At 70.1% G+C, this 41790-nt stretch carries 34 protein-coding genes, 1 rRNA gene, 3 pseudogenes and 1 riboswitch; of the genes and pseudogenes, 15 read left to right on the forward strand and 23 right to left on the reverse strand.

The window, feature by feature from the left end:
• The first annotated feature begins 329 nt into the window (after positions 1-329).
• Positions 330-1139, forward strand: a complete 810-nt coding sequence (locus U9R90_RS21210; RefSeq protein WP_411058233.1) for a PhzF family phenazine biosynthesis protein — start codon at positions 330-332, stop codon at positions 1137-1139.
• Between the two features lie 71 nt (positions 1140-1210).
• On the opposite strand, the gene U9R90_RS21215 is transcribed toward U9R90_RS21210, so the two are convergent.
• On the reverse strand, positions 1211-2011 hold the full coding sequence (locus U9R90_RS21215) for a CPBP family intramembrane glutamic endopeptidase (protein WP_411058234.1): 801 nt from the start codon (positions 2009-2011) through the stop codon (positions 1211-1213).
• A 165-nt stretch (positions 2012-2176) separates the two neighbouring features.
• On the opposite strand from U9R90_RS21215, the gene U9R90_RS21220 reads away from it, so the two are divergent.
• Positions 2177-3946, forward strand: a complete 1770-nt coding sequence (locus U9R90_RS21220) for a substrate-binding and VWA domain-containing protein (protein WP_411058235.1) — start codon at positions 2177-2179, stop codon at positions 3944-3946.
• 4 nt (positions 3947-3950) lie between these two features.
• Here the strand turns inward: U9R90_RS21220 and U9R90_RS21225 are convergent, their stop codons facing one another.
• Positions 3951-5465: a glutamate--cysteine ligase gene (locus tag U9R90_RS21225; protein WP_411058236.1), complete on the reverse strand. Its 1515-nt coding sequence runs from the start codon at positions 5463-5465 to the stop codon at positions 3951-3953.
• A gap of 729 nt (positions 5466-6194) precedes the next feature.
• Between U9R90_RS21225 and U9R90_RS21230 the strand changes: the two are divergent.
• Positions 6195-6698, forward strand: a pseudogene (locus U9R90_RS21230) (hypothetical protein); the annotation flags it as partial.
• A gap of 298 nt (positions 6699-6996) precedes the next feature.
• Positions 6997-7203, forward strand: a complete 207-nt coding sequence (locus U9R90_RS21235) for a DUF5999 family protein (RefSeq protein ID WP_411058237.1) — start codon at positions 6997-6999, stop codon at positions 7201-7203.
• Between the two features lie 110 nt (positions 7204-7313).
• On the opposite strand, the gene gcvP is transcribed toward U9R90_RS21235, so the two are convergent.
• Positions 7314-10199 (reverse strand): aminomethyl-transferring glycine dehydrogenase, encoded by a 2886-nt coding sequence (gene gcvP, locus U9R90_RS21240; protein ID WP_411058238.1) that lies wholly within the window; start codon positions 10197-10199, stop codon positions 7314-7316.
• A gap of 175 nt (positions 10200-10374) precedes the next feature.
• A riboswitch (glycine riboswitch) is annotated at positions 10375-10470 on the reverse strand.
• Positions 10471-10607: 137 nt separating this feature from the next.
• Between gcvP and U9R90_RS21245 the strand changes: the two genes are divergently transcribed.
• Positions 10608-11012: a PRC-barrel domain-containing protein gene (locus U9R90_RS21245; RefSeq protein WP_411058239.1), complete on the forward strand. Its 405-nt coding sequence runs from the start codon at positions 10608-10610 to the stop codon at positions 11010-11012.
• On the opposite strand, the gene U9R90_RS21250 is transcribed toward U9R90_RS21245, so the two are convergent.
• From U9R90_RS21250 to rrf, 11 genes are all read right to left on the reverse strand, one after another.
• On the reverse strand, positions 10901-12463 hold the full coding sequence (locus U9R90_RS21250) for a DNA polymerase IV (RefSeq protein ID WP_411058240.1): 1563 nt from the start codon (positions 12461-12463) through the stop codon (positions 10901-10903). The genes U9R90_RS21245 and U9R90_RS21250 overlap by 112 nt on opposite strands.
• 47 nt (positions 12464-12510) lie before the next feature.
• Positions 12511-13119, reverse strand: coding sequence for a MerR family transcriptional regulator (locus tag U9R90_RS21255; RefSeq protein ID WP_411058241.1), 609 nt, complete (start codon positions 13117-13119; stop codon positions 12511-12513).
• Positions 13120-13285: 166 nt separating this feature from the next.
• Complete coding sequence (locus U9R90_RS21260) at positions 13286-13759, reverse strand: bifunctional nuclease family protein (protein ID WP_006123076.1); 474 nt, start codon at positions 13757-13759, stop codon at positions 13286-13288.
• 53 nt (positions 13760-13812) lie between these two features.
• Positions 13813-14559, reverse strand: coding sequence for a MerR family transcriptional regulator (locus U9R90_RS21265; protein ID WP_411058242.1), 747 nt, complete (start codon positions 14557-14559; stop codon positions 13813-13815).
• Positions 14560-14603: 44 nt separating this feature from the next.
• Complete coding sequence (locus U9R90_RS21270) at positions 14604-15506, reverse strand: FHA domain-containing protein (RefSeq protein WP_411058243.1); 903 nt, start codon at positions 15504-15506, stop codon at positions 14604-14606.
• A gap of 270 nt (positions 15507-15776) precedes the next feature.
• Positions 15777-16565, reverse strand: coding sequence for a DUF881 domain-containing protein (locus U9R90_RS21275; protein ID WP_411058244.1), 789 nt, complete (start codon positions 16563-16565; stop codon positions 15777-15779).
• Between the two features lie 5 nt (positions 16566-16570).
• Positions 16571-16903 carry a small basic family protein gene (locus U9R90_RS21280; protein ID WP_411058245.1) on the reverse strand — a complete coding sequence of 111 codons (333 nt, stop codon included), beginning with the start codon at positions 16901-16903 and terminating at the stop codon, positions 16571-16573.
• Positions 16900-17790, reverse strand: coding sequence for a DUF881 domain-containing protein (locus U9R90_RS21285; RefSeq protein ID WP_411058246.1), 891 nt, complete (start codon positions 17788-17790; stop codon positions 16900-16902). Before U9R90_RS21285 ends, U9R90_RS21280 begins: the two co-directional genes overlap by 4 nt.
• A 97-nt stretch (positions 17791-17887) precedes the next feature.
• Positions 17888-20383 (reverse strand): sugar phosphate nucleotidyltransferase, encoded by a 2496-nt coding sequence (locus U9R90_RS21290; protein WP_411058247.1) that lies wholly within the window; start codon positions 20381-20383, stop codon positions 17888-17890.
• Positions 20384-20501: 118 nt separating this feature from the next.
• Positions 20502-21110 carry a CDP-alcohol phosphatidyltransferase family protein gene (locus U9R90_RS21295; protein WP_411058248.1) on the reverse strand — a complete coding sequence of 203 codons (609 nt, stop codon included), beginning with the start codon at positions 21108-21110 and terminating at the stop codon, positions 20502-20504.
• Positions 21111-21267: 157 nt separating this feature from the next.
• A 5S ribosomal RNA gene (rrf, locus tag U9R90_RS21300) occupies positions 21268-21360 on the reverse strand.
• A 374-nt stretch (positions 21361-21734) separates the two neighbouring features.
• On the opposite strand from rrf, the gene U9R90_RS21305 reads away from it, so the two are divergent.
• Positions 21735-22184, forward strand: a complete 450-nt coding sequence (locus tag U9R90_RS21305) for a PTS glucose transporter subunit IIA (RefSeq protein WP_411058249.1) — start codon at positions 21735-21737, stop codon at positions 22182-22184.
• Positions 22185-22268: 84 nt separating this feature from the next.
• Positions 22269-23939: a phosphoenolpyruvate--protein phosphotransferase gene (gene ptsP / locus U9R90_RS21310; protein WP_411058250.1), complete on the forward strand. Its 1671-nt coding sequence runs from the start codon at positions 22269-22271 to the stop codon at positions 23937-23939.
• Between the two features lie 72 nt (positions 23940-24011).
• On the opposite strand, the gene U9R90_RS21315 is transcribed toward ptsP, so the two are convergent.
• Positions 24012-24911 (reverse strand): hypothetical protein, encoded by a 900-nt coding sequence (locus tag U9R90_RS21315; protein ID WP_411058251.1) that lies wholly within the window; start codon positions 24909-24911, stop codon positions 24012-24014.
• 74 nt (positions 24912-24985) lie between these two features.
• On the reverse strand, positions 24986-26968 hold the full coding sequence (locus U9R90_RS21320; RefSeq protein WP_411058252.1) for an acetoacetate--CoA ligase: 1983 nt from the start codon (positions 26966-26968) through the stop codon (positions 24986-24988).
• 199 nt (positions 26969-27167) lie between these two features.
• Between U9R90_RS21320 and U9R90_RS21325 the strand changes: the two are divergent.
• Both U9R90_RS21325 and U9R90_RS21330 read left to right on the forward strand, forming a co-directional pair.
• Positions 27168-27497: pseudogene (locus U9R90_RS21325) on the forward strand (glycosyl hydrolase); the annotation flags it as partial.
• A gap of 26 nt (positions 27498-27523) precedes the next feature.
• Positions 27524-27670 carry a hypothetical protein gene (locus U9R90_RS21330; protein ID WP_411059844.1) on the forward strand — a complete coding sequence of 49 codons (147 nt, stop codon included), beginning with the start codon at positions 27524-27526 and terminating at the stop codon, positions 27668-27670.
• 47 nt (positions 27671-27717) lie between these two features.
• Here U9R90_RS21330 and U9R90_RS21335 read toward each other — a convergent pair whose 3' ends face one another.
• On the reverse strand, positions 27718-28263 hold the full coding sequence (locus tag U9R90_RS21335) for an NUDIX domain-containing protein (RefSeq protein ID WP_411058253.1): 546 nt from the start codon (positions 28261-28263) through the stop codon (positions 27718-27720).
• A gap of 130 nt (positions 28264-28393) precedes the next feature.
• Here U9R90_RS21335 and U9R90_RS21340 point away from each other — a divergent pair, with 130 nt between their 5' ends.
• Positions 28394-28924: a hypothetical protein gene (locus tag U9R90_RS21340; RefSeq protein ID WP_411058254.1), complete on the forward strand. Its 531-nt coding sequence runs from the start codon at positions 28394-28396 to the stop codon at positions 28922-28924.
• 29 nt (positions 28925-28953) lie between these two features.
• On the opposite strand, the gene U9R90_RS21345 is transcribed toward U9R90_RS21340, so the two are convergent.
• A complete protein-coding gene (locus U9R90_RS21345; protein ID WP_411058255.1) occupies positions 28954-29769 on the reverse strand; it encodes a M15 family metallopeptidase in 816 nt (271 codons plus the stop codon).
• A gap of 253 nt (positions 29770-30022) precedes the next feature.
• On the opposite strand from U9R90_RS21345, the gene U9R90_RS21350 reads away from it, so the two are divergent.
• The 5 genes from U9R90_RS21350 to glpK all read left to right on the forward strand — a co-directional run bounded on the left by U9R90_RS21350 (position 30023) and on the right by glpK (position 36122).
• A complete protein-coding gene (locus U9R90_RS21350) occupies positions 30023-30469 on the forward strand; it encodes a Zn-ribbon domain-containing OB-fold protein (RefSeq protein ID WP_411058256.1) in 447 nt (148 codons plus the stop codon).
• Positions 30470-30474: 5 nt separating this feature from the next.
• A complete protein-coding gene (locus U9R90_RS21355; protein ID WP_411059762.1) occupies positions 30475-31665 on the forward strand; it encodes a lipid-transfer protein in 1191 nt (396 codons plus the stop codon).
• Positions 31666-31835: 170 nt separating this feature from the next.
• Positions 31836-33488 (forward strand): EAL domain-containing protein, encoded by a 1653-nt coding sequence (locus U9R90_RS21360; protein ID WP_411058257.1) that lies wholly within the window; start codon positions 31836-31838, stop codon positions 33486-33488.
• 358 nt (positions 33489-33846) lie between these two features.
• Entirely contained in the window at positions 33847-34587 is a 741-nt protein-coding gene (locus U9R90_RS21365; protein ID WP_411058258.1) for an MIP/aquaporin family protein, read from the forward strand.
• Between the two features lie 23 nt (positions 34588-34610).
• Positions 34611-36122, forward strand: coding sequence for a glycerol kinase GlpK (glpK, locus tag U9R90_RS21370; RefSeq protein ID WP_411058259.1), 1512 nt, complete (start codon positions 34611-34613; stop codon positions 36120-36122).
• 73 nt (positions 36123-36195) lie between these two features.
• On the opposite strand, the gene U9R90_RS21375 is transcribed toward glpK, so the two are convergent.
• From U9R90_RS21375 to U9R90_RS21395, 5 genes and pseudogenes are all read right to left on the reverse strand, one after another.
• A complete protein-coding gene (locus tag U9R90_RS21375; RefSeq protein ID WP_411058260.1) occupies positions 36196-36801 on the reverse strand; it encodes a GTP-binding protein in 606 nt (201 codons plus the stop codon).
• 69 nt (positions 36802-36870) lie between these two features.
• A complete protein-coding gene (locus tag U9R90_RS21380; protein ID WP_411058261.1) occupies positions 36871-40512 on the reverse strand; it encodes a hydantoinase B/oxoprolinase family protein in 3642 nt (1213 codons plus the stop codon).
• A gap of 58 nt (positions 40513-40570) precedes the next feature.
• Positions 40571-40966, reverse strand: a complete 396-nt coding sequence (locus U9R90_RS21385; protein WP_411058262.1) for a DUF742 domain-containing protein — start codon at positions 40964-40966, stop codon at positions 40571-40573.
• A 9-nt stretch (positions 40967-40975) separates the two neighbouring features.
• On the reverse strand, positions 40976-41416 hold the full coding sequence (locus tag U9R90_RS21390; RefSeq protein ID WP_411058263.1) for a roadblock/LC7 domain-containing protein: 441 nt from the start codon (positions 41414-41416) through the stop codon (positions 40976-40978).
• Positions 41413-41790, reverse strand: a pseudogene (locus U9R90_RS21395) (histidine kinase); the annotation flags it as partial. The pseudogene U9R90_RS21395 and the gene U9R90_RS21390, both read right to left, overlap by 4 nt.

Genomic DNA, 41790 nt, shown 5'->3' on the forward strand with positions numbered 1-41790 from the left:
CCCGGCCACCCCAGGGGCCACCGCCCCCGAAGCCGGGCCCGAAGGGCCCGAAGGCGCCACGCCGCCCCTCGAAGTCGCCCCGGCCCCGATGTCCGGGCCCGCAGTGCTCGTGCCCATGGCCGTGGTCATGTCCGTGCTCATGCTTTTGGGAGCGCATCACGCCCACCCCTCTCGTTCTCCAGTCCACGCGATCATTCGCGATGCTTCAACGATATATCGGGACTGTTCGGCTGGCAAGAACCCGGCTCCTCCCCGTGCGGCGTCAACAGGTCCAGCCACCACGAATTGGCCTTGGCCAGCGGATTCACCGAGCACCTAGCGTCGAGCGCATGCGGATTCGAATCGTCGACGCCTTCACCGACCGCCCCTTCGCCGGCAACCCGGCCGGGGTGGTACTTCTCGATGCCTTCCCCTCGGACGACTGGCTCCAGCAGGTGGCCGCGGAGGTCAACCTCTCCGAGACCGCCTTCGCGCACCCGCTGCCCGCGGGCGGCGACGCCGACTGGGCGCTGCGCTGGTTCACCCCCGCGGCCGAGGTGAACCTCTGCGGACACGCCACCCTGGCCACCGCGCACGTCCTGAGCAGCACCGGCACCGCGGACGACACCGTGCGCTTCAGCACCCGCAGCGGCGTCCTCACCACGACCGCCCGCGGCGACGGCACGTACACCCTCGACTTCCCCACCGCCCCGCTCACCGAGGTCACCATTCCCGCGGGCCTACCGGAGGCGCTGGGGGCCGAGCCGCTGGCCGCGTACGACACCGGTCCGCAGGTCGGCGACCTCCTGGTGGAACTCGCCGACGAGAAGACGGTGCGCGCCCTGACCCCCGACCTCCGGGCGCTCGTCGAGCACTCGAAGCGCGGCATCATCGCGACCGCTCAGGCCCAGGACCCCGCCGGCGGCTACGACTTCGTCTCGCGCTGCTTCTTCCCGCAGGTCGGCATCGACGAGGACCCGGTCACCGGCAGCGCGCACACGGCGCTGGCACCCCACTGGTCCCCGCGCCTGGGCCGTGACGAGCTGACCGGCCTCCAGGCCTCGGCCCGCTCGGGCCTGGTACGGACCGCGCTCCAGGGCGACCGCACCCTGCTCACCGGCAGCGCGGTCACGGTCATCGACGGCGAGCTACTCACCTGATCGACCCCCGCAGGGCACAGAAAAGGGGGCGTACGAACATGTCGTACGCCCCTTCCGTCGGTCCGCATGCCTCACGCGGTAGGCAGCCACCCCACCTTGCCCGCCAGCAGCGCATACCCCACGAACGCCCCGATATCGAGCAGCGCGTGCGCCACCACCAGCGGCCCGACCCGCCCCCAGCGCCGGTAGAGCAGCACGAACACCACACCCATCACCATGTTCCCGATGAACCCGCCGATGCCCTGGTACAGGTGGTACGAGCCGCGCAGCACCGAGCTCGCCACCAGGGCGGCCATCGGTGACCAGCCCAGCTGGTCCAGTCGGCGCAGCAGATAGCCGACGACGATCACTTCCTCGAGCACCGAGTTCTGCATCGCGGACAGGATCAGCACCGGGAACTTCCACCAGACGCTGGGCAGCGCCTCCGGCACCACCGTCAGGTTGAACCCCAGCCCTCTGGCCGCCAGATAGAAGGCGATCCCCGTGCTCCCGATCCCGGCGGCGATCAGGGTTCCGCGCCCCAGATCGAACCAGGGCCGCCGCACATCGAAACCGATCGCCCGCAGCCCGGCCCCCTCGCGCAGCAGCAGATGAGCGACCAGCGCCACCGGCACCAGCGCGGCACTGATGCCGAACAGCTGCCAGGCCAGATCCAGCCATGGGCGGCCCGGCGCGGCGGAGGCGTTCAAGGTGGCCGCCTGGTCTTTCAAACCGCCCGGTTTGGTGGCCGCCCCGACAAACCTGATCAGCGAGGACACCCCGCTCGCCCCGAGCGAGAGCGCCAGCACCAGGAGCATCTCGTTCCGCACGATCCGTCGTGAGAACCGCTCACCCTGAAGAGAACCGGCCACCAGCCCTGCCTCCACCCGCACACGTACCTCCACTTGTTCAATCCCGCCGCATACCTATCCGCACCCCGCTAGGGTCTCGAATGCAGGTACGAAGATCGTGCGCGACAGGCCGAGGGGGACGGTACGCCACATCGTGCCGTACGCCCCCTTTCCTTGCTTCATCACTCAAGGAGGGGCAGCACCGCCATGGGACGTCACAACAGGCCCGACCACCACGCGACGGACGAGGCAGCGCGGCGTCCGCGCACCCGCCACCGCTCCGTGGCGCTCGCCACCGTGCTGGTGCTCGGTGTGGCGACGGGCACTGCGGTAGCGGTCAACAGCGGTCTGTTCTCTCTCAACGGCTCCTGCGCGGACGGCGCGGTACGCCTGAACCTCGTCGCCGCACCCGACATCGCACCCGCCCTGCGCTCCGCCGCCACCGACGCCCGCGAGCAGGGCGTCACATCGGACGGCCGGTGCCTCGACGTCAAGGTGAGCGCCCGCGATCCGTACAAGGTCGCCGACGCGCTGCGCGCGGGCGACGACCTCGGCTACGAGGTGTGGGTGCCGGACTCCGACCTGTGGCTGGACCGGGCCGCCCAGGGCGACGAGGAGATGCCGGTCACCGCCGCGGGCAACATCGCCCACACGCCCGTGGCGATGGGCACCGTACCCTCGGCCGCCAAGTCCCTGGGCTGGCCCGGCAAGAAGTACTCCTGGGCGGAACTGACCACCGCGGCGACCGCCGACGACCAGCTCAGGCTGGGCGCCGCCGACCCCGCCCGCAGCGCCACCGGGCTGTTGGCGCTCACCGCGATCGGCGCGTCCGCGGAACAGGCCAGCGGCCCCGAGGCCGAGACCCAGGTCGCCGCCACCGCCAAACTGCTGGCGCAGCGCACCTCCGACAGCGACGCCCAGGCCCTGGACACCCTGGCCCGCGACAACTCCGGGACCGAGCGGGGCAACCCGCGGCGCAACCAGGCACTGGTCGTCTCCGAACAGGCCGCGTTCACCCACAACGCGGCGGCGGGACCCGAGGGGAGCCTCTCGCTCTTCTATCCCAAGGACGGCTCCCCGCGACTCGACTACCCCTTCGCCCTGGTCAACGAGACCCGGCTGTCCACGGACCAGAGCCGGGCCGCGGTGCGCTTCATGAGCCTCCTCGGCGAGGCACCGGGCCGGGCCGTCCTGGAGAAGCACGGCTTCAGAAGCGGCAACGGCACCCCGCCCGAGGGTCTCGTCTCGGCCGCCGGCGGCCGCGCTCCCCAGCCGTACGCGACGACCGCGGCCGAACCGCCGACCCGGGAGCAGGTCCAGGAGGCACTCGGGCTGTGGACGATCACGGTGCAGAGCGCCCGGCTCACCACCGTCGTCGACGCGTCGTCCTCGATGTCCGCGCTGGTACCGGGCCGCAACCAGTCACGGATGGAGGTCACCAGGAACTCCCTGGTGCGGGCGCTCGACCAGTTCACCGGGGAGGACGAGATCGGCCTGTGGGAGTTCTCCACGCTGCTGGAGGGCAAGCGCGACTACCGCAAGCTGGTGGAGACCGCCCGGCTGGGCGACCGCGGGGACCAGGGCACCAGCCACCGCGCGCTGCTGACGAAGGCCTTCAACGACCTGCGGCCGATCCCCGGCGGATACACCGGTCTGTACGACACCACGCTCGCCGCCTACAAGGAGGCCCAGGAAACCTATGTGAGCGGCAAGTTCAACGCCCTGGTGATCCTCACCGACGGCGTCAACCAGGACCCCGGTTCGCTCTCCCGCAGCGCCCTGGTCGCCGAACTCCAACGGCTCGCCGACCCCAAGCGCCCCGTCCCGCTGATCGCGATCGCCGTCGGCCCGGACGCCGACAAGGACGAGGTCACCGAGCTGGCCGAGGCCACCGGCGGCTCCGGTCACCAGGTCAACGACCCGGCGCAGATCCACGAGGTCATCCTGAAGGCCATCATGGCAGCGGGCCAGAACTGACTCCCTAAGCCACAGGTCCCGGCACCAGCCCCACCGGCCAGGTGTGCACCGGCTCGCCGATGTGCATCAGCTCGCAGTACCGCCGGGTGGTGGCGGCGAGCGCCGCCTCGCGCCCCAGCCCTGTGGCCAGTGCGCGGTGGTACGTCGCCACCTGCCAGGAAGCGCCGTTCACCCGCTCTTGGCAACGGCCTTCTATGACCCCCAGGTACGCGTCGCGGTCGGCCGACTCGACGCCCCACGCGTCGAGCCCGGCCGCGGCCAGCGGCAGCAGCTCATCGCGTACGAGGTCCACGGCGGGTATCCGCATCATGCCGCCGCTCCGGCCGGACCGCGGCCACTCGAACTCGGCGTCGATGCCATGGCGGCACGCGGCGTCGAAGTTGGCCGCGGCCGTCTCGAACGGCAGCCGGGTCCAGACCGGGCGCGCGTCCTCGGCCAGCGCCCGGACGGCGCCGTAGAAGAAGGCGGCGTTGGCGATCACATCGGTGACCGTAGGCCCCGCGGGCAGCACGCGGTTCTCCACGCGCAGATGCGGTACGCCGTCCGCGATGCCGTACACCGGGCGGTTCCACCGGTACACGGTGCCGTTGTGCAGCACCAGTTCGGCCAGCCGCGGCACCCCGCCGCCGTCGATGACCCGCAACGCGTCCTCGTCGTCGCAGAGGGGCAGCAGCGGAGGGAAGTACCGCAGGTTCTCCTCGAAGAGTTCGTACGCGGAACTGATCCACCGCTCGCCGAACCAGGTGCGCGGCCGCACCCCCTGGGCCTGGAGCTCGGGCGGCCGGGTGTCGGTGGACTGCAGAAACAGCGGCGGGCGCGACTCGCGCCACAGCTCATGGCCGAACAGGAACGGCGCGTTGGCGCCGACGGCTATCTGCGCGGCGGCCAGCGCCTGCGCCGCGTTCCACACGTCGGCGAACCGCGCCGGGGTCACTTGGAGGTGCAACTGCACAGAGGTGCACGCCGCTTCGGGAGCGATCGACGTCGAGGTGCAGACGAGCCGCTCCACGCCCTCGATGTCGAGCGTGAAGTCCTCGCCGCGTGCGGCCACGATCTGGTCGTTGAGCAGGGCGTAGCGGTCGACGTCGGAGAGGTTGGCGGAGACCAGGTCCTGCCGGGTGAGGGTCGGCAGTATGCCGATCATCGCTATCCCGGCGGACACCTCGCCGGACTTCCGGTGGGCATAGGCGAGTCCGGTACGCAGCTCCTCGGTGAGCTGGTCGAGCACCCGCCCACCCAGCCGGTGCGGGGCGATATTCACCTCCAGGTTGAACATTCCCAGCTCGGTCTGGAAATCGCGGCTCGCGATGCGCTCGAGTACCTCCGCATTCATCATCCTCGGCATACCGTCGGGGCCCACGAGATTCAGCTCGATCTCCAGCCCCATCAGATTACGCGGCCGGTCGAACTTCTTCTCTTCCAACAGCCTCCGCAACCCCGCCAGACACTGCTGGAGCCTCCTGCGGTACCGCTGCCGATCGGACAGGTCGGAACCGCCTGCCACGACCTTCTCCCCCATCGAAGCATCCTTCCTCGATTGGGCAGCCCACCGCTCGGCCGCTGTGTCACCGGGGATGATGCCCAGCCGATGTGATCGATAACGCCCCACGGGCGACCGCTGAGGAGTAGGCTCGAACCTGTTGGCAGCGCGGCACATTTCACTAGGGCATGTGCAATCCGCAGATTCGCCTGACAAGAGAGCTGGTGACAAACGCCGACGAGAATCGGCCGACCACTGGCACGCGATGAGTCGAGGTCACAGAGCCAGCGCCGTCAGGAATCGGGATAAACGCCGCAATTACTCGGCCGAATGACGACTTGCCAACTCCAGTAGGGCCGTTCGGCGAAACACGGCCTGAACACACGTCGTATAAACTCCGCGGACGAGGCAGAGAGTTGGCGCTCACGGACCGAAGCTCCCGCCCCCTCTGGCCCCGCAGCTGACAGCGCCGTCCGCGTCTGCCCCCTGTGTCACCCAGCCTGTCGAAGTGAGAGGCACCCACCATGCCGCTGCATGTCCCCCCGGCTCCCGCGCCCGCCCTGCGCAGCGTCCTCGCGGCACTCGGTTCCCCCACCGCCGTCCGCGAAGCGCGCACCCCGTCCCTGCGCTCCGCCCAGGGACCCGCACACCCCGAGCTCCCCCTCCCCGTGCACGTACTCGACCGGATCACCACCCCGCTCGACGGCCCGCCCCGCACGCGCCTGGCCGGCTGGCGGTTCCTGATCCGGTGCGGCGACCGCGCGGNCGCGCACCCCGTCCCTGCGCTCCGCCCAGGGACCCGCACACCCCGAGCTCCCCCTCCCCGTGCACGTACTCGACCGGATCACCACCCCGCTCGACGGCCCGCCCCGCACGCGCCTGGCCGGCTGGCGGTTCCTGATCCGGTGCGGCGACCGCGCGGTCGCCGCCGCCGACACCCGGTTGACGCCTGACGGCTGGGCCTTCTCGCACTTCTTCGAGGGTCCGTACATCACGGCGACCGAGCGCGCCCTGCGCCAGGCCGAGTCCATGCCCGGCCACCACCAGCCACGACTGCTGTCCATCCCTGAGCTGTACATGCTCACCCTCTGGCTGCACGGCGACCCCGAGAGCGACGGCGCCGAAGGACCACTCGCCCCCGCCGACCTGCTGGTGCCCATCGCGCCCGCCCCACCGGGGATCGCCGCGCACCTGCCGCACCGCGTCGCGGAGCTGCTGCCGGTCCTCACCCACCGCCTGAGGCCCGCACCGCTGCTCGGCTCACCCGCCTGAGCCGGCACCTCACGTGCCCCGCGGCCCGCCCCGGTCGCGGGGCACTCCGCTGTCCCACCCCATCCGGACTAGTCCCATCCGGCCACCCCTAACCACCCTGTGGGACAGTGAAGTTGGACTGAACCGTCCGCACGGGTGATGCGTCCCTTCCCGGTGAGGGGAGCTGCCGCGAAATCCCTGCGGAATCTCACCCGTAGGGCAACACTGGGATCGGACCGACATCAACGGGGGCGGAATGAACACCGCATCGAACCGCGGGACACGCATCACCACGACAACGCAGCGAAAGAACACCTCCATGTGCCAGCATCAACCACCCTGCCCGACAGCCGACTCCGCCGACCGGGAGGCAGCGGTCCTTGTGGCCCACCACCCCGAGCAGGGCTGGAGCCTGCTGTGCAACGGCGTCCTGTTCTTCGAGGACACCGGTGAGCTACTGCCGGACGGGCAGATCATCGCCCCGCACCGGCCGCTGGGCGCCCACCGGGTGGCGCGCGCGGCATAACAATCTCAAAAGATCACAACAGAACTGAGGGGCCGGCCCGGAGGAAACCTCCGAACCGGCCCCGGCGCATGAGCGCCACCTGTCAGCTGTCAGGCCTCAGGTGTCAGCCGTCACTCGTCGTACGCGTCCATCGGCGGGCAGGAGCACACCAGGTTGCGGTCGCCGTACGCCTGGTCGATCCGGCGCACCGGCGGCCAGTACTTGTCCGCGGCCTGGACCCCGGCCGGGAAGACGGCCTCCGCACGCCCGTACGCGTGCTCCCACTCGCCCGCCAGCACGGCCGCCGTGTGCGGAGCGTTCCGCAGCGGGTTGTCCTCGGCGGGCCACTCGCCCGAGCCGACCTTCTCGATCTCGGCCCGGATCTCGATCATCGCCTCGCAGAACCGGTCGAGCTCGACGAGGTCCTCGCTCTCGGTCGGCTCGATCATCAGCGTCCCGGCCACCGGGAAGGACATGGTCGGCGCGTGGAAGCCGTAGTCGATGAGCCGCTTGGCGACGTCGTCCACGCTCACGCCGGTCGCCTTGGTCAGCGGCCGCAGGTCGATGATGCACTCGTGCGCGACAAGACCGCCGGGACCGGTGTAGAGCACCGGGTAGTGCGGCTCAAGGCGCTTGGCGATGTAGTTGGCCCCGAGCACCGCGACCTGGGTGGCGCGCTTCAGCCCCTCCCCGCCCATGAGGCGTACGTACGCCCACGAGATCGGCAGAATCCCGGCGGAGCCCCAGGGGGCCGCAGAGACGGGACCGACACCGGTCTCCGGACCGGCCGCGGGCTGCAGCGGGTGGTTGGGCAGGTACGGCGCCAGGTGCGCCCGCACGCCGACCGGGCCGACGCCGGGACCGCCGCCGCCGTGCGGGATGCAGAAGGTCTTGTGCAGGTTGAGGTGCGAGACGTCGCCGCCGAAGCGACCCGGCTGGGCGAGGCCCACCAGGGCGTTGAGGTTGGCGCCGTCCACGTACACCTGGCCGCCGGCGTCGTGCACCGTGGCGCAGATGTCCGCGACATGCTCCTCGAACACGCCGTGCGTCGACGGGTACGTGATCATGAGAACGGCCAGCTCGTCGCGGTACTGCTCGATCTTGGCGCGCAGGTCCTCGACATCGATCTCGCCGTCGTCGGCGGTCTTCACCACCACGACCTTCATCCCGGCCATCACGGCGCTGGCGGCGTTGGTGCCGTGCGCGGACGACGGGATGAGGCAGACGGTGCGCTGGGTGTCGCCGTTGGCCCGGTGGTAGCCGCGTACCGCCAGCAGGCCCGCGAGCTCGCCCTGCGACCCGGCGTTCGGCTGCAGCGACACCTTGTCGTACCCGGTGACGGCGGCGAGCTGCTCCTCGAGCTCACGGATCAGCGTGAGATAGCCCTGCGCCTGCTCGGCGGGCGCGAAGGGGTGCAGCGCACCGAACTCGGGCCAGGTGACGGCCTCCATCTCGGTGGTCGCGTTGAGCTTCATCGTGCAGGAGCCCAGCGGGATCATGCCGCGGTCCAGGGCGTAGTCCCGGTCGGCGAGCTTGCGCAGGTAGCGCAGCATCGCGGTCTCGGAGCGGTACTGGTGGAAGACCGGGTGGGTCAGATACGCGTCGCCGCGCAGCAGCGACTCGGGCAGCGCGTCGGCGGCCGTCTCATCGAGCGCCTCGATGTCGGCGTCGACCCCGAAGGCCGCCCACACGGCCGCCAGCTGCGCGCGCGTGGTGGTCTCGTCGCAGGCGATGGATACATGGTCACCGTCCACCTGGCGCAGGTTGACGCCGCCTTCGCGGGCCGCGGCGACGATGCTGGCGGCCTTGCCCGCAGCGCGCACCGTCACGGTGTCGAAGTACGTGCCGTGGACGACCTCGGCGCCGCCCGCCTTCAGGCCCGCGGCGAGTATCGCGGCATAGCGGTGGGTGCGGCGGGCGATGTCCTTGAGCCCCTGCGGGCCGTGGTACACCGCGTACAGCCCGGCCATCACCGCGAGCAGCACCTGGGCGGTGCAGATGTTGCTGGTCGCCTTCTCCCGGCGGATGTGCTGCTCGCGGGTCTGCAGCGCCAGGCGGTAGGCCTTGTTGCCGTCCACGTCGACGGAGACGCCGACGAGCCGCCCCGGCAGGCTGCGGGCGAACTTCTCGCGCACGGCCATGTAGCCGGCGTGCGGACCGCCGAAGCCCATCGGAACACCGAAGCGCTGGGTCGTACCGACCGCGATGTCCGCGCCGAGCTCGCCGGGCGAGGTGAGCAGGGTCAGCGCCAGCAGGTCGGCGGCGACGGTGACGATCGCGCCCAGGTCGTGGGCCTGGTCGATGACGGGCTTCAGGTCGCGTACGGCACCCGAGGCACCCGGGTACTGCAGCAGCACGCCGAACACTCCGCGCTCGGCGACCTCGGCCGGAATGCCCTGGGACAGGTCCGCGACGACGACCTCGACACCGGTCGGCTCGGCGCGGGTCTCGATCACGGCGATCGTCTGCGGCAGTGCGTCGGCGTCGATCAGGAAGACGCCGTTCTTGACCTTGCCGACCCGGCGGGACAGCGCCATGGCCTCGGCCGCGGCGGTGCCCTCGTCGAGCAGCGAGGCCCCCGACGTGGGCAGCCCGGTCAGCTCGGCCACCACGGTCTGGAAGTTCAGCAGCGCCTCGAGGCGACCCTGCGAGATCTCCGGCTGGTACGGCGTGTACGCGGTGTACCAGGCCGGGTTCTCCATCACGTTGCGCAGGATCACGGGCGGCGTGAACGTGCCGTAGTAGCCGAGTCCGATCATCGGCGCGAGCACGTCGTTGCGGTCCGCGAACGCGCGCAGCTCGGCCAGGACCTCCGGCTCGGTGCGCTCGGCGGGCAGCCGCAGCGCCTCGGTGGACTTGATGACCTCCGGCACCGCGGCCGCGGTCAGCTCGTCGAGTGAGCCGTAACCGACCTGGGCGAGCATCTTCGCCCGGGCCTCGGCGTCCGGCCCGATGTGGCGTTGCTCGAAGGGGATGCCACGTTCCAGCTGGGAAAGCGGAATGCGGTTGGCAGTCATGACGGAGGCCTCCTGGTCAATGCGACCTGCGAGAGGTACCACGGCGCGGGTACCCGGACGGCCTCCCCCTCTGTCATCTCAACCTGAGAGTTTCACCGGTCCGCGCCGTGCGACCCGGCTTTCACCGTCGGTGAGAGCGGATGCCGTCGACGCCCGCCCTGCTTTCCAGAGTGACCTCGTCCGTGCGGTACAGGGGCCTGAGAGATTCCGGGGAGGAGTTGCTCCTTCGGCGCCTCCGGTGGTAACCGGAGAGCTCTCCCGCACGGGGTCAGCAGCCGTCTGCCAGCCTACCAGCGCAGACACCTGGCCATGAGTCCCGAACGGTGACCAGCGGGCCCCGACTGGCCGTCACCCACATTGTGCTCTTTTGTAGACTTTACGGATGGGTTGCGACCTTTTGGAGGGACCGTGCAGACCGATATCGATCCGCGGAGCCTGATCGGCCGCAAGGCGTTCGACCGGGACGGCAGCAGGCTTGGCACGGTGGACGAGGTCTACCTCGACGACGCCACCGGCGCACCCGAGTGGGCGGCCATACGGACCGGCCTGTTCAGCAGGGACGCCTTCGTCCCCCTGGAACCCAGCGAACTGGTCCAGGGCACACTGCGCGTCCCGTTCGAGCGCGCACTCATCAAGGACGCCCCCGACTTCGGGGTCGGCCGCCACCTGTCACCCGAGCAGGAGCTGCAGCTCTACCACCACTACGGACTGGACGTCACCTCCTCCGGCGACCCTCCCCCCGAACACCCTCCGCCCGACACCCCTCGGCCCGACCGGGACTTCGGCCGACTCGCCGGCTCCGACGACTCCTGACCAGCGCCTTCGGGCACGAGCGGGGACACCTCGCCCGCCTCCGGCACGCAACCGTCAGGCACGAGCGGCAGCGCCTCTGCCGCTTCCAGGTCGGAGTCGTCGGTACGGAACGTACGCACCCGCCCCGGACGGGACCACGGGGTCTCGAACCGCACCGTCACTCGCCCGAGCCCGCTGCCCTGCACCCACCCCGCGCCGTACTCGGCATGCCGCACATCGTGCCCGGCGAGCCACCGCCGCTCCGTCGGCTCGGGCTCACCCCGCGCGCCCTCCACCGCCTCTCCCGGCTCCCCCGCCTCATCCAGCAGCGCCTCATCGGCGGCCGCAAGGACACCCCCTTCCAGCACCCGCTCGCCCTGCGCAGCCGCCTCTACCTGCGCCTGCGCCTGCGCGAAGAGATCCTCCTGCGTGAAGTCGGCCAGTCCCGTGACCCCCACCCCCAGCAGCCGCACCCCACCCGTGGTGTCCACGGACTCAAGCAACCTGCCCGCCGCCTCCCGGATCACGACCGGGTCGTCCGTGGGCCCCCGGAGCGTCTCGGACCTGGTGAGCGTCGAGAAGTCGTAGCGCCGGACCTTGAGCACGACAGTCCGCCCGGAGTGCCCGGACGCCCGCAGCCGCTGCACACACCGCTCGGCCAGCCGCCCCACCTCAAGCCGCACCCGCACCCGGTCGTGGATGTCCACGTCGTAGGTGTCCTCGACCGACACCGACTTCGTGTCCCGCTCGGCCACCACAGGCCGCTCGTCATGCGCCAGGGCCATCGCGTACAGCTGGCCGCCGTGCGCCTTCCCCAGCAGCCGTACGAGCTCGTCCGCACCGGCCTCGGCGATCTCCTCGACCGTGGTGATCCCGGCCCTCCGCAGATGGTCCCCGGTCACCGGCCCGACCCCCGGCAGCGTGCGTACCGGCAGCGGCCCGAGCAGCGCACGCTCCGTGCCCGGCGTGATCAGCACCAGGCCGTCGGGCTTGGCCCGCTCCGACGCGATCTTGGCCAGCATCTTGGACGCGGCGAGCCCCACGGACCCGGTCAGCCCCGTGACCGCCCGTATGTCGGCGCGCAGCCGCTCCCCCACCGCCCGCGCCGAAGCCTCGTCCCAGGCCACCTCACCGGCCGCGAGGTCGACGAAGGCCTCGTCCAGGCTGAGCGGCTCCACCAGCGGCGAAAGCTCGTGCAGCAGCCCCATGACCTGCTCGCTGATGGCGCGGTACACCCCGAAGCGGGGCACCAGATAGGCAGCGTTAGGCGCCAGCCTGCGCGCCTGCCCCATCGGCATCGCCGAGTGCACGCCGAAGCGGCGCGCTTCGTAAGAGGCCGTGGCGACCACCCCGCGCGGCCCGAGCCCGCCCACGATGACGGCCTTTCCGCGCAGGCTCGGCTTCGCCGCCTGCTCCGCGGCGGCGAAGAACGCATCCATGTCCAGATGCAGAATGGTGGGCGCCGATCTCACACCACCGATGCTGCCCTACGCCACTGACAACGCGGTGATCCCAGGTGTCATCCGGCGCGGTTGCGGCGCCGCGCCAGCTCATCACCGGGGTTGTGGCCGATCAGTGTCTCGCCGGTGTCCACGCGCTCGCCGTGCAGCTGCGAAAGCGCCGCCTCGACGTCCCGCCACACCACGCCCACCGCGATCCCGAAGACGCCCTGGCCGCCCTGGAGCAGATCCACGACCTCGTCGGGCGAGGAGCACTCGTAGACGGTCGCGCCGTCGCACATCAGCGTCATACGCGCCAGATCCCCGGACCCGCGGTCCCGCAGGTGCTGGACGGTCGTCCGGATGTTCTGGAGGGACACCCCGGTGTCCAGGAAGCGCTTCACGATCTTCAGGAGGACCACGTCCCGGAAGCCGTAGAGCCGCTGGGTCCCCGATCCGCTCGCGGGCCGGACACTCGGCTCGACCAGCCCCGTACGGGCCCAGTAGTCCAGCTGTCGGTAGGTGATCCCGGCGGCAGCGCATGCCGTCGGCCCTCGGTAACCCACCTCGTCGGACGTCGCGCCGTCGCCCCCGACCACCACCGTCGGCCGCTGCGAGGAGTGACCGGCCGCACCGCTGTGGAGCGGATACGGACCGCCAGCCGCCGTACCGTCGCCGCTGCTTCTCACGCCGACCTCCGTCCTTGACCTGCCTTCACGACGGTAGGGAGTACCCAGGGACGCGTCAACGAACGCCACACTCGGCACGCCGAGTGATAATCACCCCGAGAGTGGTTTCCCCTACCCCCCAGTAGGGAAAGGCTAGCCGAATGGTCCGACAGCGCGCCGGAACAGCTCACTGACTGTTCGTACCGAAGTCCTCAGGCGAGATCTGGTCGAGGAACTCGCGGAACTTCTCCACCTCGTCTTCCTGCTCGTCCGGGATGGCGATCCCCGCGTCGTCGAGCACCCCGTCACTGCCGTAGATGGGCGTACCGGTGCGCAGGGCCAGCGCTATGGCGTCCGAGGGACGCGCGCTGACCTCGACCCCGCTGGCGAACACCAGTTCCGCGTAGAAGACGCCCTCTCGCAGATCCGTGATCCGTACTTCGGTCAGCTCCTGGCCAACGGCCTCGAGCACGTCCTTGAACAGGTCGTGCGTCAGCGGACGGGCGGGCGCCATGCCCTGCTGGGCGAAGGCGATAGCGGTCGCCTCCCCAGGCCCGATCCAGATGGGGAGGTACCGATCGCCTCCCACTTCACGCAGGAGCACGATCGGTTGGTTGGAGGGCATTTCGACCCGGACACCGACAACGTCGAGCTCATTCACACAGCAACCCTAGGACGTGCCTGGCAGGTTTGGGTAGTCGGGCACGTTCCCGGTCAGTACGGGCGGGCCCTGAGCGCGGTCTGTACGAGCGCCGCGTGCAGCCTGGCGGTGAGCCCCGCGAGCTCCTGGACGCGGGCCTCCGCATGGGCCCTGGTCTGCGGATTACGGTGTCGGCGCAGCGGCGACACGACCTGGTCGACCAGTCCGGCCTCCCGCTCGGCCGAGCCTTTCATGGCGCGCAGATGCCGCGGTTCGATGCCAAAACTTCCGAGCTCGGCGACGAGTTTGGCGATCTGCACGGCCTCGATGTCGTACCCGCCGTCGGCCAGGGGCGTGATGAGGCCGTAGGCCTCCCACTCGTCGAGTTCCCGTTCGCTGACCTGCGCCGCCGCCAGGAGCTCGGCTCTGCCGACCCGGGCGACCACCTGGGCGTCGGCCCCGTAGGCCTCCTCGCCCGGGCCGTACGGCGCGCTCTGCTGCCCCACAGAGGGCAGCGGAGCCTGCTCTCCGCGCTCCAGCGCGTCCAGGTGCTCCCGGATCACCTTCAGCGGCAGATAGTGGTCACGCTGCATTCTCAAGACCTGAGCGAGCCGCTCGACGTCCTCAGGGCTGAATTTCCGGTACCCGGACGGTGTGCGCTGCGGTTCGACCAGCCCCTCGGACTCCAGGAAGCGAATCTTGGAGATGGAGACCTCGGGGAATTCGTCGCGCAGCAGGTTCAGCACCGTGCCGATGCTCACCAGCCGACCGTCCGCGGTGGCGGTGCCGTCGCCGGCACCGCCCCTCGGTGTGTGAAGCATGGACCTTCCCTGGGGGGGTCCCCCGGACAGAGTCTGGGGGAGGGTCAGATGCCCCGCTGGCTCGCGTAGAAGACCAGCCGGTACTTGCCGATCTGCACCTCGTCACCGTTGGAGAGGGCGACCGAGTCGATCCGCTCACGGTTGACGTACGTGCCGTTGAGGCTGCCGACGTCGGCGACGGTGAACACACCGTCGGCGCCGCGGCGGAACTCCACATGGCGACGCGACACAGTCACGTCGTCCAGGAAGATGTCACTCTGCGGATGACGCCCCGCGGTGGTCAGCTCGCCGTCCAGCAGGAACCGGCTGCCGGAGTTCGGACCGCGACGGACCACCAGCAGCGCGGAGCCGAGCGGCAGCGCGTCCACGGCCGCTTGGGCCTCCGGCGAGAGCGTGGGGATCAGGGTCTGCCCGGTGGCCTCCGCCTCATAGGCCTCAAGGCCCGAGATGGAGATCGTGGACGTCGTCTCCGAAGGCCGCTCAGCCGCCGCTCCGGCGCGCAGCGGCGCTCCACAGTTGGAGCAGAACCGGCTGGCCTCGGCGTTGCGGTTTCCGCACCTCGTACACACCAAGGCGGACATGGATGGATCCTCCTGCCGCGGCTGCCCCGCGGGGGCATGGGATGCGTAAGGGTCGGAGGTCAACCCTCCACCCGTACTTGAGGGTGACGGTTCTCCGAAACCTATGCGGCCGGACGCGGCAGGGTCAACAGAAGATGCACCCTGACCGCCCGAAATGCCACCGCCTGGCCCATTGACCTCATCACGGAACAGCGGGCGCTCCGCCCCCTGCTCCTCGGCCTCCGCATTGCGCGGTGCGCGGTGCCGGGCAGCATTGCCGCCGTCTTCGCGTGCGCTCTTGCCGAACAACTTCGCAAACAACTTCACGGGCGATTCCCCTTGACCGAAACAGACCCGCCCGTGGGGCAGGACGAACCCTGATTGCACACACCGGTCGACCCGGACACCTTCACAACGTCCGCATCCACCGGACAGTTTCCACCACGCGGCACTCTTCTGGTGCGCCGACCCCCCGCAACGTCCCGCGCAGGACTCACCGCCCCCATCCACCCCCGCCTCACTGGGAAGACGACCGAGCGTAGTCAGGACGATTCGCCCGTCGCAAGGCATCTACGACGATCTTCTCCTCACGGGCCACAGAGACCGTGGCNCCCGCAACGTCCCGCGCAGGACTCACCGCCCCCATCCACCCCCGCCTCACTGGGAAGACGACCGAGCGTAGTCAGGACGATTCGCCCGTCGCAAGGCATCTACGACGATCTTCTCCTCACGGGCCACAGAGACCGTGGCCTGCTCCTTCTGCAGCGTCTGCACCACACCTCCCGGAATGTTCAACGCCGGCTCGATGTCCTCGGGCTTCCCGATGACCTTGAAACGGTACGGCGCACTGATCTTGCGGCCGTCGACGCGCACCCCGTCGTCCGCGTCCGCGAGATAGGTACCGGCCACCACTCTGACGTCATTGATCTGGATCGCCTCCGCACCAGCCGCGCGCAGCTCCTGGATCGCGTCGAGCAGCGTGTCCGCCTCGACCGAGCCCGTGGGGTCGCTGATGGTGAGGGTGATGCCGGGCCCCTGCGCCGCGACCGTGCCCGCCAGCACGCCAAGCTGCCGCTCCTTCTCAGCCGTCTGCTTACGCGCCTCCTCGGCCTGGTCCGAACTGGTCTCCAGCTCGGTCCGCTGCCCTTCGAGGCGCTGCTTCTCGTCCTCAAGACGCTGAGTGCGGTTGTCCAGTTCATCGAGGATGCGTACAAGATCTTCTTGCCGCGCGCCACGCAGCGCACTGCTCTCGCTGGTCGAGCGCACCTGGATGGCCAACCCGAGGCCGAGCACGAACAGCAGGAGCGCCACGATGAGTTGCGCCCGGGACAGCCGCGGCGGCCACAGGCCCTTCAGCAGCCGCTGGCGGCCCGTGAGCTGCTCCCCGGGCTCCCCGGGCTCTCCGGCGTCCGTCGCGCCCTGGACGACTGGTTCTTCGCTGTTCATCGGCCTCACGCCCGGAACACATGCCGACGAATGGCGGCAGCGTTGGAGAAGATCCGGATACCGAGCACCACCACCACGCCCGTGGACAGCTGTGCGCCGACCCCCAACTCGTCGCCCAGGAACACGATCAGCGCGGCCACCACCACGTTCGACAGGAAGGACACGACGAAGACCTTGTCGTCGAAGATGCCGTCCAGCATCGCGCGCAGGCCGCCGAAGACCGCGTCGAGTGCCGCGACGACGGCGATCGGAAGATACGGCACGACCGCCACGGGAACCTCGGGCCGGACCAACAGTCCGACCACGACTCCCACGACGAGGCCCAGTACGGCGATCACGATGTGCCCTTTCCTGCCTTCGGCTCTGCGTTACGTACGATCAAGCTCGGCGCAGCGGGCAGCCGTACGTCCTTCTCGACAGAGATGCGGGACGTGATCCCGAAGTTGCCCTTCAGCGCCTGCAGATAGCGCCCGTCCGCGCTCTGCCGGAACTTCGTGCGCATCGTCTGCCCGTCCCCGATCGCGAGCACGGTGTACGGGGGCACCAGGGGCTTGTTGTCGACCAGTATCGCGTCACCGGCCGCCCTGATCGCCGAGAGCGCCGTCAGCCGCTGCCCGTTGATGGCGATAGCCTCCGCGCCCGACTGCCACAGCCCGTTGACGACCCGCTGCATGTCGCGGTCGCGCACGCGGCCGTTGTCGGAGAAGCCGGTGCTCGTACGGGGCCCACCGCCACCCTGGTCGGTCCCCTCAGCGTCGTCCACGACCAGTTCGACGCCGGGCCCGTGTACGCCCGTGGCACCGGACAGCAGGGCCACCAACTCGCCCTGGTCACCACCGTGCTCCTGGAGGGCATCCCGCTGGCGCTTACCCACATCGGCACGCAGTGTGTCGATGTCGTCCTCGATCCGGTCGGCCTTCGCGGTCTCCCGCTCGATCCGGTCGATCAGTTCCTGTCGCTCCTTGGCCACCACAGGCGCCGCTATCCGGGCCTGCGTCGCTCCCACCGTCACCACCAGCGCGGCCAGCACCAGTCCCGCCGCGAGGCCCAGCTTGGCCCGCAGGGTACGCGGCAGGCCACCGTCGCCCAGGGCCTGCTTGCGCGCCGCCGCTTCGGCGTACCCCTCGTCGAGGCTGTGGTCCATCACATTGGTCAGCAGCGACATCGAAGCGTCGGGACGCACGGGTGGCGAAGCGGTGCTCCGATCGGGGTGCTGCTGCGGCATGCCGCACATCGTCGCACGTCGCAGGCGATACCTCCGAATGGCCCACCGGCGCGCCGGGCAGCGGCGGCGCGAGCCGCTGCCCGGCAGCGTACGGGAGTCAGCGCCCCGCGCTGTCCACCACGACCGACCACTCGTCGAGCAGCGCCTGCGCGGACGTGTCGTCGGGCCCTTCGGCCCACAGATGGGTGACGGCCTCCGCCGGGTCGGGAAGCACCATCACCCAGCGTCCGTCCGCCTCCACCACCCGTACACCGTCGGTGGTGTCCACGAACCGGTCCCCCGCCGCCTCCACGACCCGCCGCATGACGAGTCCCTTCACCGCCCAGGGCGTCGCCAGATCCCGACGCAGCACATGGGCGCGCGGGATACGGGCGTCGATCTGACTGAGCGTGAGCTGCGTCCGGGCCACAAGGCCGATCAGCCGTACAAAGGCGGCAGTGCCGTCGAAGACGCTGCTGAACTCGGGGATGATGAACCCACCGCGGCCGTCGCCACCGAAGATCGTCGAATCGCCCCGACCCACGCGCGTCAGATCATCCGGCGACGTCGTCGTCCACTCGACCTGCGTCCCGTGGTACGCCGCCACCTGCTCGGCGACCCGCGTCGTCGTCACCGGCAGCGCCACCCGCCCACTGCGCCGCTCCGCGGCGACCAGGTCGAGCATCACCAGCAGGGCACGGTCGTCCTCGACGATCCGCCCCTTCTCGTCGACCAGGGACAGCCGCTCGCCCACGGGGTCGAACCGCACGCCGAACGCCGCCCGCGCCGAGGCCACCATCTCGCCCAGCCGCACCAGACCGGAGCGCCGCGTATCCGCGGTTTCGGTGGGCCTCGCCTCGTCCAGGCCGGGATTCATGGTCAGCGCCTCGACACCGAGCCGCCCCAGAAGGCTGGGCAGCACCAGACCGGCGCTGCCGTTCGAGGCATCGACGACCACCTTGAGCTCGGACTCCTGAATCCCTGCGGTGTCCACGTTGCGCAGCAGTGAGCCGGTGTACGAGTCGAAGACACTGGAGGGGAAGCGCAGGTCCCCGATCTCCCCGGGGAAGGCACGGCGGTACTCCTGCCGCGCGTACACCCGGTCCAGCTTCCGCTGCCCGGCCTGCGAGAGGTCGGCTCCACTCCCGTCGAAGAACATGATGTCGACGGAGTCCGGCACCCCGGGCGTCGTACGGATCATGATTCCGCCGGCACTGCCTCGCGCCGTCTGCTGCCTGGCCACCGGCAGCGGTACGTTCTCCAGGTCCCGTACGTCGATCGCGCTGGTCTGCAGCGCGGAGATGACCGCCCGCTTCAGGGCGCGCGCCCCACGGGAGTGATCCCGGGCCGTGGTGACGGTCGCACCCTTCTTCAGCGTCGTCGCATACGCACCCGCCAGCCGTACGACGAGCTCCGGCGTGATCTCCACGTTGAGGATGCCGGACACCCCGCGGGCGCCGAAGAGATGCGCCTGCCCTCTGGACTCCCAGATCACCGAGGTGTTGACGAACGCACCGGCCTCGATCGTCTTGAACGGGTAGACCCGCACGTTGCCCTGGATAATCGATTCCTCACCGACGAGGCACTCGTCGCCGATGACGGCGCCGTCCTCGATTCGGGCGGCACGCATGATGTCCGTGTTCTTGCCGACGACGCAGCCGCGCAGATTGCTCTGCGGGCCGATGTAGACGTTGTCGTGCACCACAGCCCGGTGCAGGAAGGCCCCGCTTTTCACGACGACGTTGGAGCCCACGACGGTGTGCTCCCTGATCTCGGCACCAGCCTCGATCTTCGCGTAGTCACCGATGTAGAGCGGTCCTCGCAGCACGGCGTCCGGATGCACCTCGGCGCCTTCCGCCACCCACACACCGGGCGAGATCTCGAACCCGTCGAGCTCGACATCGACCTTGCCCTCAAGCACGTCGGCCTGAGCCTTCACATAGCTCTCGTGCGTGCCGACATCCTCCCAGTAGCCCTCGGCGACATAGCCGTAGATCGGCTTGCCTTCCTTCATCAGCTGCGGGAAGACATCACCGGACCAGTCGACTGACACATCCGGGTCGACATAGTCAAAGACCTCCGGCTCCATCACATAGATGCCGGTGTTCACGGTGTCCGAGAACACCTGTCCCCACGTGGGCTTCTCCAGGAACCGCTCGACCTTGCCGTCCTCGTCGACAATCGTGATCCCGAATTCCAGGGGGTTGGGAACACGCGTCAGACAAACGGTGACAAGCGCGCCCTTCTCCTTGTGGAACCTGATGAGGTCGGTGAGGTCGAAGTCGGTCAGAGCGTCGCCAGAAATGACGAGGAACGCGTCGTCCTTGAGTGCTTCCTCCGCGTTCTTCACACTGCCGGCTGTGCCGAGTGGCTTCTCCTCATTGGCATAGGTGAGCTCCATTCCGAGCTCTTCCCCGTCCCCGAAGTAGTTCTTGACGAGTGACGCCAGAAACTGGACGGTTACGACGGTCTCACTGAGCCCATGCCGCTTGAGCAGCCGTAGCACATGCTCCATGATCGGCCGGTTGGCCACGGGGAGCAGCGGTTTGGGCATGCTCGAGGTCATGGGGCGAAGGCGGGTGCCTTCACCGCCAGCCATCACGACGGCCTTCATGTCGGAAGCGTCCTCCTTGAAAGAGACGACGGATTTGCCGACTTAGCCCGTCCGGATAGCCCTGCTCAGCTCAGGTGGCAGGCCACCAGCCGTTCTACGGCCACCGAAATCGGGGGGCTCAATCGGCCGTGGCGTCCGCCCGGGCAAGCCGACGGACCTGAACCACGTAGAGGATCCCTGCCCACCAGTACAGCGTTGTACCCCATCCGGCGAACGCCCATCCGAAAATAGCAGCGAGTGTCGCGATCCATCCACTTCCGTCACTAAGGAGCAGCAGCGGGAAGGCGTACATCAGGTTGAATGTGGCAGCTTTGCCCAGGAAGTTCACCTGCGGCGGTGGATAGCCATGCCGCCTGAGGATGCCCACCATCACCAGCAACAGCAGCTCACGCGCCAACAACAGCCCCGTCAGCCAAAGGGGGAGAATCTCCCGCCAGGTCAGTCCGACGAGTGTGGAGAGGATGTACAGCCGGTCGGCGGCAGGGTCGAGAAGCCGCCCCAGACTGCTGATCTGGTTCCAGCGCCGCGCGAGCTTCCCGTCGAGATAGTCGCTGACACCGCTGAACATCAGGACAAGCAGAGCCCACACGTCATGGTTGGCCCCACCGAACACCGGGCTAAGGATCAACCACAGGAAGACCGGCACACCGACCAGGCGCGCCATGCTGAGGATGTTGGGGATGGTGAGGACCCGGTCGGTCTGAACACGGGTCTCCTGGACCTCCACCCGGGGGCCTCCTGTGGAAAGTGGCAACGGTACCCCCTGACTTTACCCGCCGCACCCGTCACCGAGTACACGGGGGTCGGCGTCGGGCACAACGCAAAATAGCCCCGGCCCCCGAGTGAAAACTCGGGAGCCGGGGCTCAAATTTAGTTCGGCGGCGTCCTACTCTCCCACAGGGTCCCCCCTGCAGTACCATCGGCGCTGTAAGGCTTAGCTTCCGGGTTCGGAATGTAACCGGGCGTTTCCCTCACGNCTTCCTTTGTACTCACCCAGTTTCCTGGGCTTTCCTCCGGGCGCTTCCCTTCGGTGTTCCAAACACTATCAGGACTTTTTCCGCTTCCTGACCACGGTCCTGCAGGCATGCAGAAGCCGAATCCAGGGATAGGATCGAGCAGATAGGTGCTGCCGGGGCCTCGCGCTTGGTTGCGCGGTGCGGCCTCAGGCAGGAGTCCGACAGTACAACGCCCGTGGAGGCGACGCAAATCGTTTCCGGTGCGTCGCTACGTCTGCCAACGGGGAGCAGCCGTAGGGAACCGGGACTTCTTATGACTTACTCTTCTGCACAGTGCGTCGTCCAGGACAGGTAGTGACGGCGCGTATGACTCTCCACCCCTGGGAGGCTCCCCTATGACAACTGTGACGTCCCCACTCCGTGGGCGCGCCATCGGGCTTGCTGAAGTGCCCGACCCGGTCTTCTCCGGTGCGATGGTCGGCCCCGGTACGGCGATTGATCCCGCGCGCGAGGCTTCGGAGGCCGTTGCGCCCGTTGACGGCATCGTTGTCTCGCTGCACCCCCATGCCTTCGTCGTCGTCGACGAGCAGGGACACGGGGTGCTCACGCACCTGGGCATCGACACCGTCCAGCTCAACGGCGAGGGCTTTGAGCTGCTCGTCAACAAGGGTGACACCGTGCAGCGCGGCCAGGCCGTGGTGCGCTGGGACCCCGCCGCTGTCGAAGCGGCCGGGAAGTCGCCGGTATGTCCGATCGTGGCGCTCGAGGCCACGGCTGAATCCCTCTCCGACGTCGTAGAGGACAGCGATGTGAAGGCCGGAGACGCGCTCTTCAACTGGAGCTGACGCCCGCGCCGCGGAGCGCGGCAGCGGCAGGTACGACATCCATCGCGACGGTTGGGTCCGTCGCATCTATCGGAGACGGGTGAAATGGAGACAACGCTGCGAGGCGTCGGTGTGAGCCACGGTGTGGCCATCGGCGAGGTTCGACACATGGGCACCGCGGTACTCGAGCCGCCGGCCAAGCAGATTCCCGCGGAGGAGGCTGAGCGCGAACAGGGGCGTGCTCGGCAGGCAGTCGAAGCTGTGGCGGCCGACCTCAACGCGCGCGGCAATCTGGCCGGTGGCGAGGCGCAGCATGTGCTTGAGGCCCAGGCGATGATCGCCCAGGACCCGGAGCTCATGGCCGACGTCGACCGTCGGATCGCCGTCGGGAGCACGGCGGAGCGCGGGGTGTACGACGCGTTCTCGCACTACCGGGAACTGCTGGCCGGTGCCGGTGAGTACATGGCCGGGCGCGTCGCGGACCTCGACGACGTGCGGAACCGGATCGTGGCACGGCTGCTGGGTGTGCCGATGCCCGGTGTGCCGGACAGCGACGAGCCGTATGTGCTGATCGCGCGGGACCTTGCTCCGGCCGACACGGCGCTGCTCGATCCGACGCTGGTGCTCGGATTCGTGACCGAGGAGGGCGGGCCGACCAGCCACTCCGCGATTCTGGCGCGGGCGCTCGGGGTGCCCGCGGTGGTGGCGCTGCCGGGTGCGACTGAGCTGGCCGAGGGCACGGTGATCGCCGTGGACGGCAGCACCGGGGACATCTTCGTGGACCCGAGCCCCGAGAAGCGGGACGAGCTGACCCGGGCCGCGGAGGCGCGCAAGGCCGCGCTCGCGGCGTCGACCGGTCCCGGTGCCACCTCCGACGGCCACAAGGTGCCGCTGCTGGCCAATGTCGGCGGTCCCGCCGATGTGCCCGCGGCGGCCGAGGCGGGTGCCGAGGGCGTCGGCCTGTTCCGTACCGAGTTCCTCTTCCTGGACGACAGCACCAAGGCTCCGTCCGAGGAGAAGCAGGTCGAGGCGTACCGGAAGGTGCTTGAGGCCTTCCCCGAGGGCCGGGTCGTCGTGCGGGTCCTCGATGCCGGTGCGGACAAGCCGCTGGACTTCCTGACACCGGCCGACGAGCCGAACCCGGCGCTGGGTGTGCGGGGGCTCCGCACCCTGCTTGACCACCCTGAGGTGCTGCGCACACAGCTGACCTCGCTGGCCAAGGCTGTCGAGGGCCTGCCGGTGTATCTCGAGGTCATGGCGCCGATGGTGGCCGACCGGACCGACGCCAAGGCGTTCGCGGACGCGTGCCGCGAGGCCGGGCTGCGGGCGAAGTTCGGTGCGATGGTGGAGATTCCGTCCGCCGCGCTGCGGGCGCGTTCGATCCTGCAGGAGGTCGAGTTCCTGTCGCTGGGCACCAATGACCTGGCGCAGTACACCTTCGCCGCCGACCGGCAGGTCGGTGCGGTGTCGCGGCTGCAGGACCCGTGGCAGCCCGCGCTGCTCGACCTGGTGGCGGCTTCGGCCGAGGCCGCCAAGGCCGAGGGCAAGAGCTGCGGTGTGTGTGGTGAGGCTGCCGCCGATCCGCTGCTCGCGTGTGTGCTGACGGGGCTCGGGGTCACCTCGCTGTCGATGGGCTCCGCGTCGATTCCGTATGTGCGGGCCACGCTGGCCAAGTACACCCTCGCCCAGTGCGAGCGGGCCGCTGCCGCGGCGCGTGCCGCGGACACCGCGGACGAGGCACGGGCGGCCGCGCAGGCTGTGCTGTCCGGCGAGTGATCCGGGGCTGATCGGTTCCGAGGGGCGTCCCACCCGTGTGGTGGGGCGCCCCTTTTGGTGTGGTGACGGCGTTCAGTGCGGGTGTTCCTCCTCGTCGGGGCTCAGGTCGGGTGGACTGACGTATTCGACGCCGGACTCGGGTGGGACGGGTTCTCCGGTGTGGCTGTCGGTGCAGTAGGCGTCGAACACCTCGGCTGCGGTGAGCGGGAGCAGTCGCTGGTTCCTGAGGCGCCAGCCGCAGACCTGGTCGGCCTGGCCGGGGTTGCTGGTGCGCAGGACGATGCCGCCGTGGCTGCCGGTGGCGATGCCTGCCGCGAGGAGCAGGGAGAAGTCCGCGGTCGCGGCTTCGTCGAGCAGGGCCTTGCCCGTGTCCGTGGTGTCCGCGCGTAGCGCTGCCAGGAGGGGGTCGGTGTCGAGCGAGACGCTGCACACGAGGTGGTGGCTGCCGCTGGTGGCCGTGTCCAGTACGCGGGTCAGCAGGTGCACGGCCCGGGCGAAGGCGGCCTGGCCGATGTCCTCGCCGCAGTCGGCGCAGGCACCGATGTCGGCGAGCAGTGTCTCGGCGTACTCGCGGGTGGACTGGCGGAGGGCTTCGTCGATGAGGTCGGGGACCAGGTCGCGCAGCGGCCTTCCGTCGTAGGGGATGGCGGGGCCTTCGGCGGCGAGGCGGGCGGTGAAGCGGCTCCGGGCGGCGGAGGTGTCGGGGTCGATGCCGCTGTCGGTGCAGAACTCCTCGTATTCCACCGGGTCGAAGAGTGCGACGGTGGTGTGCCGGCCCTGCGAGGCGAGTGATCTGAGGACTTTCTCTGCCTCGCGCAGATAGGTCGTGTGGTCGTCGAAGGTGAAGGTGCGGTAGCGGCGCATCGCCGCGAAGTCCTCCTCGTCGGCCAATAGGCCGAGGGTACCGGCGACTTCGCGGCGCAGCGTGCGTCGCATGGTGTCGTGCTTTGTGTTGTGGTTGGCGCGTGTCATGTCTCCCCCTGAGCGCAGTCGATCAGTGCTCACTCACCGTAACCACGAGCACTGACAGTGAGGGGGTGGGCGGGTCAGCGGCGGTCGCGGGCGAGGTCCGCGTAGAAGCGCAGCAGTTCGAGGTTGTCGACCGAACCGGGGTTCACGGCCTTCTCCAGTGGGGTGCCCTGGAGCAGGCGCTTGACCGGGACTTCGATGCGCTTTCCGGTGAGGGTGTGCGGGACTCCGGGTGCCTCGATGATCTCGTCGGGGACGTGGCGTGGGGAGAGCTGCTCGCGGATCGTCTGCTTGATGCGCGTACGCAGGGCGTCGTCGAGTACGGCGCCGGGTGCGAGGTGGACGAAGAGCGGCATCCAGTAGCCGCCGTCGGGTTCTTCGACGCCGATGACGAGGGATTCGCGGATCTCGGGGAGTCGCTCGACGGCTTCGTAGATGTCGGCGGAGCCCATGCGGACGCCCTGGCGGTTGAGGGTGGAGTCGGAGCGGCCGTGGATGACGACGGAGCCGCGGGAGGTGAGGGTGATCCAGTCGCCGTGGCGCCAGACGCCGGGGTAGGTGTCGAAGTAGCTGTCGTGGTAGCGGGTGCCGTCGGGGTCGTTCCAGAAACGGATCGGCATGGACGGCATGGGGTTGGTGACGACCAGTTCGCCGACCTCGTCGATGAGCGGCTTGCCCTGGGGGTCCCACGCCTGGAGGTCCGTGCCGAGGCAGGGTGCCTGAAGCTCGCCGATGTGGACCGGGAGGGTGGGGACCGCTCCCGCGAAGCAGGAGCAGACGTCGGTGCCGCCGCTGACGGACGCGATCCACAGGGGGTCCGTGCGGTCGGCGAACGCGTCGTGGAGCCAGCGGAAGCCGTCGGGCGGGAGCGGGGAGCCGGTGGTGGCCACGCACTGGATGCGGGACAGGTCGTGGTCGTGGGCGGGGCGGACGCCGGCCTTGCGGCAGGCCATGACGTAGGCCGCCGATGTGCCGAAGAGGGTGGCGCCGGTGAGTTCCGCGATGCGCCACTGGGCGTCGGTGTCCGGGTAGCCGGGGCTGCCGTCGTACAGGACGCCCGTGGTGCCGGTGAGCAGGCCGGAGACGAGGAAGTTCCACATCATCCAGCCGGTGGAGGTGTACCAGAAGAAGCGGTCGTCGGGGCCGAGGTCGCAGTGCAGGCCGATCTGCTTGAAGTGCTCCAGGAGGATGCCGCCCTGGGACTGGACGATCGCCTTGGGCAGGCCGGTCGTACCGGAGGAGTAGAGCACCCACAGGGGGTGGTCGAACGGGAGGTCCTCGAAGACGGGGGTGCTGTCTGCCGAGGTGAGGGCCGACCAGTCGAGGGCGCCTTCCGGGGCCTCGGTGCCGAGGAGGGGGATGTGCACCACGGCGCGCAGGGTGGGCAGTTCGCGGCGCAGTTCGGCGACGGTGTCGCGGCGGTCGTGCTCCTTGCCGCCGTAGCGGTAGCCGTCGACCGTGAACAGGACGACGGGTTCCACCTGCTGGAAGCGGTCCAGGACGCTGCGGGCGCCGAAGTCGGGGGCGCAGGAGGTCCAGACGGCGCCGACGGCGGCGGTGGCGAGGAAGGCGGTGACGGCCTGCGGGATGTTGGGGAGGTAGCCGCTGACGCGGTCTCCGGGGCGTACGCCGAGCGCGCGCAGCTCGGCGGCGAGGGAGCCGACCTGGCGGCGCAGTTCGGACCAGGTGACGGCCTGCGGGGCCTGGGCCTCGTCCGCGTACAGCAGCGCTGGGGCGTCGGGGCGGTCGGCGGCGGCGCGCAGGGCGTGTTCGGCGTAGTTGAGGGTGGCGCCGGGGAACCACTGGGCGCCCGGCATGGAGCGGTCGGCCAGGACGCGCTCGTACGGGGTGGAGAAGCGGACGTCGAACCAGTCGGCGATGGCCTGCCAGAAGGTTTCGAGTTCGTCGACGGACCAGCGGTGCAGGGCCGCGTAGCCGCCTGCGGCGGGCGCGCCGTACCGCTCGGCCGCCCAGGTCTGGAAGCGGGTGATCGCGGCCCCGTCGATGCGCGCCCGGTCGGGCTGCCAGAGGGGGTGCGGCTGCGGTGCGGCGGTGGACACGGGGCGGCTCCAAGCTGTACGCGGTGTGTGCGTTCGGGCACGCGCACGTGCGGGGTGTGCGCGTGACACGGCTGACCAGGACGATGCCATGTGATCGACTCGTACACCAGAGTGTGTCGCCCGAGAGGTCCGGTCGGTGCGGGTGAACGGGAGCTGAACGGACTGCGCGGCACGCACGCGTGGTGGCAGGGTGAGGCCTATGGACGGTCGTGACCTGGTGCGTTCGGTGAAGGCGGTCAGCTTGGTGGGCGCGGGGCAGGGACTGCGGGCTGTGCGGTCTGCGTGGCGCAGGCGGCGTACGGACGCGGCCGCGCTGGCGTCGAGGGGTGCGGAGCGTGCGCGGGTTCCCGGGGCGGTGACCAGTGTCGAGCCGCGGCCCGGGGGCGGTGTGGTGCGTTTCGCGCGCTCTGAGCTGCGGGTGTCGGTCACGGGGGGCGGGGCGGTCTTCTGGGGCTGGGACGGTGCGGGGCCCGAGCCCTCGTACGCGCTGGTGGACGGGGAGCCCGAACCCGATCCGCGGGCGCAGCTCNACGGGGGCGTACTGGTGGCGGGCTGGTGGTGCGTGATGCCGGGGACGGCTGGGAGCGGCCCGAGATCGAGCGGTACAGCACGCGGTGGGAGCGGGGGCGGGTGGTGGTCGAGCGAGAGGACGAGGCTGGCCCGGTGAAGGTCGAAGGGGTGGTGCGGGTGCGCGGGTTGTAGGGGGCTGCGGCTCAGGTGGGCGGCTCAGGTGGTTGGCCGTACGCGGATCACCGGGCCGCGCGTCCGTAGCGCCCCTCGAACCAGGCGCGTACCGCGAGCGTGTGCAGCGGGAAGCCCAGCACCTCCGGCTCGTGGAGCACATGCCAGCCGTCGGTCTCCTTGGTGGGGACGGAGGCGGGCAGTTCCTCGATCGGCCGTTCGGGGAGCAGCCCGAAGATCAGCAGGTGGCCGTCGGGCGAGCTGAGCGCGTCGGCGAGCTGCACGTCGTCGGCCGCCGCCTCGATGCCGGTCTCCTCCGCCAGTTCGCGGACCACGGCGCGGCGCCAGTCCTCGCGGTGGTCGACGAAGCCGCCGGGCAGGGCCACCGTGCCGCGGGCCGGGGCGATCGTACGGGTGATGACGGCAAGACCGGTGCCGTGGTGGTCGCGTACGGGCAGCAGCGCGACGGCGACCGGCAGGGGGTTGCGGTAGGTCACGTCACCGCAGGCGGCGCAGGTGCGGGGCCAGCCGGAGACGGTGCCGTAGGGTGCGCCGCAGCTCGAACAGTGCGAGTCCTTCGGGGTCTTGGCGGTGTCGCGCGTCGGTTCGGGCATCCGGGGACTGTATCCGATCACGGGGCCCACTGCCGTGGTCACAGTCCCTGCCATCATCGCGCACGGCGTCGCTCACGGGGCCTTCGGGGGCCCCGTAAAGCGACGGTAAACCCAGGCATACGCTGCGGGCATGAGCGAGCGAAGAGCGCTACTGCGGCGCATACGTGTGTGGCTGGTCATCTTTATCGTCGGCCTGGTGCTGAGCGGGCTGACGGCGTTCCCTCTGGTCACCGAGTTGCGGTGGGCCCATGACGCGCTGACGTCCTGGGCGGCGCCTGTCGCCGATGCCTTCCCGGGGCTCCTGGAGTGGATCGAGCGTGTTCGCAACGGCCTCGACGCCACCGAGTCGCAGTACCCCTTCATGCTGTACGGCACCGACTGGCTGGCCTTCGCTCATCTCGTCATCGCTGTCGCCTTCTACGGGCCGTACCGCGATCCCGTACGCAACATCTGGGTCATCGAGTTCGGCATGATCGCCTGTGCCGGAATCATCCCGCTCGCACTCATCTGCGGACCGATCCGGGGGATTCCCTTCTGGTGGATGGTGATCGACATGTCGTTCGGGGTGTTCGGGGTGATTCCGCTGCTGGCCGTACGGCGCATGATCAAGCGCTTGGAGGGGCTGGACCGGGCTCTTGCCGAGGAGCGCGTGCCCGCGTAGTTCATGTGAGCCAGGGGTACGCGACTGGTTCACGTGAGCGAGCGGTACGCGACGGGGAAGTCGAAGTAGGTGTCGGGGAACGGCTCGCCCTGGTGGGTGAAGTGCCACCACTCCTCGGGGAGGTTGTGGAATCCGACGTCGGCCAGTGTGTCCTTCAGCAGGTCGCGGTTGGCGCGCTGCTCGGCGGTGATGCGCGGGTCGTCCGTGTGCGACAAGGTGTCGAAGCAGTCGAAGCCGGTGCCGGTGTCCACGGCGTTGTCCGGGAAGCGCTCGTCCTGGGGTGCGTAGCACGGTACGAGGGGTTCGCCTGGACGGTAGGGGCGGGTGGGCTTGGCAGGGAGCTTCACGAGGGTGAGGTCGACGGTGGAGCCGCGACTGTGGCCGGACTTCTCCGCGATGTAACCGTCCTCGAAGAGGCGTGACTTGTCGACTTGTGGATAGAACTCCTGCTTCATGCGCTCGTCGTCGAGGTCCTTGGCCCAGCGGACGAAGTGGTTGACGGCGCGCTGCGGCCGGTAGCAGTCGTACACCTTCAGCGAGTAGCCCTGGCGCAGCAGTTCGCGCTGCGCCAGGCGCAGGGCCTCGGCCGACTGGCGGGTCAGGATGCACAGGGGCTGGCGGTAGCCGTCGATGCGTTCCCCGACGAAGTTGTGCGGGGTGAAGTAGCGCATCTCCTGGATGATGGTCCGGTCCACGGACCGCAGAGCCACGAACTCCTCGGGCGCCTTGGGTTCGGGTGCGGGGGCGGTCGCCTGCGCCGGCGCGGCGGTCGCGGTCGCGGTGAGGGTGAGCAGGGCGGAGGCGGCGACGACCAGGGCGCGCAGTGTGGCGGGGAGTCTTCTCATACCTTGCTCTTGTACCAGGGCGTGCTGGTTTCCATGCACGGTTCAGTGGTGACGACATGCACGGTCGAGTGGTGGCGAGGAGGCCGCACCACCCCCGTGGATCCGGCCTCCCCCGTGTCTGGGCTGACGCACGCGGGCCGTACCGGGTTCAGTCAAGTGACTCTCCCAGAACGATAGTTGAGGGATCTCGCGGGATCGACGACACCGTGGCACACTTCTGACGTTCCGTCAGATTCGATGTCGGGGAGGGGCCATGTCGCGTACGCGGACACCTGTGGTGGCCGATTGGTTCACCGGCGAGGGGGTCGGCTTTCGGCTGCTGGGGACGCGGTGTGCGGGGTGCGGGTCCGTCTTCTTTCCTCGTGAGGACGCGTTCTGCCGCAACCCCGACTGCGCGGGCACCGAGCTCGTAGAGGTGCCGTTGTCGCGGCGGGGGCGGGTCTGGTCGTACACCGACGGGCGCTACCGGCCGCCCGCGCCCTATGTCTCCGACCCCGAGCGGGAGTGGGAGCCGTACACGCTGGTCGCCGTGGAGCTGGCGGCCGAGCGGACGGTGGTGCTCGGGCAGGCGGCGCCTGGGGTGACGCCCGCGGAGCTGGCGGTCGGCATGGAGGTCGAGGTCGTGCCCGGGGTGCTCGACGAGGATGCGGAGACGACCTGGGTGACGTGGCACTTCCGGCCGGTGGGCGGCGCGTCATGAGCGGGCTGACGCGGGATGTCGCCGTACTGGGTGCGGGGATGCATCCGTGGGGTAAGTGGGGGCGGAGTTTCGTCGAGTACGGCGTCGTGGCGGCGCGTGCCGCGCTCGCCGACGCGGGGGTGGACTGGCGGGACGTCCAGGCCGTCGTCGGGGCCGACACCGTGCGTGGCGGCTATCCGGGGTACGTCGCCGGGGCGACCTTCGCCAAGGCGCTCGGGTGGCAGGGCGCGCGGGTGACCAGCGTGTACGCGGCGTGTGCCTCCGGGGCGCAGGCGGTCAGCGCGGCCCGGGCGCAGATCCTCTCGGGGCTCGCGGATGTCGTGCTCGTGGTGGGCGCGGACGCGGCGCCCAAGGGGTTCTTCCGGCCCGCGGGCGGTGACCGGCCCGATGACCCGGACTGGCTGCGCTACCGGGTACTCGGGGCGACCAACCCCGCGTACTTCGGGCTCTACGCACGCCGTCGGATGGCCCTGCACGGCGACACGCTCGACGATTTCGCCCAGGTCAAGGTCAAGAACTCGGCCTGCGGAGCGCTCAACCCGAACGCCCGCTACCGCAAGAAGGTCGGCGCCGACGAGGTTTCCGCGTCCGCCGTCGTCGCCGATCCGCTGCGGCTGCTCGACATCTGTGCCACCTCGGACGGCGCCGCGGCCCTGGTGCTCTCCAGCATGGACTTCGCGCGTCGGCACGGGGTCACGGAGCCGGTCAGGGTCCGGGCGGTCTCCACCGTCACGCCGCGGTATCCGCAGACCGTGCTGGATCTCCCGGACATCGCTACGGACTCGGCGGCCGCGGTGCCGCCGCCGCCCGAGACCTTCCGCGCCTCGATCGCGCGGGCCGCCTACGAGGAGGCGGGGATCGGGCCCGACGACCTGTCGCTCGCGGAGGTGTACGACCTGTCGACGTCGCTGGAGCTCCAGTGGTACGAGGAGCTGGGGCTGTGCGCCGAGGGCGAGGGCGCCAAGCTGCTGCGCGAGGGGGCGACATCGCCGGGCGGGCGTATCCCGGTGAACACCAGCGGTGGGCTGGCCTCCTTCGGGGAGGCCGTTCCGGCCCAGGCGATCGCCCAGGTCTGCGAGTTGACCTGGCAGTTGCGGGGCGCGGCGGGACAGCGGCAGGTGCCTGGTGCGCGGGTGGGCATCACCGCGAACCAGGGGTTGTTCGGGCACGGGTCGGCGGTGATCGTCGTACGCTGAGAGCGTGCGGCGAGAGTGCGTGCCGGGCGTCGGGGCGCAGGCGGGGGTTCAAAAGACAGGCTCAGCCGTTCCGCCATCCGGTGGTACGCAGCGTGACCAGTCGAGAAGCATGCGTGAACAGCTCATGAACTGGGCGCTGGTCGCCTGTGCGGAGGCGCCATCATGCTGCCGTGGCCCCCAGGACCGACTCTCTGCGCTTCGCCTTCCAGCCTGTCGTCAACCTGACGACCTCAGCCGTGGCCGCGCTGGAGATACTCGCCCGCCCGGAGGCGGGGGACATCGTCGCCGAGGCACGCCGCGACCCCGAGCTCGACGGCAGGCTCGCCGCGTTCGCGGTGCGTGCCGCGGCGCGCCAGGAGACGCTGCTGCCGCTGCATGTCAACGTCTTCGCCGCGACGGTCGCCGACCTCGGCGGGCTCGCCGTGCTGCGGGACGCCGTCCGCGAGGTGGGCCGGCTGCCGTGGGAGATCACCGTCGATCTCGGGCCGCCGTTCACCCACGTACCCCACGCGGCCCTGCTGGAGGCGGTCGACGTGCTGCGGCGCGACGGGTTCCGGATCTGTGCGGACGGGGTCGGGGACGGTGATCTGCCGCTGCGGCTGCTGGTCGACCTGGCGCCTGAGCTGGTCAAGCTGGATGCCTCGCTGCTGGCCAGGGAGGCGGCCGTACGGGCGATGCGGACGTGGTGCGAGCACTCCGGTGCGCTGCTCGCCGTGGAGGGCGTGGAGACCGAGCGGCAGTGCGCGGTGGCGCGGGCGGCCGGTGCGCAGCTGGCGCAGGGGGAGCTGTTCGCGCCGCCCACCCGGCGGCCCGTCGCGGATGTGTACGTTCCGGCCCAGGCGCCCGGGCAGGCGGCCGCCGTACGGTCGGGCCCGCCCGTACGGCAGTTCGTACGGCCCGCCGTGCTGCTGCCCGTGTCCGCTTCGGCCGGACAGGTGCGGGAGCTGCTCATCGGCTCCCCCGAGGTGTCGGGGGTGATCCTGGTGGACGCGGGCGGCAGACCGGTGCGCGCGGTGGACCGGGACCGCTTCCTGCTGCCCCTGTCGGGCCGCTACGGGCACGCGCTGTACGCCGACCGGCCCGCGGTCAGGCTCGCCGACGCGCCGCGCACCGTAGGCGCCGACGCCACCGCCTGGGAGGTGCTCGACGTGGTGGCGGACGGCGCGCCCCGCCGCAGCGGTGACGATGTCGCCGTACTGGACCCCGACGGGCGGTGTGTGGGCGTGGTGCGGCTCGCCGATGTCGTACGGGCGCTGTCGGAGAGCCGCGTCGAGGAGGCGGCCGGGCTGAACCCGCTGACCCGGCTGCCCGGCTCGGATGCGGTCACCCGCGAGGTGGACCGGTGGATCGGCCAGGGGCGGCACTTCGCGCTCAGCTGGCTGGACGTCGACGACTTCAAGCAGGTCAACGATGGTGCGGGCTTCGCCGCGGGCGACGAGCTGATCCGCAGCGTGGGCGGCGCGCTGCAGTGGGCCGCGTCCGGGTCGACGCGGGTCGGGCACATCGGCGGCGACGACTTCCTGGTGCTGGCGGAGCCGGGCGCGCTGGACGCGCTCGCCGCGGCGGTGCTCGATCTGCCCTGGTCGGCGGGCGGACGGCCGGTCACGCTGTCGCTGGCGACCGTGGACTGCCCGCCCGGCGGCGTCCACGACCACCAGCAGGCCGCCGCGTGTCTGGCGCCGCTGAAGCGGGCCGCGAAGTCGCTGCGCGGCATGAGCTGGGTGCTGGGCCGGGCCGGGGTGCCAGGGCACCGGATCAGGCGCGGCACGGGCGGCGCGCCCGCGGGCGCCGGTTGCGGTACGGGAGGGCGGGACGTTGACTAGAGAGGATGTTGGTCGGGCGAGACACCGGTTCTGAGTGGGGCGCGGGTTGCGGGGAGGTTGGCCACGGAGCCGTTGGTCAACCACCTCGGTCCGCGACCTTGACGCTCCATCAGTGCCGGTGAACACTTCCGGGTGTCAGTCGGCATCGCCGCACCTAGGCACCATGCGGAAGTACGCCGCTCAGGGTCCCCGCCTGCGTAAAGGGTCATCCCCACGGGCGATTCGGCTGCGACGGCACGCTCGTCACGGACGCCGGGCGGGGCGCGGTTCTCCCCTGCCTCCGGTGATGTAGGTACGGGAGCGCATCCCGCACGGAGGACCGGGGAGCCACGCCCCGGCCGAGGGCCTAGGAGCCGCCATGAGTAACGGAGACATTTTCGTCGGCGAAGTCATCGGCACCGCGATCCTGATTCTGTTCGGCGCCGGTGTGGTGGCCGGCGTACTGCTCAACAGATCCAAGTCGAAGGACTCCGGCTGGATCGTCATCGCGTTCGGCTGGGGCTTCGCTGTGCTCGCCGGTGCCTACACCTCGGCGCCGCTGTCCGGTGGACACATCAACCCGGCCGTCACCCTGGGCTTCGCCATCGAGGGGACCACCGAGTGGTCCAAGGTGCCCATCTACGTGGGCGGGCAGCTGGTCGGTGCCTTCCTCGGCGCCGTGCTGGCCTGGCTGGTCTACTACGGGCAGTTCGAGCTCAACCGCGACGAGAAGCTCCGGATGGAGACGCTGGGGATCTTCTCGACCCGGCCCGAGATCAACAACCCGGTCCAGAACCTCATCACGGAGATCATCGCCACGGTCGGTCTCGTGCTGCCCATTCTGGCGCTCGTCGGCGGAGACAAGCATGTCGCGGGCATCGGGGACGCGGGTCTGCCCGTCCTGCTGATCGCCCTGCTCGTCGTCGGGATCGGCCTCTCGCTCGGCGGGCCGACCGGATACGCCATCAACCCGGCCCGTGACCTCGGGCCCCGGATCGCCCACGCGCTGCTCCCGATTCCGTTCAAGGGGACGTCCGACTGGCGCTACGCGTGGATTCCCGTGGCCGGTCCGCTGATCGGCGGCGCGCTCGGGGCACTGATCTACATCGCAGCCTTCTGACGCCTTCCGAAGAAGGGGTACCCATGACAGACAAGTTCGTCGCCGCAATCGACCAGGGCACTACGTCAAGCCGCTGCATCATCTTCAACCAGGACGGCGCCATCGTCGCCGTCGACCAGCGCGAGCACCGCCAGATCTTCCCCAAGCCGGGCTGGGTGGAGCACGACGCCACCGAGATCTGGTCCAAGGTCCAGGCGGTCGTGGCGGGTGCGATCGCCAAGGCCGGGCTCCGTCCCGACCAGCTCAGCGCGCTGGGTATCACCAACCAGCGCGAGACCACCGTGCTGTGGGACCGCGCCACCGGCAAGCCGGTGCACAACGCGATCGTCTGGCAGGACACCCGTACCTCCGCGCTCTGCCATGAACTGGGCGGCACGGACGGCCAGGACCGCTTCCGCGAACAGACCGGACTGCCGCTGGCCAGCTACTTCTCCGGGCCCAAGGCGGCCTGGCTGCTGGACAACGTGCCGGGCCTGAGGGCCCGTGCGGAGCGTGGCGAGATAGCCTTCGGCACCATCGACTCCTGGCTGATCTGGAACCTCACCGGCGGCACCCAGGGCGGTGTGCACGTCACGGACGTGACCAACGCCGGGCGCACCATGCTGATGAACCTCCAGACGCTGCAGTGGGACTCCTCGATCCTGTCGGCGATGAACGTTCCGGAGGCGATCCTGCCGGAGATCCGGTCGTCGGCCGAGGTGTACGGGACGGCCGTCGGCCAGCTCCAGGGAGTGCCGGTCGCCTCGGCGCTCGGTGACCAGCAGGCCGCCGTGTTCGGGCAGGCCTGCTACGACACCGGTACGGCCAAGAACACGTACGGCACCGGCAGCTTCCTGCTGCTCAACACCGGTAGCCGGCCGGTGGTGTCGAAGAACGGGCTGCTCACCACCATGGGCTACCAGATCGGCGGCGAGGCGCCGGTGTACTGCCTGGAGGGGTCCATCGCGATCACCGGGGCACTGGTGCAGTGGTTCCGCGACCAGCTGGGCATCATCCGCACCGCGGACGAGATCGAGCCGCTCGCGGCCAGTGTCGAGGACAACGGCGGGGCGTACATCGTGCCCGCGTTCTCGGGGCTGTTCGCACCGTACTGGCGCTCCGACGCGCGCGGGGTGATCACCGGTCTGACGGGGTTCGTCACCAAGGCGCATCTCGCCCGTGCCGTACTGGAGGCGACCAGCTGGCAGACGCGTGAGGTCGTGGACGCGATGTACCAGGACTCCGGTGTGCAGATCACCACCCTCAAGGTGGACGGCGGCATGACCAAGAACAATCTGCTGATGCAGCACCAGGCGGATGTGCTCGGTGTGCCGGTGGTGCGGCCGAAGGTCTCCGAGACGACCTGTCTGGGCGCGGCGTACGCGGCCGGGCTGGCGACCGGGGTGTGGAGCGACCTCGACGAGCTCAAGGCGCACTGGCAGCGGGACGCCGAGTGGACTCCGCGGATGGCGGACGAGGTCCGGGAGCGCGAGTACCACAACTGGCACAAGGCGGTCGAGCGGAGCTTCGGCTGGCACGAGGACGGCGAGGGCTGACCCTCGCACCGCGGCTGCGGCCCGTACCCCGGTCGGCGGGGGTACGGGCCGTTCACCCGAACCGGAGTGGGGATCAGGTCGTCGCCGGCTGGCGGGCCTGGGCGGCGCGGGCCATGGCGTGTTCCACGACGGTGATCAGGACCTCCTTGACCGACTCGCGCTCGCGTGCGTCGCACAGGACCACGGGGACCTCGTCGTCCAGGTCGAGGGCCTGGCGCACGGTCTCCACCGGGTAGCGTGCGGCGCCCTCGAAGCAGTTGACCCCGATCGTGAAGGGGATGCCGCGCCGTTCGAAGTAGTCGACGGCGGCGAAGCAGTCCTCCAGGCGGCGGGTGTCGGCGAGCACCACCGCGCCGAGCGCGCCCTGGGCGAGCTCGTCCCACAGGAACCAGAAGCGGTCCTGGCCGGGGGTGCCGAAGACGTAGAGCACCAGGTCCTCGCGGAGCGTGATGCGTCCGAAGTCCATGGCGACCGTGGTGGTGTTCTTGGCCTCGACCCCGTGGGTGTCGTCGACCGGGCGGCCCGCCTCGGTGAGGAGTTCCTCGGTGCGCAGTGGTTTGATCTCGCTGACCGCGCCGACCAGCGTGGTCTTGCCGACCCCGAAGCCGCCGGCCACCAGGATCTTGAGCGTGACCGGCTCGACGGGGGGCTTACGGCGTCCAGAGCGCCCGAGGATCATTGACTTCCACTCCTACTGCACCGACGGTCCGGAACTACCTGGTGACGTACGGCAGTTCCCCCGCAGACTCTAGCGGCGCGTGGGGAGCGCTTCACTCGGGGTGCGGCATCTGGCCGGATCGCTCTCCGGCGCCACGCCGTATCCGCCGCCGCCCGGTGTCTCCACCACCAGGACGTCGCCGGTCGCCAGCTGTGCCGAGTCGCTGCCCTTCAGTTCCTCCGCGGTACCGTCCACGCGCTCCACGCGGCTAGCGCCGAGCGCGCCCGGTGACCCGCCCGCCATGCCGTAGGGCGGGACCCTGCGGTGTCCGGACAGCGTGGACACCGTCATCGGTTCGCGGAACCGCAGGCGGCGTACGGCTCCGTCGCCGCCGCGCCAGCGGCCCGCTCCCCCGCTGCCCTCGCGTACGGCGAACTCCTCCAGCAGTACCGGAAGGCGCCACTCCAGAACTTCCGGGTCGGTGAGCCGGGAGTTGGTCATATGGGTCTGGACGACGGGCGCCCCGGCGAAGCCGTCGCCCGCCCCGGAGCCGGACCCGACCGTCTCGTAGTACTGGAAGCGGTCGTTGCCGAAGGTGACGTTGTTCATGGTTCCGGAGCCCTCGGCCTGGACGCCGAGTGCCGCGTACAGCGTCCCGGTGAGGGCCTGTGAGGTCTCCACGTTCCCGGCGACCACGGCGGCGGCCGGCCGCGGGGACAACATCGAGCCCTCGGGGACGATGATGCGCAGCGGGCGCAGGCAGCCGTCGTTCAGCGGGATGTCGTCGGCGACCAGGGTGCGGAAGACGTACAGCACGGCGGCGTTCACGACGGCGTACGGGGCGTTGAAGTTGCCCGGCAGCTGTGCGGAGGTGCCGGTGAAGTCGACGGTGGCGCTGCGCTCGGCCCGGTCGACGGTGACCCGGACGCGGATGGTGGCGCCGAGGTCCGTCTCGTAGGCGTACTCGCCGTCGTCGAGGGTGTCGATGACGCGGCGTACGGCGTCCTCGGCGTTGTCCTGGACGTGGCGCATATAGGCCTGGACGACGTCGAGGCCGAAGTGGTCGATCATCTTGCCGACCTCCTCGACGCCCTTGGCGTTGGCCGCGATCTGTGCGCGCAGGTCAGCGAGGTTGGTGTCGGGGTTGCGCGACGGGTGCGGTGCGTCGGTGAGCAGGCCGCGGGTCTCCGCGTCGCGGAAGCGGCCGTCCTTGGCCAGCAGCCAGTTGTCGAAGAGGATGCCCTCCTCCTCGATCGTGCGGCTGTTGGCCGGCATGGAGCCCGGCGCGATACCGCCGATCTCCGCGTGGTGGCCGCGGGATGCGACGTAGAAGAGGATCTCCTCGCTCTCCGCGCCGAACACGGGCGTGATGACGGTGACGTCGGGCAGGTGGGTGCCGCCGTGGTACGGGTCGTTCACGGCGTACGCGTCGCCGGGGCGCATGGAGTCGCCGCGGCGCCGGATGACCTCCTTGACCGCGGTTCCCATCGAGCCCAGGTGTACAGGGATGTGCGGGGCGTTGGCGACGAGGTTGCCGTACGGGTCGAAGAGCGCGCAGGAGAAGTCGAGCCGCTCCTTGATGTTCACGGACTGGGCGGTGGACTCCAGGCGGGCGCCCATCTGTTCGGCGATCGACATGAAGAGGTTGTTGAAGACCTCCAGGAGAACGGGATCGGCGGCGGTGTCCGCGCTCAGGCCCTCAGGCTCGGTCACCCGCTCCATCACCAGATGGCCGTCGTCGTTCACGGCCGCCTGCCAGCCGTCCTCCACGACGGTGGTGGAGTTGGCCTCGGCCACGATCGCGGGCCCGGTCACCCGCTCGCCGGGGGCCAGTTGCTCGCGGTCGTACAGCGGTACGTCGCGGCGGGCGCCGGAGGTGTGCAGGCTGACGGTGTCGGGCTGGGTGGCGGATTCGCCGTTACGCGCGCGTGCCTCGGCCAGGCCCGAGAGGTCGGGTGGGTCGGTGAGCCCGGTGGCCTCCACCGAGAGCGCCTCGACGACGATCGGGCGGTCCAGGGTGAAGGAGTAGGTGGCGCGGTGCCGTTGCTCGAAGGCCTCGGCCATGTCCTTCGGTTCGGTGAGGTCCACCGTGAGGGTGGTGTCGGTGCCGTCGTAGCGCAGTTGGGCGCGGCGGGCGACCCGGATGCGGTAGGCGGGGACGTCCTCGGCGAGGAGTTCGGCGCGGGCCGCGGCCTCCAGGTCCTCCGCGGTGTGCAGGACGCGGGGCATCGAGTCGGGTTCCAGGGGCGCCTCGACGGACTGCTCGCGCATGGCGGTCGTGTCGGCGAGGCCGATGCCCAGGGCGGAGAGCACCCCGGCCATGGGAGGCACCAGGACCGTGCGGATGCCGAGCGAGTCGGCCACCGCGCAGGCGTGCTGGCCGCCCGCGCCGCCGAAGGTGGTGAGCGCGTACCGGGTGACGTCGTGGCCCTTCTGGACCGAGATCCTCTTGATCGCGTTGGCGATGTTGGCGACGGCGATCTGCAGATAGCCCTCGGCGACCTGCTCGGCGGTGCGGTCGTCGCCGGTGTGCTCCCTGATCCGGTCGGCTAGGGCCGTGAACCGGTCGCGTACCAGCGCCTCGTCGAGCGGCTGGTCGCCGCCGGGGCCGAAGACCCGGGGGAAGTGGGCCGCCTGGATGCGGCCGAGCATCACGTTGGCGTCGGTGACGGTCAGCGGGCCGCCGCCGCGGTAGCAGGCGGGTCCCGGGTCGGCTCCGGCCGAGTCGGGGCCGACCCGGTACCGGCTGCCGTCGAAGTGCAGGACCGAGCCGCCGCCCGCCGCGACCGTGTGGATGTCCAACATCGGGGCGCGCAGCCGGACTCCGGCGATCTGGGTGGTGAAGACCCGTTCGTACGCCCCGGCGAAGTGCGAGACGTCGGTGGAGGTGCCGCCCATGTCGAACCCGATGACCTGGTCGAACCCGGCGAGCTGCGACATCCTGGCCATGCCGACGATGCCGCCGGCGGGTCCGGACAGGATCGCGTCCTTGCCGCGGAACTGGCCCGCCTCGGCCAGGCCGCCGTTGGACTGCATGAACATCAGCCGTACGCCCTGGAGCTGGTCGGCGACCTGCTGGACGTAACGGCGCAGCACCGGCGAGAGATAGGCGTCGACGACCGCCGTGTCCCCGCGCGGCACCAGCTTCATCAGGGGGCTGACCTCGCTGGAGAGGGAGATCTGCGTGAAGCCGGTACGGGCCGCGAGCTTGCCGATGGCCTGCTCGTGCTCCGGGTGCAGATGGCTGTGCATACAGACGACCGCGAGGGCGCAAATCCCGTCCTCGTACACCTGTCCCAGGTGCCCGGCGAGTGCGTCGAGGTCGGGTGGGGTGAGCACCGTGCCGTCGGCGGCGAGGCGCTCGTCGACCTCGATGACGCGCTCGTAGAGGAGTTCGGGCAGCACGATCTCGCGGGCGAAGATCTGCGGGCGGTTCTGGTAGGCGATACGCAGGGCGTCGCGGAAGCCGCGGGTGATGACGAGGGCGGTGCGCTCGCCCTTGCGTTCCAACAGGGCGTTGGTGGCCACCGTGGTGCCCATCCGGACGGAGTCGATCCGGGCCTCGTCCAGGGGGACGTCGAGCAGGGCGCGGATCCCGGCGACAGCCGAGTCCCGGTAGCGGGCGGGATTCTCCGAGAGGAGCTTGTGGGTGACGAGGCTGCCGTCGGGGCGGCGCGCGACGACATCGGTGAACGTTCCGCCACGGTCGATCCAGAACTGCCAGCCAGTCACGGAGCTCCCCTGCTCAGGGCGTGCGCCGACAGGTGGTGCCAGCGGATGTCACACGGTGTCAGAGCGCACGCAGACCGTCGATCACTTCGCGCAGAATACTCTCGTCGGGCAGCTGGGCCGGGGGGACGGGGCGGGTCACGTGGACCAGTTCGTCGGCCACCAGGTCGCCGATCAGGACCCGGACGACACCGATGGGCAGGTCCAGCTCGGAGGCGAGTTCCGCGACGGACTGCGGTGCTGTGCGGCAGAGTTCGACGATATCCATGTGCTCGGGCGCCAGGGTCTGGTCCGCCCCCGCGTCGTCCGCGTGCGGCTCCGTGACGACCACCGCGATCAGGTCGAGGCGGTGCTGGGCCGCGCTGGTGGTGCGGCCGCGTGTCATGGCATACGGACGCACCACCGGTCCCGCGTCGTCGTCGAACCAGTGGGGCGCCCCGTACCCGTCGTCACTCATACCATCCCACTACCCACCCGCGGGCAGATCGGTGCGCGGCGCGGCACCCAGATGTGCGCCCACCCGCTTGACGAGGAGCGTCATCTCGTACGCGACCTGGCCGACGTCGGAGTCCGAGTCCGACAGGACGGCCAGGCAGCTGCCGTCGCCCGCGGCCGTGACGAACAGGAAGGCGTCGTCCAGCTCGACCACGGTCTGGCGAACGCGGCCCGCCTCGAAGTGCCGGCCGACCCCCTTGGCGAGGCTGTGGAAACCGGAGGCGACGGCGGCCAGATGCTCGCTGTCCTCGCGGGTCAGGTCCTTCGAGACGCCGGTGGGCAGGCCGTCGCCGGACAGCACCAGCGCCTTGCGGATGCTCGCGACCCGCGTGACGAGGTCGTCGAGCAGCCAGTTCAGTTCGCCGGAGCCCCGGCGTTCGGTGCTCTGTGCGGCGGTGTTCGGTGCGGTCATCGACCGTCCCCCTCCGGTGTGGTGCGGTCTGGTGCTGATGCTTCGGGTGTTGCCGCTTCTTCTGGTGCTGCTGATGTCACGGGTGGGTCTGGTGCTTCTGGTGTTTCTGGTGTCTCTGAGGCTTCTTGTGTCACGGGCGCTTCTGCTGCGGCGTTGTCCTGGCGTCCGCGCTGCCAACCGCGCTGCAGCGAGGCCATCCTGCTGCGCACCTCGTCGGGATCGCGGTCGTCCGGGGCCAGTTCGGTCACGGGTTCGCGCGACTGACTCTCTTTGAGCTGCGGCGCGATGCTGGCCTGCCGTACCCGTCGGGGCAGCGTACCGGGCGGCGGGGTGGGCGCGGTGTCCGCGACGGGGTCGGTGGCTGGTTCCCGGGT

This window comes from Streptomyces sp. E11-3, assembly GCF_046540415.1.
In the GTDB taxonomy this organism is placed as follows: Bacteria; Actinomycetota; Actinomycetes; order Streptomycetales; family Streptomycetaceae; genus Streptomyces.

Excerpts from the sequence above, each read along its gene's own strand:
- U9R90_RS21210 (WP_411058233.1), top strand. The coding sequence starts at position 330 with ATGCGGATTCGAATCGTCGACGCCTTCACCGACCGCCCCTTCGCCGGC.
- U9R90_RS21220 (WP_411058235.1), top strand. The coding sequence starts at position 2,177 with ATGGGACGTCACAACAGGCCCGACCACCACGCGACGGACGAGGCAGCG.
- U9R90_RS21225 (WP_411058236.1), bottom strand. The coding sequence starts at position 5,465 with ATGGGGGAGAAGGTCGTGGCAGGCGGTTCCGACCTGTCCGATCGGCAG.
- U9R90_RS21235 (WP_411058237.1), top strand. The coding sequence starts at position 6,997 with ATGTGCCAGCATCAACCACCCTGCCCGACAGCCGACTCCGCCGACCGG.
- gcvP (WP_411058238.1), bottom strand. The coding sequence starts at position 10,199 with ATGACTGCCAACCGCATTCCGCTTTCCCAGCTGGAACGTGGCATCCCC.
- U9R90_RS21265 (WP_411058242.1), bottom strand. The coding sequence starts at position 14,559 with ATGCTTCACACACCGAGGGGCGGTGCCGGCGACGGCACCGCCACCGCG.
- U9R90_RS21275 (WP_411058244.1), bottom strand. The coding sequence starts at position 16,565 with ATGAACAGCGAAGAACCAGTCGTCCAGGGCGCGACGGACGCCGGAGAG.
- U9R90_RS21285 (WP_411058246.1), bottom strand. The coding sequence starts at position 17,790 with ATGCCGCAGCAGCACCCCGATCGGAGCACCGCTTCGCCACCCGTGCGT.
- U9R90_RS21290 (WP_411058247.1), bottom strand. The coding sequence starts at position 20,383 with ATGAAGGCCGTCGTGATGGCTGGCGGTGAAGGCACCCGCCTTCGCCCC.
- U9R90_RS21305 (WP_411058249.1), top strand. The coding sequence starts at position 21,735 with ATGACAACTGTGACGTCCCCACTCCGTGGGCGCGCCATCGGGCTTGCT.
- ptsP (WP_411058250.1), top strand. The coding sequence starts at position 22,269 with ATGGAGACAACGCTGCGAGGCGTCGGTGTGAGCCACGGTGTGGCCATC.
- U9R90_RS21315 (WP_411058251.1), bottom strand. The coding sequence starts at position 24,911 with ATGACACGCGCCAACCACAACACAAAGCACGACACCATGCGACGCACG.
- U9R90_RS21335 (WP_411058253.1), bottom strand. The coding sequence starts at position 28,263 with ATGCCCGAACCGACGCGCGACACCGCCAAGACCCCGAAGGACTCGCAC.
- U9R90_RS21340 (WP_411058254.1), top strand. The coding sequence starts at position 28,394 with ATGAGCGAGCGAAGAGCGCTACTGCGGCGCATACGTGTGTGGCTGGTC.
- U9R90_RS21345 (WP_411058255.1), bottom strand. The coding sequence starts at position 29,769 with ATGAGAAGACTCCCCGCCACACTGCGCGCCCTGGTCGTCGCCGCCTCC.
- U9R90_RS21350 (WP_411058256.1), top strand. The coding sequence starts at position 30,023 with ATGTCGCGTACGCGGACACCTGTGGTGGCCGATTGGTTCACCGGCGAG.
- U9R90_RS21365 (WP_411058258.1), top strand. The coding sequence starts at position 33,847 with ATGAGTAACGGAGACATTTTCGTCGGCGAAGTCATCGGCACCGCGATC.
- glpK (WP_411058259.1), top strand. The coding sequence starts at position 34,611 with ATGACAGACAAGTTCGTCGCCGCAATCGACCAGGGCACTACGTCAAGC.
- U9R90_RS21375 (WP_411058260.1), bottom strand. The coding sequence starts at position 36,801 with ATGATCCTCGGGCGCTCTGGACGCCGTAAGCCCCCCGTCGAGCCGGTC.
- U9R90_RS21385 (WP_411058262.1), bottom strand. The coding sequence starts at position 40,966 with ATGAGTGACGACGGGTACGGGGCGCCCCACTGGTTCGACGACGACGCG.
- U9R90_RS21390 (WP_411058263.1), bottom strand. The coding sequence starts at position 41,416 with ATGACCGCACCGAACACCGCCGCACAGAGCACCGAACGCCGGGGCTCC.